This window comes from Paraburkholderia sp. Ac-20336, from assembly GCF_017105025.1.
Classification (GTDB): domain Bacteria; phylum Pseudomonadota; class Gammaproteobacteria; order Burkholderiales; family Burkholderiaceae; genus Paraburkholderia.
Window position 1 is genome coordinate 173,014 of sequence record NZ_JAAGPS010000001.1, and the last position, 57,671, is coordinate 230,684.

Annotated in this window: 46 protein-coding genes and 4 pseudogenes (2 of these 50 only partly in view); 19 read left to right on the forward strand and 31 right to left on the reverse strand. The window is 59.4% G+C overall.

All coding sequences use genetic code 11. The annotated features are described in order from the left end of the window. Positions 1-194 carry the beginning of a VOC family protein gene (locus tag GXB81_RS00755; protein WP_167048645.1) on the reverse strand. 199 nt of this gene lie to the left of the window's left edge, so 194 of the gene's 393 nt are visible here — the first part of the coding sequence; its start codon is at positions 192-194; its stop codon lies off the left edge, out of view. Positions 195-729: 535 nt separating this feature from the next. Here GXB81_RS00755 and GXB81_RS00760 point away from each other — a divergent pair. Both GXB81_RS00760 and GXB81_RS00765 read left to right on the forward strand, forming a co-directional pair. Then, positions 730-1,249: pseudogene (locus GXB81_RS00760) on the forward strand (DUF2778 domain-containing protein). Continuing rightward, positions 1,230-1,487, forward strand: coding sequence for a hypothetical protein (locus GXB81_RS00765; protein WP_205988039.1), 258 nt, complete (start codon positions 1,230-1,232; stop codon positions 1,485-1,487). The pseudogene GXB81_RS00760 and the gene GXB81_RS00765 overlap by 20 nt, the downstream one beginning before the upstream one ends. On the opposite strand, the gene GXB81_RS00770 is transcribed toward GXB81_RS00765, so the two are convergent. The 5 genes from GXB81_RS00770 to GXB81_RS00790 form a co-directional block, all read right to left on the reverse strand. Next, complete coding sequence (locus GXB81_RS00770; protein WP_205988040.1) at positions 1,456-2,409, reverse strand: DMT family transporter; 954 nt, start codon at positions 2,407-2,409, stop codon at positions 1,456-1,458. The genes GXB81_RS00765 and GXB81_RS00770 overlap by 32 nt on opposite strands. 139 nt (positions 2,410-2,548) lie before the next feature. Beyond that, positions 2,549-3,568 (reverse strand): alpha/beta hydrolase, encoded by a 1,020-nt coding sequence (locus tag GXB81_RS00775; RefSeq protein ID WP_205988041.1) that lies wholly within the window; start codon positions 3,566-3,568, stop codon positions 2,549-2,551. After that, a complete protein-coding gene (locus tag GXB81_RS00780; protein ID WP_167048499.1) occupies positions 3,565-4,959 on the reverse strand; it encodes an MFS transporter in 1,395 nt (464 codons plus the stop codon). Before GXB81_RS00780 ends, GXB81_RS00775 begins: the two co-directional genes overlap by 4 nt. After that, positions 4,956-6,104 (reverse strand): alpha/beta hydrolase, encoded by a 1,149-nt coding sequence (locus GXB81_RS00785; protein WP_241016173.1) that lies wholly within the window; start codon positions 6,102-6,104, stop codon positions 4,956-4,958. Before GXB81_RS00785 ends, GXB81_RS00780 begins: the two co-directional genes overlap by 4 nt. Positions 6,105-6,166: 62 nt before the next feature. After that, positions 6,167-7,288 carry a porin gene (locus tag GXB81_RS00790; RefSeq protein ID WP_346777762.1) on the reverse strand — a complete coding sequence of 374 codons (1,122 nt, stop codon included), beginning with the start codon at positions 7,286-7,288 and terminating at the stop codon, positions 6,167-6,169. Positions 7,289-7,464: 176 nt separating this feature from the next. On the opposite strand from GXB81_RS00790, the gene GXB81_RS00795 reads away from it, so the two are divergent. Next, complete coding sequence (locus GXB81_RS00795) at positions 7,465-8,388, forward strand: LysR family transcriptional regulator (protein ID WP_167048497.1); 924 nt, start codon at positions 7,465-7,467, stop codon at positions 8,386-8,388. A gap of 134 nt (positions 8,389-8,522) precedes the next feature. Then, entirely contained in the window at positions 8,523-8,915 is a 393-nt protein-coding gene (locus tag GXB81_RS00800) for a VOC family protein (RefSeq protein WP_167048495.1), read from the forward strand. 36 nt (positions 8,916-8,951) lie between these two features. Here the strand turns inward: GXB81_RS00800 and GXB81_RS00805 are convergent, their stop codons facing one another. From GXB81_RS00805 to GXB81_RS00825, 5 genes are read right to left on the reverse strand one after another with little or no spacing between them, the layout of a single operon-like run. Continuing rightward, a complete protein-coding gene (locus GXB81_RS00805; RefSeq protein ID WP_205988042.1) occupies positions 8,952-9,854 on the reverse strand; it encodes a transporter substrate-binding domain-containing protein in 903 nt (300 codons plus the stop codon). A 41-nt stretch (positions 9,855-9,895) separates the two neighbouring features. Further along, on the reverse strand, positions 9,896-11,101 hold the full coding sequence (locus GXB81_RS00810; protein WP_205988043.1) for an aminotransferase class I/II-fold pyridoxal phosphate-dependent enzyme: 1,206 nt from the start codon (positions 11,099-11,101) through the stop codon (positions 9,896-9,898). A 39-nt stretch (positions 11,102-11,140) separates the two neighbouring features. Beyond that, positions 11,141-11,821 carry an RraA family protein gene (locus GXB81_RS00815; RefSeq protein WP_205988044.1) on the reverse strand — a complete coding sequence of 227 codons (681 nt, stop codon included), beginning with the start codon at positions 11,819-11,821 and terminating at the stop codon, positions 11,141-11,143. 33 nt (positions 11,822-11,854) lie between these two features. Continuing rightward, the gene (locus tag GXB81_RS00820; protein ID WP_167048487.1) at positions 11,855-12,355 is read right to left on the reverse strand and encodes an alpha-IPM isomerase; all 501 of its coding nucleotides are present in this window, start codon (positions 12,353-12,355) and stop codon (positions 11,855-11,857) included. After that, positions 12,352-13,629 carry an aconitase/3-isopropylmalate dehydratase large subunit family protein gene (locus GXB81_RS00825; protein ID WP_205988045.1) on the reverse strand — a complete coding sequence of 426 codons (1,278 nt, stop codon included), beginning with the start codon at positions 13,627-13,629 and terminating at the stop codon, positions 12,352-12,354. The genes GXB81_RS00820 and GXB81_RS00825 overlap by 4 nt, the downstream gene beginning before the upstream one ends. A gap of 250 nt (positions 13,630-13,879) precedes the next feature. Here GXB81_RS00825 and GXB81_RS00830 point away from each other — a divergent pair, with 250 nt between their 5' ends. After that, positions 13,880-14,803: a LysR family transcriptional regulator gene (locus tag GXB81_RS00830; protein ID WP_167048483.1), complete on the forward strand. Its 924-nt coding sequence runs from the start codon at positions 13,880-13,882 to the stop codon at positions 14,801-14,803. Between the two features lie 136 nt (positions 14,804-14,939). After that, positions 14,940-15,743, forward strand: coding sequence for a transporter substrate-binding domain-containing protein (locus GXB81_RS00835; RefSeq protein ID WP_205988046.1), 804 nt, complete (start codon positions 14,940-14,942; stop codon positions 15,741-15,743). Between the two features lie 248 nt (positions 15,744-15,991). Here GXB81_RS00835 and GXB81_RS00840 read toward each other — a convergent pair whose 3' ends face one another. From GXB81_RS00840 to GXB81_RS00860, 5 genes are all read right to left on the reverse strand, one after another. Continuing rightward, the gene (locus GXB81_RS00840; protein ID WP_205988047.1) at positions 15,992-16,408 is read right to left on the reverse strand and encodes a VOC family protein; all 417 of its coding nucleotides are present in this window, start codon (positions 16,406-16,408) and stop codon (positions 15,992-15,994) included. Continuing rightward, positions 16,405-16,944, reverse strand: coding sequence for an AraC family transcriptional regulator (locus tag GXB81_RS00845; protein ID WP_241016174.1), 540 nt, complete (start codon positions 16,942-16,944; stop codon positions 16,405-16,407). The genes GXB81_RS00840 and GXB81_RS00845 overlap by 4 nt, the downstream gene beginning before the upstream one ends. Positions 16,945-17,170: 226 nt before the next feature. After that, positions 17,171-18,103, reverse strand: a complete 933-nt coding sequence (locus tag GXB81_RS00850; RefSeq protein WP_205988048.1) for a phytanoyl-CoA dioxygenase family protein — start codon at positions 18,101-18,103, stop codon at positions 17,171-17,173. 288 nt (positions 18,104-18,391) lie between these two features. Further along, the gene (locus GXB81_RS00855; RefSeq protein WP_205988049.1) at positions 18,392-19,465 is read right to left on the reverse strand and encodes an AI-2E family transporter; all 1,074 of its coding nucleotides are present in this window, start codon (positions 19,463-19,465) and stop codon (positions 18,392-18,394) included. Between the two features lie 298 nt (positions 19,466-19,763). Then, positions 19,764-20,552, reverse strand: a complete 789-nt coding sequence (locus GXB81_RS00860) for a hypothetical protein (protein WP_205988050.1) — start codon at positions 20,550-20,552, stop codon at positions 19,764-19,766. A gap of 325 nt (positions 20,553-20,877) precedes the next feature. Between GXB81_RS00860 and GXB81_RS00865 the strand changes: the two genes are divergently transcribed. After that, positions 20,878-22,473 (forward strand): phospholipase D family protein, encoded by a 1,596-nt coding sequence (locus GXB81_RS00865; protein ID WP_205988051.1) that lies wholly within the window; start codon positions 20,878-20,880, stop codon positions 22,471-22,473. A gap of 141 nt (positions 22,474-22,614) precedes the next feature. Here the strand turns inward: GXB81_RS00865 and GXB81_RS00870 are convergent. Together GXB81_RS00870 and GXB81_RS00875 are read right to left on the reverse strand one after the other, a co-directional pair. After that, positions 22,615-23,137, reverse strand: a pseudogene (locus GXB81_RS00870) (hypothetical protein). Positions 23,138-23,334: 197 nt separating this feature from the next. Then, positions 23,335-23,718, reverse strand: coding sequence for an SHOCT domain-containing protein (locus GXB81_RS00875; protein WP_167048469.1), 384 nt, complete (start codon positions 23,716-23,718; stop codon positions 23,335-23,337). 1,399 nt (positions 23,719-25,117) lie between these two features. Here GXB81_RS00875 and GXB81_RS00880 point away from each other — a divergent pair. Beyond that, complete coding sequence (locus GXB81_RS00880; protein ID WP_205988052.1) at positions 25,118-26,971, forward strand: hypothetical protein; 1,854 nt, start codon at positions 25,118-25,120, stop codon at positions 26,969-26,971. Positions 26,972-27,318: 347 nt separating this feature from the next. Here the strand turns inward: GXB81_RS00880 and GXB81_RS00885 are convergent, their stop codons facing one another. Continuing rightward, positions 27,319-28,092: a helix-turn-helix transcriptional regulator gene (locus GXB81_RS00885; RefSeq protein WP_205988053.1), complete on the reverse strand. Its 774-nt coding sequence runs from the start codon at positions 28,090-28,092 to the stop codon at positions 27,319-27,321. A gap of 133 nt (positions 28,093-28,225) precedes the next feature. Between GXB81_RS00885 and GXB81_RS00890 the strand changes: the two genes are divergently transcribed. Together GXB81_RS00890 and GXB81_RS00895 are read left to right on the forward strand one after the other, a co-directional pair. Further along, positions 28,226-30,484, forward strand: a complete 2,259-nt coding sequence (locus tag GXB81_RS00890) for an FUSC family protein (protein WP_205988054.1) — start codon at positions 28,226-28,228, stop codon at positions 30,482-30,484. A 139-nt stretch (positions 30,485-30,623) separates the two neighbouring features. Next, positions 30,624-31,672: pseudogene (locus GXB81_RS00895) on the forward strand (IS3 family transposase); the annotation flags it as partial. Here the strand turns inward: GXB81_RS00895 and GXB81_RS00900 are convergent. After that, the gene (locus GXB81_RS00900) at positions 31,614-32,396 is read right to left on the reverse strand and encodes an integrase arm-type DNA-binding domain-containing protein (protein WP_205988055.1); all 783 of its coding nucleotides are present in this window, start codon (positions 32,394-32,396) and stop codon (positions 31,614-31,616) included. The pseudogene GXB81_RS00895 and the gene GXB81_RS00900 sit on opposite strands and share 59 nt — an antisense overlap. Positions 32,397-32,985: 589 nt before the next feature. Beyond that, on the reverse strand, positions 32,986-34,290 hold the full coding sequence (locus GXB81_RS00905; protein ID WP_205988056.1) for a site-specific integrase: 1,305 nt from the start codon (positions 34,288-34,290) through the stop codon (positions 32,986-32,988). Positions 34,291-35,339: 1,049 nt separating this feature from the next. On the opposite strand from GXB81_RS00905, the pseudogene GXB81_RS00910 reads away from it, so the two are divergent. Beyond that, positions 35,340-35,714 (forward strand): annotated as a pseudogene (locus GXB81_RS00910) (transposase); the annotation flags it as partial. Positions 35,715-35,866: 152 nt separating this feature from the next. On the opposite strand, the gene GXB81_RS00915 reads toward GXB81_RS00910, so the two are convergent. From GXB81_RS00915 to GXB81_RS00925, 3 genes are all read right to left on the reverse strand, one after another. Continuing rightward, positions 35,867-36,619, reverse strand: a complete 753-nt coding sequence (locus GXB81_RS00915) for a porin (protein ID WP_205988057.1) — start codon at positions 36,617-36,619, stop codon at positions 35,867-35,869. A gap of 476 nt (positions 36,620-37,095) precedes the next feature. Then, positions 37,096-37,548: a Fur family transcriptional regulator gene (locus GXB81_RS00920; RefSeq protein WP_205988058.1), complete on the reverse strand. Its 453-nt coding sequence runs from the start codon at positions 37,546-37,548 to the stop codon at positions 37,096-37,098. Positions 37,549-38,095: 547 nt separating this feature from the next. Next, on the reverse strand, positions 38,096-39,544 hold the full coding sequence (locus tag GXB81_RS00925; RefSeq protein ID WP_167281441.1) for a basic amino acid/polyamine antiporter: 1,449 nt from the start codon (positions 39,542-39,544) through the stop codon (positions 38,096-38,098). Between the two features lie 681 nt (positions 39,545-40,225). On the opposite strand from GXB81_RS00925, the gene GXB81_RS00930 reads away from it, so the two are divergent. Further along, positions 40,226-40,507, forward strand: coding sequence for a hypothetical protein (locus tag GXB81_RS00930; RefSeq protein ID WP_345889822.1), 282 nt, complete (start codon positions 40,226-40,228; stop codon positions 40,505-40,507). 290 nt (positions 40,508-40,797) lie between these two features. On the opposite strand, the gene GXB81_RS00935 is transcribed toward GXB81_RS00930, so the two are convergent. Then, positions 40,798-41,865 (reverse strand): SDR family oxidoreductase, encoded by a 1,068-nt coding sequence (locus GXB81_RS00935; RefSeq protein ID WP_167281440.1) that lies wholly within the window; start codon positions 41,863-41,865, stop codon positions 40,798-40,800. Positions 41,866-41,960: 95 nt separating this feature from the next. Between GXB81_RS00935 and GXB81_RS00940 the strand changes: the two genes are divergently transcribed. Next, the gene (locus tag GXB81_RS00940) at positions 41,961-42,875 is read left to right on the forward strand and encodes a LysR family transcriptional regulator (RefSeq protein ID WP_205988059.1); all 915 of its coding nucleotides are present in this window, start codon (positions 41,961-41,963) and stop codon (positions 42,873-42,875) included. A 173-nt stretch (positions 42,876-43,048) separates the two neighbouring features. Here GXB81_RS00940 and GXB81_RS00945 read toward each other — a convergent pair whose 3' ends face one another. The 4 genes from GXB81_RS00945 to GXB81_RS00960 all read right to left on the reverse strand — a co-directional run bounded on the left by GXB81_RS00945 (position 43,049) and on the right by GXB81_RS00960 (position 47,941). Beyond that, positions 43,049-43,402: a hypothetical protein gene (locus GXB81_RS00945; protein WP_167281436.1), complete on the reverse strand. Its 354-nt coding sequence runs from the start codon at positions 43,400-43,402 to the stop codon at positions 43,049-43,051. 1,788 nt (positions 43,403-45,190) lie between these two features. Next, the gene (locus GXB81_RS00950; RefSeq protein WP_205988060.1) at positions 45,191-45,370 is read right to left on the reverse strand and encodes a hypothetical protein; all 180 of its coding nucleotides are present in this window, start codon (positions 45,368-45,370) and stop codon (positions 45,191-45,193) included. Positions 45,371-45,758: 388 nt separating this feature from the next. After that, positions 45,759-46,733: a ParB/RepB/Spo0J family partition protein gene (locus GXB81_RS00955; RefSeq protein ID WP_167037646.1), complete on the reverse strand. Its 975-nt coding sequence runs from the start codon at positions 46,731-46,733 to the stop codon at positions 45,759-45,761. Beyond that, the gene (locus GXB81_RS00960) at positions 46,730-47,941 is read right to left on the reverse strand and encodes an AAA family ATPase (RefSeq protein ID WP_167037642.1); all 1,212 of its coding nucleotides are present in this window, start codon (positions 47,939-47,941) and stop codon (positions 46,730-46,732) included. Before GXB81_RS00960 ends, GXB81_RS00955 begins: the two co-directional genes overlap by 4 nt. Before the next feature lie 1,040 nt (positions 47,942-48,981). On the opposite strand from GXB81_RS00960, the gene GXB81_RS00965 reads away from it, so the two are divergent. Further along, complete coding sequence (locus GXB81_RS00965) at positions 48,982-50,388, forward strand: replication initiation protein (protein ID WP_205988156.1); 1,407 nt, start codon at positions 48,982-48,984, stop codon at positions 50,386-50,388. Between the two features lie 79 nt (positions 50,389-50,467). On the opposite strand, the gene GXB81_RS00970 is transcribed toward GXB81_RS00965, so the two are convergent. Together GXB81_RS00970 and GXB81_RS00975 are read right to left on the reverse strand one after the other, a co-directional pair. Then, positions 50,468-51,967: a GntP family permease gene (locus tag GXB81_RS00970; protein ID WP_167037639.1), complete on the reverse strand. Its 1,500-nt coding sequence runs from the start codon at positions 51,965-51,967 to the stop codon at positions 50,468-50,470. A 2-nt stretch (positions 51,968-51,969) separates the two neighbouring features. Then, positions 51,970-53,013 carry a patatin-like phospholipase family protein gene (locus GXB81_RS00975; RefSeq protein ID WP_205988061.1) on the reverse strand — a complete coding sequence of 348 codons (1,044 nt, stop codon included), beginning with the start codon at positions 53,011-53,013 and terminating at the stop codon, positions 51,970-51,972. A gap of 465 nt (positions 53,014-53,478) precedes the next feature. Here GXB81_RS00975 and GXB81_RS00980 point away from each other — a divergent pair, with 465 nt between their 5' ends. The 5 genes from GXB81_RS00980 to GXB81_RS00995 all read left to right on the forward strand — a co-directional run. Then, on the forward strand, positions 53,479-53,850 hold the full coding sequence (locus GXB81_RS00980) for a GFA family protein (RefSeq protein ID WP_205988062.1): 372 nt from the start codon (positions 53,479-53,481) through the stop codon (positions 53,848-53,850). Next, on the forward strand, positions 53,847-53,969 hold the full coding sequence (locus tag GXB81_RS31720; RefSeq protein ID WP_277396772.1) for a hypothetical protein: 123 nt from the start codon (positions 53,847-53,849) through the stop codon (positions 53,967-53,969). The genes GXB81_RS00980 and GXB81_RS31720 overlap by 4 nt, the downstream gene beginning before the upstream one ends. Positions 53,970-53,976: 7 nt before the next feature. After that, a complete protein-coding gene (locus GXB81_RS00985) occupies positions 53,977-54,717 on the forward strand; it encodes a response regulator (RefSeq protein ID WP_205988063.1) in 741 nt (246 codons plus the stop codon). Continuing rightward, positions 54,714-56,039 carry a HAMP domain-containing sensor histidine kinase gene (locus tag GXB81_RS00990; protein ID WP_167037631.1) on the forward strand — a complete coding sequence of 442 codons (1,326 nt, stop codon included), beginning with the start codon at positions 54,714-54,716 and terminating at the stop codon, positions 56,037-56,039. Before GXB81_RS00985 ends, GXB81_RS00990 begins: the two co-directional genes overlap by 4 nt. A 681-nt stretch (positions 56,040-56,720) precedes the next feature. Beyond that, positions 56,721-57,671: the 5' portion of a basic amino acid/polyamine antiporter gene (locus GXB81_RS00995; RefSeq protein ID WP_167037626.1), read on the forward strand. The gene runs 471 nt beyond the window's last position; 951 of the gene's 1,422 nt are visible here — the first part of the coding sequence; the start codon lies at positions 56,721-56,723; the stop codon falls past the right edge of the window.

Sequence of the window (57,671 nt, forward strand, 5' to 3'; positions counted from 1 at the left end):
GCTAGCGCGCCTGGACATGAGCCGAGCATGATCCGCACCTGCCCTCTCGACACGAGACGCCAGTCGGATGCGTCGGCCCATTCCTCGCGAAAGCCGAGCACGTCACGGAAATACGCCGCGCTACGGTCGAGGTCCTGGACTGCGAGGACATAGGCGAATGGCCTCAAGGTACTCGCGTTGTTCTGCTCCGACATGAAGGTGTCTCCTCACGGCAAGTGCGATGCGATTGCGCCGGGAGCGCGCGAACCAGGGCGATCAGCCGGACACGCTCGAAACGCACGCTTACGTACTACGCACCCAAGCCAGCCGAAGCTTCCCTGTCGCGAGCGCAGTACCCACGAGAATGATCACACAGCCGATGAGTAGACAATATGGCTCGCGCGTTCGTCGCGCGGGCCAGTAGCTAACCAACACCAAAGAGGCACACAGAATGATGAACCTTACCAAGACCCGATCTATCGCGCGTCTCGTCGTGGCGGCGGTCCTCACCCGCGACGGGGCTCCGTCGTGCATCTGGTTCCCTGACGACTGATGCTCGCTTCCCTCGACGCGAACTAGGCACTTACAAGGCTCGCCCCCTCCGGCGGGCTTTTTTTTGCCTAGGGCAACGGGAACTCCAGAATCAGAATCGTCCTATTGAGTGCCAGCGGGCCGCGCCTCTACGGTGAACGTTTCACCAACGGGAGAAAACTATGCAAGACAAAATGACGGTTAGGGGGACGTGAAAAAATGGCTCTTACGGGAAAGTTTTCGGTAGATAACAAGCCGCTATCGCCGCTCAGCTTTTTGGGTATCGGCACATTTAACGCGTATTCGGGTGACAAGCAATACCGCAATCGGGGTGGCTGCACGGCTGTGCCCGAGGCTGGTCCGATTCCCGCTGGTAAATACTGGATCGTCGCGCGTCCTACTGGCGGCGCACGCTCAAGGACTTCAGCGTGGATAAAAGATGAGTGGAATACCGTTTGAGGCCGTCCGTCGAATCACAGCGAATGGTTCACCCTGTATCGAGACGATGGAGAGATCAATGATGCGACGTGGATCAATGGGGTCAAGCGCGGGCAGTTCCGCTTGCATCCGGCAGGCGGCCTGCGGTACTTCATTAGGCTGCATCACTCTGCCGAGTCATACCGATTTTTCGATTATCCGGAGCGCGCTTCTGAACACCAGGACTATCCCTGCCGGCAATTCAGGGCTTAACGCCTACGGAACAATTGAGGTCACCACATATGGCAACACTTGCCCGTAGGCTTTTCAAGGTTGCATTGTTTTTCGGCCTGTTTTTTCTATCGATTCTTTATGTCGGTCCATACCATTACGATTGGTCGGAAAGCGAGGCGCGCGCATGGTGGAATGCTTCGGAGTGGCTTGGTATCCGCGATCCCGATGACCTGTTCGTCACGGTGTGGATAACGATCGAACTGATCGTGGCAGTGCTGGCGTACGTGGTAATCATCAGGCTATGGCGGTGGTATCGCACGAAGTAGATAGAGCCCCGGCGACGGGGCTTTTTATGGATTTGCCTACACGAGCCCCACCGTGTAGCGCGTTGTTCCGCTGCCGAAGTGGGCCGTAAGAACCTGCCGCCGCGCCTTCTGTCCCGCCGCCGCAATCGCGTATCCTCGGCGTAATCTTCTCGTCGAGAAACAACGCGCCCCACGCCACGCCGAAGAGCGGAATCAGAAACGTCACCGACGCCGCATAGGCCGCCCCGACATGCTCGACCAGCCGGAAAAACAGCACGTAGGCAAAGCCCGTGCAAAGCATGCCTAGCGCGGCCACGCACAGCCACGTCAGCGGCATGACCGAATGCCGCGGCCATGACAGCAGCGCCAGAGGAATCAATACGATCGAGGCGAAGAACTGGCTGCCGAAAGCCACGACAAGCGGCCGAATACCCGCGAGGCGACGTTTGGAGTAGTTGACGGCAAAGCCGTAGAACAAGGTTGCGAGCAGCGCCGCGGCAATCGCCGGCGTGGCGCCCTGGATGCCCGCACTGAGCGTGTCCCACACCAGAATCACGACGCCGATGAGGCCCAGCAACAAACCGGGAAGCTGCCCGCGCATCATCGGAGACTGGAACAGCGTGGCGGCGATCAATGCGGCCCACAGCGGTGTGGTCGCGTTCAGTACCGAATCGAGCCCGGCGTTCAGATGCAGCGTCGAATAAGCAAGCAGGCAAAACGGAATCGCGGAATTGGTCAGGCCGACGATAAACAACGGCCACCATCTCGCACGAAATTGCTGACGTGCTTCGGCGGCACGCAATGCCGGTATCAAAACCAGCGCGGCAATGCCGACCCGAAGCGCGATCAAGGCAATCGGCCCGAATTCGGGCGTCGCGACGCGCGTGAACAGAAATGAAGCGCCCCAGATTGCCGCAAGCAGAAAGAGTTCGATAAGGTTCATGGCGCCGGAATCGGGTTGACGGGGACGGTCATGACTCGACTGTAGCGGAAGCGCGGCGACGATTCTGGCCGGATTCGGACATGTGCATCACCACGCACTTCGCCGCGCCTCTCAAGCAGCGCCTCTCAAGTAGCGACTCTCAGGCCCCTCGAACCGGTTCCCCAAACAATGCCGCCAGCCCGGCAGGCGAGCCGAATACCGCGTCGGCGTCGTGCCCCGCGCCGTCGATCTCGATCGTGCGGTGAGCGAAACCCTGCGGGTGCCGCTCGCCCATGTAGCGCGTATAGGCGCGGCCGCGCGCGAGGCGATGCGGTCCCTGGGCGAGCGCGGCACAGGAGCGGTCCAGTGCCGGGTGTGCCGGATCGCAGTCGTTAGCGCCCAACAGCAAGGTCACGTCGCGATGCACATAGGCGGCTTCCAGCGCGGCGGCATCCGGCAGCGCGTTGCCGTCGCGGGCATAGGCCGGCAGTTCGTCGAGGCCGTATTTCCAGCGGTTGAAGCCGGCGCAATGCGCCTCGTCGTAGCGGGCGAAGCCGCTCGTGCCGAGCGGGCGCTGCGTATCGAAGTACACATAGGACGACGGATTGGCGATCACATAGCGCAGCGCCACGCCGCGCCCGGCGAGGGCCGCGTCGCCGCGCACCAGCACCGCGTAGCGCTGTACCACCTGGCCGCCACCCGAGTGGCCGGCAACCACGACTTCGCGCAAGTCCGGAAACTTCCGCGGGTCGGCCAGTTGGGCCAGCACCGTGTCGAGTACGTCGAAGGAACTGAGCGGGGCTGGCGCCAGCGCCGTGCCGCCGCCCATCCAGTCGATCCACTCCCAGCGCAACGTGGACGCCGGCAGATGGTGTGCGTCGACGTCGGCGGCAGCGAGGAATTGCGGCACGATCAGCAGCGTGTCCACCGAATTGCGGCCCGCGCGCGTCCGTGCGCGATGCGCCAGCTGGAAATACGCATCCGCGTTGCGCAGACGGCCGTGAATCAGAATCACCGCGCGCTCGACACCCGGCTGCGGCGCATTCCATTCGCCGGTCGCAAACAGCGGCACCGTGCCGCTGCCGCCCCTCGCCTCGACGGTCAGGTGCTGGGGAGCGACGACGCTAACAGGTCGTTCGTTGGGCGCGCGCTCGTCGTTCGCGGACAAAAACTCGGTCATGCAGGAGGGCTCCTTTTGGCCGCCGAAGCGGTCAGGCTGTCCGGTTCGCCGAGCCTGGCGCCGTACGGGCCGCGCCGGGCCCCGTAGACCAGCGCAAGCGAGACGAAGCCGGCAAAGATCAGATAGAACGCGGGCGTCAGGCTGCTGCCGGTGAGCCGCGTGAGCCAGGTCACGGTTAGCGGCGCGAGGCCGCCGAACAGCGTGACCGCGACGTTGTACGACAGCGCCACGCCGGACGAGCGGCTGCGCACCGGGAAGAGCATCGCCAGCATGCCGGGATGCGCGCCCGACATCGCCGCGAGAAAGACCGTCGACACGATCTGGGCGAACAGCAAACGCTCGGCCGAAGGCGCCGAGACCACGAAGGCGAACAGCGGCCACGCGCAGAGCATCCACGCGATGGTGACCGGATAGAACAGCCGGTAGGGACCATAGCGGTCGGCGAGTCGCCCGGACAGCGGAAACAGGAACAGGTTCAGCACGCCGCTAAGGAACGCTCCGCGCAACGCCACCGCCAGCGGCAGATGCAACTGCCGCTCGACATAGACGGCCAGGTACGAATGCCACACGTAGTTGGTGGCGGCGCCCACCGCGATCACCCCCATCGCGCAAATCGCGGCGCGGCCGTTGTTGCGGAAGAACTGCCGCAACGAGACGCGCGGCGGCGGCGCTCCGTTCTCGCGCAACTGCTGGAACTCCGGCGATTCGGCCACGTGATGGCGGATATAGAAACCGATCGGTCCGGCCAGCACACCGCACAGAAAGGGCACACGCCAACCCCATGCCACCAGTTGCTCATGGCTCAGCCAGGAAGTCAACAGATAGCCGGCCCCCGAAGACAGCAGCAGCGCAAACGCCTGGGCCGACATGTTGAAGCTGCCGTAGAACATCTTGCGGCCCGGCGGCGCGTACTCGACCAGCATGGCCGACGCGGTCGCGAACTGGCCGCCCACCGAAAGCCCCTGCAGCACGCGTGCCAGAACGACCAGCGCCGGCGCGGCAAGGCCGATGCGGGCGTAGCCTGGCGTCAGCCCCATCAGCAAGGTGCTGCTCGCCATCGAGATAATCAGCAGCGAGAGCGCCCGGCTGCGCCCCACACGGTCCGCATACATGCCCAGCAGGATGCCGCCGAGCGGCCGCACGCAAAAGCCGATCGCGAAGGTGGCGAAGGTCAGCATCAGCGACAGATAGCCGGTGCCGGTCGGAAAGAACACCTGGGCGATGATCTTCGAGAAATAGCCGTAAATCAGGAAGTCGAACCATTCGAGACCGTTGCCGAGCACCGACGCGAAGATGGCCCGCCGCACCATGGCCCGCGACATGGGTGCGGCGCCGCTGCCCGACGCCGTGCCCGCCGATGCGATGCCGGCTTCATTGCTGGCGGCGCTCATGGCTTGCACCCCGGCGTATCGTAGATGGCCGCCAACGCGCAGACCGAACCGAGCATGCGCGCGCCGTCATGGCCCACGCCGGGCACCACGTGGAAGCTCTGGTTCAGGCCCTGCGGATGGCGCATCTGCAAATAGCGAAAATACCCTTCGGCGCGCGCGACGCGCTGAGGCCCCTGGGCCTCGGCCGAACAGCTCTGGTCGAGCGCCTTCTGTTGCGGATCGTTATCGTCGCCGCCGACGAGGTAGTAGACGCGCCGCGTCGCATAAGTCGCTTCGAGTTGCGCGGCGGTGCGCTCGCTCAGATAGGCGGGACGCTTTTCCATGCCGTACTTCCAGTCGTTGAACGCGGGACAGGCCGCCGCGTTGCCGAAGGGCGCCGGCTTGCCGTCGGCATCGGGCCGCTCGGCATCGAAATAGGCGTAAGACGACGGACTCGAAATCACATAGCGCACGTCGATGTTCTCCTTCGCGAGCAAGCCCGATTCGCGCGCGGCCACGGCATAGCGCTGCACCACCTGGCCGCCGCCCGAGTGGCCGGCGAAGACCACGTGCCGCAGGTTCGGAAAGCGCGTGCGGTCGGCGAGGCGCTCGACAATCGCATCGAGCACCGCATAGGAGCTGAGCGGCGCCGGAGCCACGGCGTTGTCGCCGGCCATCCAGCCGTTCTGGTCCCAGCGCAGCAGATCGGCGGGTTCGTCGCGCATGCCGAAATCGAGCGTGGCGAGAAATTGCGGCGCGATCAGCAGCGTGCCGTCGACATTCGCGCCGCTCTCCCGCGCCGCCTCGCGCGCCTTCTCCGCGCTGCGGAAATAGGTGTAGGCGTTGCGCAGCTTGCCGTGAATGACGATCACGGCTCGCGTCACCTGCGGCTGCGGCTGGTTCCAGTCGAGCGACAGATAGAGCGGAAATTCCGCCCGGCCGGCCGGCGTGCCGGGTAGGTCGACCGGCATCCGCGTGTCGGCGATGCGCGACACGGGGCGCAGATGCGGGTTGTAGACGTGAGCCGGGTCGGCCAGCACCGCGCGGGCAGGCAGGCTGTAGGCGCCGGCAAGTACGGCCGCGGCGGCAATGGTTGCCGTCATCGACGCGGCGAAACGGCGAGGCGAAAGACGACGCGAACGACGATGGAATGGAACGCGGATCATGCGGGCTAACTCCTTCGAGGCGTCTCGCGACAGGCAGGACGCACCAGACGACGAGCAAAAAATCAGAACTTGTGGAACATGCCGATCGTCACGCCGGTCTGGTTCGGGCCAAAGGCGGTGTTATCGGTCGTGCCGACCGGCGTATAGCTGCCGTCCGCAAAACGGGTGGCCTGCGCGTAGGCGACCGTCGCATAGAGCGAGGTGCGTTTGGACAGCGCGTATTGTGTACTGAGCACGCCCATCCACGCATTCGACGTGCCGGGCACGCTGTTCTGCTCGTAATAGTAAGCGGCGGTCAGTTTCAGGCGGCGCGCCACCGGATAACGCACGCCGCCCCACCACAGCGCCTGGACCTGCGAGCTGCTCTTCGTCGGCGTGTACAGATAGTGTTCATAGCCGGCCAGCAGACGAGCCCGGCCGATGTCCTGGCGAACCGAGAAGCTCAGGTTGCGCGATCGGGTCCAGGTGCCGCTCGAATTGATCGCGCCGTTGCGGTAATCGTAGGCGACCGCCGCGCCGAACGAGCCGCCATCGTAGTCGAGACCGGCGCCGTAGGCCGCGCTGCTCTGGAACGAAGCCGCGTCGCCGCCGAAGCTGTAAGCGGCAATCGCGGTGAGACCGCGGAAGCTGCCCACGTACTTGACCGAGTTGTTGTTGCGCGCGCGGAACGCAAAGCTGTCCTGCGAGCCGGTGGTCGGAAACCACGTGTATTGCTGCGCGAACATCATCGGATCGTAGCGCAGCAGGATGTCGTACATCGCGGTGTACTGCAGACCGAACGACAACGAGCCGTAGTGGTCGTTGGACAGACCCACCGCCGCCGTGCGGTTGAATATCGTGTTGGCGCTGGCGAAGGAGCCGTCGTTGGAATTGAAACCCGACTCGAGCACGAACCAGACCGAATTGCCGCCGCCGAGCGGCTCGGTCCCGCGAATGCCGAAGCGCGAATTGTGGATGCCGCCGGAATTCATCTGCACCAGCGAGCCGCCCTTGCTGCCCGCATGCGACAGAAATTCGACGTTGGCGTCGATCACGCCATACAGGGTGACCGAGCCGGAACCTGCCTCGGACGAACCGCTGGCGAGCGCCAGCGCCGGATCAGTCTCCTCGGCCTGGGCATGAGCGAGCGGAGCGACGGCCCAGCCGGCGAGCGCCAGAGCGGTAGCGATACAGGTCTTTTTCACGGGGGATCTCCTTGAATTGTTATCGGATGCCGCGACAGACACGCCTGCCGCGGGCTTGAGTTCACAAGATCGCAGCCATCCTAGCGTCGGCAGATATAGATGTAAAATACATATTTAATGAGGTTCGTATATTTATTAAATATGTCTCGCGACGCATCGTTTCTGGAGACGGGTTGATGGAGCTTCGACATTTGCGCTACTTCCTGGCCGTGGCCGAGGAAGGTCAGTTCACGCGCGCGGCCGAACGGCTGGCGATGCAACAGCCGCCGCTATCGCAGCAGATCCGCCTGCTGGAGGAGGAGGTCGGTTTCGATCTGTTCGTGCGACTGCCGCGCGGCGTGGAGCTCACCGAGGCGGGCAAGGCCTTCGCACAAAACGCGGAACTGGTGTTCGATACCTTGCAACAGGGCCTCGCGCATGCGCGCCGGATCGCACAGGGCAAGCTGGGCACGATTTCCGTCGGACTCACGAGTTCAGCCGGTTTTCATCCGGCGACGACCGAGGCGATCCGCGCCTTTCGCGCCGCCGAGCCGGGTGTGGAGATCGAACTGGCCGAACTGAACGCGGCGGAGATCATCGAACGGCTGTCGTCGGAGCAGTTGCATGTGGCCTTTCTGCGCAAGCCCGTCGACACACCCGAGGACGTGACCTTCGAGCCGCTGCTGGACGAACCGATGGTGGTCGTATTGCCGGTCGGACACCGGCTACTCGCGGGCATGAAAAAGACGCCGCCGGAGTTGCCGCTCAAGGCGCTCGAACACGAGGACTTCATTCTCGTGCGGCGGCCTGGCGCACCCGGCATGTATGCGGACATCCTCGCAGCCTGCAAGCGCGCGGGGTTTCTGCCGCGTGTGGCTCGCGAGGTGCCGCGCATGCTGACGGGCATCCATATGGTGGCGGCGGGTTTCGGCGTCACCCTGGTGCCCGCCTCGATGCAGCATTACGAGCATGCGAGCACCGTGTACTGCCGTCTGAACGAAGCGGCGAAACTGACTGCGCCGCTGTATTTCGCCTACCCGACAGTGATCCGGCACAATCCGGCCGCGCTGCGTTTCGTCGAGTTTATGAAGACGCAGCGGCGTATGGGGGGGACGGGATAGGCGGTTGGGCGTATCGGCGGGGTGTTGGTTGACGGCGCATTATCTGCACAGGAAGATAGTCGAGAACGCCAACGCATGCTGTCGCATTGCCAGCAACAAACGTCGACTGCCACCGCCCCACCCGGAGCCGCACATTGATCTCGCACATTTTTATCGGCGTCAACGACTTCGATCACGCCTTCGAGTTTTATTCGGCTCTGATGCAGGAACTCGGACACTCGTTGAAATTCTGCGAGCGCGATAAACCTTGGGCCGGCTGGATGGCAACGGATGCACCACGACCGCTCTTCCTTATCGGCAAGCCCTATAACGGAAACGCGGCACGCAGCGGCAACGGTCAAATGATCGCGTTGCTCGCACGTGACAGGCACACGGTCGATCGCGCCTACGCCCGGGCAATCGCCAACGGAGCGACCTGCGAAGGCGCTCCTGGCCTGCGGCCACAGTACCATCCTCACTACTATGGCGCGTACTTCCGCGATGCCGATAACAACAAGCTCTGCCTATGCTGCCACGACGAGCCGTGAAATAACGGACTCATCGCGCGCGCCGTTCCGTTCTGCTCAATCATCCATCGGCCGGTCGTTCGGATGCTCGAACACGGCCTTCATGGTATCGCTCATCGGCATATCGAGGTTGATTCCCTTCGGCGGAATCGGCGACATGAACCACGTTTTGTAGAGCTTTGCGCCTGTGCCGTTCTGCTCGATCTTCGCGATCGTGCGGTCGACGATCGCCTTCATCGCAGTGTCGCCCTTCGGCAACATGCAGGCGATCGCCTCATGCGTCTGCGGCTCGCCGATCACCACATAGTCAGCCGGATTACCCGAAGTCGCCCGCTCGGCAGACAGCACGTCCGAGTCCATAAAGAACGCTTGCGCGCGCCCCGTCTCAAGATTCAGGAACGAGCCGCTGTGATCGCGGGCGGAGATAATCGTGATATTCGCGTGCTTCTCCTCGACGTATTTACGCAGATAGCGCTCCGACGTCGTGCCGGCCGTCACTGCGACCGTCTTGCCATTCAGGTCGTTGAACGAATGAATACCCGAATTGGCTTTGGTCAGCAGCCGGGTTTCCGTGACCGAGATCGTATTGGAGAAGCCGACCTGCTGAGCCCGCTCCTTGTTATTGGTCGTGCCGCCGCACTCCAGATCGATCGTGCCGTTCTGCATCAACGGTATGCGGTTTTGCGCATTGACCGGAATCATCCGCACCTGTAGCGACGGCGCGTTGATTGCCTGCTGAATCTCTTTGACGATTTCCTGCGCGATATCGCGCGAATAACCGACGACTGTCTGATTATTGTCGTAGTACGAATAAGGCAGCGACGACTCGCGGTAGCCGAGCACGATCGTATTGCGCTGCTTGATGTCGGCGAGCCTGCCGGTGAGATCCTGCGCGTGCGCGGCAAACGTCAGGCAGCCGAGCAGCAGTGCCGGAATCGCGCGTTGTATCAGCGTATGCATGTTGTCTCCTTGTCAGCTTTGTTATCCGTTTCAATTCATGCTTATGCCCGCAGCGATTCGCAAGCGAGCGCGATGCGCCGGCAGCCCTCCTGAAGCTGTTCGTACGACGTCGCAAACGAGATCCGGAATGCCGGCGACAAACCGAACGCAGCGCCCTGAATCACGCCGACGTCCTGCGTCTCCAGCAGGTACATGACGAAGTCGCCGTCGTTTTCGATCACGCGTCCGTCCGGCGTGCGTCGCCCTATCACACCTGCGCACGACGGATACACATAGAACGCTCCCGTGGGATTCGGACAATAGAGGCCGTCGATGGCGTTCAGACGCTCCACGACGAGATCGCGCCGCCGCTGGAATTGCGCGCGCCATTCGGCGAGAAAATCCTTCGGACCAGTGAGCGCCGCGAGCGCGGCGGCCTGGCTGATCGCCGAAGGGTTGGTTGTACTTTGCGACTGCAGCTTCGCCATCGCCCTGATCAGCGCCTTCGGGCCACCCGCGAAGCCAATGCGCCAGCCCGTCATCGCATAGGCCTTCGAAACGCCGTTGACGGTCAACGTACGCTCCTGAAGATGAGGGTTGCACTGCGCGAACGTTGCGAATTTGAAGCCATCGTAAATCAGATGCTCGTAGACGTCGTCGGTCAGAATCCAGACGTGCGGATGGCGGCTCAGTACTTCGCCGAGCGCCGCCAGTTCGCTTTCGGTGTACGACGCCCCGGTCGGATTGCATGGCGAATTCAGCACGAGCCATTTCGTGCGCGGCGTGATCGCGGCTTCCAGTTGCGCGGGCGTCATCTTGTAGGCGCTGCCGACATCGCATTCGACAATCACGGGACGTCCGCCATTGAGCAGCACCATGTCCGGATACGACACCCAGTAAGGTGCCGGCACGATGACCTCGTCGCCCTCATCGACTGTGCAGGTCAGCGCATTGAAGATGACCTGCTTGCCGCCATTGCCGACGCTCACTTCATCCTGCGCAAACACCAGGCCGTTCTCGCGCTCGAACTTCTCGCGAATCGCGCGCTTCAATTCAGGCGTACCGTCGACGACCGTATAACGCGTCTTGCCGCTTTTCATCGCGTCATAAGCCGCTTCGATGATATGCGGCGGCGTGTCGAAGTCGGGCTCGCCGACGGTCAGCCCGATAATCTCGCGTCCCGCTGCCCGCAACTCTTTCACCCGCGCGGTCGCCATCGAACTCGGCGACGGTTTGATCCGTTCGAGGCGTGCTGCAATCAGTTTCATGTCGATTCCTTCATGTCGATGCTTTTTTTCTTTGCGTGCTTATGCGATCACACCCTGCTCTTTCAGGTACGCGTCGATCCAGCCGCGCTTGTCCTGCCCCGCCAGAATCGCCTCTTTGCGCTGCTGTTCGCGCTTTGCCTGCGCGCGCGCCGCCTCGAGTACCGCGTCGAGCCGATTCGCAGGCACGGCGACGAGTCCGTCTTCATCGCCGACGATCAGATCGCCCGCCTCGATCACGAGACCGCCGATCGCGACCGGGACATTGATTTCGCCAGGGCCTTCCTTGAACGGACCGCGATGCGTATTGCCGCGCGCGAAGCACGGAAAATCGGCGGCATGGAAGGCCGCCACGTCGCGAATCGCACCGTCGATCACAAAGCCGGCCACGCCACGTACCTGCGCGTGCATCTGCATCAGTTCGCCGACCAGCGCCTGCGTCACCTCCGCGCCGCCGTCGACGACGATCACGTCACCGGGCTCGGCGATATCGATCGCCTTGTGAATCATCAGGTTGTCGCCCGGACGCACCTTGACCGTCAGCGCGCGGCCGACCAGCTTTTTCTCGCGGTGATAGCGCCGCAATCCGATCACGCCGCACAAGCGGTACATGTTGTCGCTGATATGCGGCGTGACGATCGCTCTGAACGCCTCGATCGTGGCAGCCGGAATCGATGCCGACATCGGCAATATCCGGAATCCTAACTTGTTGGAATGGCTCATGGATTGGCTCCTGAATACGCTCGAATAAGAAAATCAGAAACTCGGATTTCGCAGCAGATACGGCACGAGTCCACCCGCATCGAGAATCGCGAGCATGTCTCGCGCGATCGGCGCCGCCTGCAAAGGTTCCGTCATGCCTTCGCATCGCACGATCACCTGCTCGCCCAGTTCGATGGACAGCGCGGCGCCCTCGGCAATGCGGCTCGTGTCGCACTCGATCGGATAAAGCCCGTTGTTCACCGCGTTACGGAAATAGGTGCGAGCGAAACTCTGTGCAAGCACGACCTTGATGCCGGCACCGACGACCGCCGTCACCGCGACTTCCATCGCCGAACCGCAACCGAAGTTCTTGCCCGCGACGACGATGTCGCCCGCACGCACCGACGCCGCGAATTCAGGCGCGATCGTCTCGAACAGATACTGTTTCAGGACCGCGGGATCGAGTGATTCCCGCTTGCGTCGCGAAGAAATGATGTAGTCGGTATTGACGTCGTCGCCGAAGCGCCGCGCCATGCCGTTGATCGAAGTTGTCATCGTGATTGATGTCCGGCAAGAAGCATTCTGGGGCTCGCGATGTGGCCGGCGATCGCGCTTGCCGCACACACCTCGGGCGACGCAAGAAAAATATTCGCGGTCGGATTGCCCATGCGGCCTTTGAAGTTGCGGTTCGCGGTTGAAATCACGTTCGCGCCGTCCTCGGGAATCGCACCGCTCGTGCCACAGCACGCGCCGCAGCCGGGCGTGACGATCACCGCGCCGAGCGCGATCAGTTCGGCCAGTTCGCCGCCCTGCGTCAGCTCCAGCAGCACCTCGCGCGAAGCCGGTGTCACGACCAGTTGCACGCCGCTCGCCGGCTGGCCGAATTCACGGAACACGCCGAGCGCCTGACGAAAGTCTTTCGTGCGCCCGCCGGTGCAGGTGCCGAGAAACACCATCTGCACCGGCGTCGCGTCGAGCGTTTCGACACGCACGTTGCCGGACACCTGATGCGGCACCGCGACAAACGGTTCGAGCGACGCGAGATCGATGTCGAGCGTGCCGGAGTAGATTGCGTCCGCGTCAGCGTGCAGCGCGCCCGACAGATCATCCACGCGGCCTTCGAGGTAACGGCGACACGCCTCGTCGTAGGGAAAAATCGCGTTCTTCGCACCGAGTTCGACCGACATATTGGCGACCACGAGACGATCCTCGAAATCGAGGCTCTGCACGCCGTCGCCGGCGAATTCGAGCGTCTCGTAGGTCGCGCCGTCGGTGCCGAGCAATTGCGCGAGATATAGCGCGAGGTCCTTCGGATAGACGCCTTGCGCGAGCCGGCCATGCAATCTCACGCGAATCGATGCGGGAACCTTCAACCAGACCTTGCCGGTTTTCATCACCCCCGCGAGGTCGGACGAACCGATCCCGGTCGCAAAGCAGTTCGCCGCGCCATACGTGACCGAATGGCTATCCGCGCCGACGAGCAGGCGGCCCGGCGCGGCAAAACCCTTTTCGACGACGAGTTGATGGCCGATCCCCTCGCCGACATCGAATAAGGGTATGCCCTGTTCTTTCGCAAAGCGCCGGATGCCGGCCTGCAGCAATGCCGCTTTCGGACTCGGCGCAGGCGCGTAGTGATCCAGCGCGAAAAGCAGCCTGCGAGGCGCGTGCACACGTTCGCCGCCCATCGCGGCGAAGTAGTCCATCGCCATCGGAATCGAGCCGTCGGTGCCCAGCGCGTAATCGACCTCGCAGATCACGACGTCGCCCGCGCGCACGTCGCGGCCCGATTTCGCCGACAGAATCTTTTCCGACAGGGTTTTTCCCGACATAGCTCGATCTCGCCGATAAACTCAGCATCGACCCGACGGTCGACGCGACATGGGCACAGTATCGCAAAGACACCCATCGGGAACACGGAGTAATCGGCATCGCGACCCATGAAAAAAATTCCTGGTTCGGCGAGGCCTGCGGCCATGGCCGCGGCCTCGCCGCTTGCCAGAAAACCCCTCGGCAACCGATACTGTGCATCATTGCCGAACCGGCGCAAACGCCGGCCCCACACCCTGTATTCCGACCTCAGTGATTACACTCAAGCAGCTCGAAGCGGTCTACTGGGTGGCTCGCCTTGGAACGTTCGCGGCCGCCGCCGATCGCCTTCATACGACGCAATCGGCCATCTCGAAGCGCGTCAACGAACTCGAGGTTTTTTTCTCGACGCCGCTGTTCGACCGCAGCCACCGCACGCCGCGCCTGACGCCGAAAGGCCGCGATCTGCTCGACACGGCGGAAGAAATGCTGCAGTCGCGTGACCGCCTGCTCGAACGGATGGGCAAGCAGGTCGAAGAAGTGCGGCGTTTGCGCATCGGCATTACCGAGCTGATCGCGCTGACGTTCCTGCCGCGACTCGTGCGCGAGATGCGGCTCGCCTATCCGGCGGTTTCGTTCGAGCCTGAAATCGACGTCAGCACGAAACTGACGTCGCGGCTGCTGGCCGGCGAGATTGATTTCATCATCGCACCGACCGCGATCAGAACAGCGCGCTTCTCATCGATACCGCTGCGCAAACTGCATCTCGCGTGGATGGCGAGTCCGTCGCTCGTCGGCGAAGCACGCACGCTGTCACTCGATGAAATCGCCGCGTGGCCGATCCTGATGCAGGCGGGCACGTCGGGCGTCGATGCGATCTACGAGCGCTGGTTCGAATCTCACAACGTATCGATTCGCCGCGCGTTCGCGGGCAACAGCCTGATCTCGCTGTGTTCGCTGACGATCGCGGGCGTCGGCATCAGCTATCTGCCGTCGCTTTATTTCTCGGACTTCGTTCGGCAAGGCGAACTCGCGGTACTGCATTCGACGCCCGAGTTGCCGGCCGTGCGCTACTACGCGGTCTATCGCAATGACGGGCCGCTGCCGCTCTACTCGCATGTGGCGAGCCTCACGCGCGAATTCTGCGACTTTTCGAAGCCGGATTTTCATCCGCCGGTGAATAGCCGGAGCGCTTGAGGCTCCCAACGCAGGCCGCCTATTTTTAAAGTGCTACGATGAATCCCGTGACTCGCCGTATTCCCGCACAACGTGTGGAATCGTTGCGTCGTGCAGCCCGATACTCAAGCAAAGTCAAGCACAGAGGAGACACTCCATGAAATTCTCGAAGCTGCTGCTCATCAACGCGCTGGCTCTCTCGGCCCTCGGCTTTACCGCCGTTGCCGCTCATGCCGAAGACCTACTCGATAGCGTCAAACAGGCTGGCGTTCTGAAGATCGGTCTCGAAGGCACCTATCCGCCGTTCGACTCGCGCAACAAGGACGGCGAGCTCGAAGGCTTCGACGTCGACGTCGCCAAGGCCGTGGCAGCGAAGCTCGGCGTGAAGCCGGTGTTTATTCCGACCGAATGGAGCGGCATTATCGCGGCGCTGCAAAGCGGCAAGTTCGACGTCATCGTCAACCAGGTCACCATTACGCCGCAACGCAAACAGATTGTCGATTTCAGCCAGCCCTATACGTACTCGGCCGCGCAATTGATCCAGCGCGCCGACGACAAGCGCGAGTTCAAATCGCTCGACGAATTCAAGGGCGACAAGAAGATCGGCGTGACGCTCGGCACGAACTACGACCAGATGGCGCGAGCCGTGCCGGGCATCAACGTGCTGACTTATCCGGGCGCGCCCGAAAAGCTTCGCGATCTCGCCGCCAAACGTATCGACGCGACGATCGACGACCGGCTCATGCTGCCGTACATCATCAAGAACTCGCAGTTACCGCTGCGCACGGGCGCGGTGCTGAAAGGAGCCGATCAGGAGATGGGCATCCCTTTCCGCAAGGACAACCCGAAGTTCGCGAAAGCGCTCGACGATGCGCTAACGCAGATGAAGCAGGACAGTACGCTGAAAAAGATCTCGATGCACTGGTTCGGCACCGACGTGACCCAGCCTGTCGCGCAGTAATTTTCTGGATCTGAATCTGGTTCGGGTCACGCACCTGCGCCGATCTCTGCCTGACGATCGGCGCAGGTGCGCGGTTTGCTCACCGCTGTCCCGCTCCCACGGTGGCGGCAGCACATGCGATCAACGCTGCCAACGCCCCGACGAACGGCGCGCGACGATCAGACGCCAGCCATGCCGCATCCGCTGACCATGCAGACAGTCGGCAGCATGCGACTCGCAGCCTCCGGGCATCCGCGCACTGCCCGCGTTCACTTCGCACCCGCCGGCGCCTGGATCATCTTCCATCCGTTGCCGGCCGGATCGCGGAAACCGGCATCGACACTGCCGAAGCGATCCGTCGGTTCCTGAGTAAACTCGACGCCGCGTGCTTTCATCTGCTCGTAGCTCGCGCGGCAATCGGCGACGGAAAGAACGAGCGGCGGCATCGCCCCTTTCGCGACCATCGCACGCAGCGTTTGCGCGGTGGCTTCGTCGTGAATCGGCGGCCCCGGCATGAACAGGCCGAGCTGGAACGATGGCTGCTCCGGATACTGGACAGTGAGCCAGCGGTACGAACCGTTGCGCACGTCCGTGTGAACGCGGAATCCGAGCTTGTCCACGTAGAAAGCGAGCGCTTCGTCCTGATTGTCGACATACAGGCCGACCACATTGATACCCTGATTCATGACACCTCCCTGGTTGAGGGCTCGACTGTATCGTCGGCGTCGCGGCGACGCTTCTCCAAAACTGCGATCGTAAGGTCGGGACGTTGCGCGGCCTTCAGTACGCAGGCGGGCACACATTCGAGCTGCGACTGGCTGGCTCTCGCCTCGACGCGCATCTCGCCGGGACTGTGGCCCGTGATGTCGCGAAAGATACGACCGAAGGTGCCGAGGCTCTCCCAACCGGTGGCGAAGGCGATGTCGGTAATGCCGAGGTCAGTGTCGCGCAATAGCGTGATGGCCTGCTCGATACGCCGTGTCAACAGATAGCGATGCGGCGGAACGCCGAAAGCCCGCTTGAACGAGCGCGCGAAATGCGCTTCGGACACGCCGCTGACTTCGGCAAGCCGCCGCACCGGCCACGCCTCGTGCGAGGCGGCGTCCATGCGGTCTTTGGCGCGCAACAGCCGGCGCAGCAGCGCCGGGTCTTCGAGCGCGCCGGCGTTTGCCTGTGCCCCGATGGACGGCGGCAGATCGTGATGGTCTCGACGACGGGGCATGAGTTCGAACGGGCGACGCTGAGGGTAAGCGGTAAGTTTAGCTCGCCTCAGGCGGTCCGCTGCCCCCGGCATGTCGGGTTGGCCGGGAAACTGAACCTCGATTTCCGGTTCGTACCCCCTACCCCACGCTGCCTAGCAGCGCGGTAGCGGCAGGAACACGCGTGGCCTGCCGCGTCTCGTCCCTGCCAAAGGGCACGGACCTGGCAAGCCCCACGCATTTAAAGAATCAGATTGTCCGACCTTCAGCTTTACCGAAAAGCTCGTAATGCTGAAGTCCGGATGCGAAGTGGCCCTCGCTCACGGCGCGCGCCACATCCGGATACCTCGCGAGGTAAGCATCTTCGGCACTCGCGCGCTTGAACGCTTCCTCCGGAACATGCTGAATGGGCCGGTCAATCCAGAATCCGGACGACATCGGACACTGCTTCATGCCGAGGCCCGTGACGTCATCTGTCGAGAAATAGTGGAAAACCAGCGACTTCCGCGTACGCGACGGGTCAGCAATCGGACTGCCTCCGTGCAGCAGGTTCGCATGCCAGATCAGCACATCGCCCTTTTTCGCCGGAAACACCTGCTTCGTGAAACCGTGCTGTGCGACCTCGGCCTCGATGTACGCATGCCATTCCGGCATTTCATCGGGTACGAAGTGCCGCGTACCGTTGCTGAAGATCATCGGCTCGATCTTGTGGCTGCCTGGATAGTATTCCAGCTGTCCCGCGTCGACATGGGTATCTTCCAGCGCAACCCAGATGGCGATCAGATGGTTGGCGGTGACCGGCGTCATGTAAATCGAGTCGACGTGAGGCGGCTGCTGGCTTCCCTTCTCGAAGTACAGGCTATTGCAAAGCGCGGGCGGGTACTCGAGAAGTTGCCCGAGAATCAGCGCGAGCCGGTCGGAGAGAGCCAGCTCGCGGACGCCCTCCATGTCGAGATACAGATCGTTGATCTTCATCCGTCGCGTCGCGATTTCCTGCGGACTCAGCAGCCCCAGCAAACTGCGCTCCCCCGTATCGAGCAGATCGACGGTCACGTTCATCGGCCGCTCGAGCTTGCGCCGGGCAATCGAATCAACCACCTCGTCGATCTGCTCGGACGAGTAAAAACCAGGAAGGATGGCGACGCCGTTCTCGTCAAAATCTTTTTTCAAGAGAGAATTCACAGATCCACCTTTTCTATCAACAACGATCGAGCCCAATATTGCTATCGACGCTGGCCAGAGACAATGTAATCGCTAAGGATAACTGCACGGCTTTGCTCCGCATCCGCGAACGCAGCGAAATAGCATGCGCCCGCGACGCGATACGGTCAGATACCACCGGCAATCCCGGCAGCTTACCCCAAAACGGGCTTCATCTGGCCGTACTGCCCGTCCTGGAATGCAGCCTGCCACGTTCACGTTTTGCGCACTGGCCAGTGCCGCGTAATGCGATACGAAGCCCTAATCGCCTCAGGCCACCCTCTGCCCCTTGCCATAAGCAAGCCGGCCGTTCTTCGACAGCAGCACCGCAACCGGTCTCGTCATGTCGAATTCGGAGAAGATGATCGTCACGCTGACGGTAATCGGCACCGCCAGAAAAGCACCCGGCACACCCCACAGCGCCGACCACACCGCCATGCTCGCGAGGATCGCAAACGGACTCAGATTCAGCGAGTTGCCCGTCATATACGGGTCGAGGATGTTGCCGATCACGAAGTGAATCGCGGTTAGCGAAAGCAGCACGATCAGTATCGAGTTCAGATCGCCGAATTGCAGCACCGACATGAGCACCGGAAACACGATCGCGAGTACCGAGCCGATATACGGCACGTAGTTGAGCAGCGCGGTCAGCACAGCCCACAGCCCCGCGAATTCGAGACCGACACTGCGCATCGCGAACCAGCAGATCGCGCCGAGCAGCACGCCGAGAAACGTCTTCAGCGCGAGATAGGCGCCGATGCGCCGGTTGATGTCGGTGACGACGGCCCTGATCCGCGCCGCGTTGGCCGAATTCGCGGTCATGTTCGCGAGCTTTTCGCCGAACGTGCTGCGCTCGACCAGCAGAAAGCTCGCATACAGCACGATCACGAAGAGGTCGATGATGACCGACGACAGCGACGTCAGCATGCCGGTCACGACCGCCTGAATGTTCAACTGCGTGAGCATGTTCCGCCGCAGCGACTCCCAGGTCGGCTCGCTGTCGAGTTGCAGCAGCACCGAGATCTTGTGGATCATCACAAGGACCGAGTCCTGGTAGCGCGGCGCCAACGCGACGAGCGCATCGTAGTTCGCGACGAGCATGTCGACCACGAAGAAGATCGCCGCCGCGATCAGGAACATCGAGAGACCGTAGCGCAACTGCACCGGCAAGCGCGGGCCGATCACCGGAATGCGTTGCAGCAGACGCGTGAAATCGACGACCACGTAGACCGCGATCGCGCCGAACACGATGGGAACGAACACCGCGCGGCCGATATACAGCACCCAGCCCACAATCAGCAGCAGCACCACCACGCATACGGACGCCTGCAATCTGTCGGTCATCGGTCAGTGCTCCATTGATCCGCAAATGGTTCGCTTCGGGGTCCACGGTACGATCGGCTCGCATGGCTGTCGAACGGCGGACAGCATCGATCTTCGCATATAACGATGACGGTCACGGCACGGAGTACGCGATGCCGCAACGCCAGCGGCACGCGATACGCCGACGCGCGATCGTCATCGCCAATTCATCGGCGCGCCTCGGGCACAAAGGCGCGTTCGAGAGCAAGGAGCCCGGCGAACCACGTGGCGAATGACGTCGCAAATTACATAGCCATACGCGTAGCGAACGTGCACAGCCTCAGCGCGGCGAGCCCGGGCGACCGATGCCGCCCGGGCGCCGCGAGCCGATCCCCGTCGCGGAACGCGGCGCGACATTCGCGACCAGAATCATCGATGCGCCGGCGAGCCCGCTCGACACATGCTTCAACGCATGGCCCGCGATCATGTGATGCGTCAGCTCCCAGATCTGCCAATCGAGACTTTCGAAAATCTTCGCAATGCCATAGAAAACGATCACGAGCATCCATGCGAACGCGCCATCCACCTTGCGCGTGAGCGTCATGCCGACGATCAACATGAGCCCGCCGAACTGCAGAATCGCATAAGGCCACAGGCTGTTGAAGACGAGCCAGTAGCCGACGGTCGCGGGCGACACGACGACCATGATCAGCATCTGCGTCCAGCCCACGCGTTCGCCGGTGGCCGAGGTCCATAGCATCGCGAGGATGCCGGCGAACACGATCGTCATCGGCAGACGGTCCCACACGAGCGTCGCATCGGTCGGCGCCATGTGATAGTAGGCCGAACCCAATGCCGTCAGGAGTAGCCCGAACGCGGCGACGACCATGCCGGGGAATTGCGCCGGCTGATTCGACGCATGCCGCCTCACCCAGCCAAGACAGAGCATGCCGGCGAGCAGAATGACGAGATTCGACAATACGTCCGATGCGTTATGCAGCGAGCCGAGCGAACGTTGATCGGCGAAGTGGTGATAGGCGGCAGGCTGCGCGAGCGGCCATATCATCTGCAGCACCGTGCCCACCACGAATAGCATGACGCTGCCAAACAGCAAGCGGGAAATCTTCACGTTGCTCGACTCCGGAAGGGGCGAAACGCTCGATGGACGCTGACGCGAACACTGATGCGCAGTGGCTCGAACGCAGCCCGGGTTGCTCCCCGTTCGAATTCGTACGGCCTGCCCGTATCATCGGACAAACCGGTCTGCGCAACAAGACCGCCTGACCGGCACCGGTTGTTGCGCAGCCATAGTATTCTGCTCGTTCCGCGCAAGACGGCATGCGAAACAGACCAGCAGGCCTGCAAGACGCCAGCCGCGGCGAGCCGTGCCGACGCAATGTTTTCATGTGTAAAACCGGTCGGGTCGCGACGATCCAGAGGAATCCCTGAACGCCATGCAACCGCAGAAACACGATCCGTTCCGTTCGCGCTGCCTGCCTCGTCTCCGGCCGGGCGCCCTGCCCACGCTCCTGCTATGCGCGAGCCTGCTCGGCGGCTGTGCGTTGCCGCCGCTCGACAACCGCACGGAATCGAGTGCGTTGACGCCCACGCAAGCCGCCGCCACCGATCTGGGCCGCGCGGTTGCTCCCGAGCTGGCCGCGCATGCGGGCTTCGCGGGCATCTATCCGCTGGCGGATGCACACATGGCGTTCGCCGCCCGCATGGACCTGATCCGCTCGGCGCAGCGTACGCTCGACATCCAGTACTACATCTGGCGCGACGATCTGACCGGCACGCTGCTGCTCGAACAGATCCACGAGGCTGCGGACCGCGGCGTGCGCGTGCGGCTGCTGCTCGACGATCTCGGCATTCCCTCCGTGCTCGACCCCACGCTCGCGGCGCTCGACGCGCATCCGAACATCGAGGTACGGCTCTTCAATCCGTTCGTCGTACGCAGCCCGAAATTTCTCGGCTTCCTGACGGACTTTTCGCGCGCGAACCGGCGCATGCACAACAAGTCGCTGACGGCCGACAGCACCGCCACGATTCTCGGCGGCCGCAATATCGGCGACGAGTACTTCGATGCAACCGACGGCGTGGTCTTCGCGGACCTCGACGTGCTAGCCGTCGGGCCGGCCGCGGCCGACGTTTCCCGCGACTTCGACCGCTATTGGGCGAGCGCGTCGGCTTATCCGGTCGAGCGGATTCTGCCGCACGAGAGCGTCGACCAGTTGGCCGAACTCGAACGCAAGGCACACGCCATCGAGCAGCAACCCGCGGCGGCGGCCTACATGGACGCGCTGCGCGGCCCGCACGTCGTGCAGAAGATGCTCGACGACACGCTGCGATTCGACTGGGCGAAAACGCACATGATCAGCGACGACCCTGCGAAGGGTCTCAACAACGCGCCGCCCGAAGCCCTGATTCCCCATCAGATGCGTGAAGTGCTCGGCGAGCCCTCGCGGGAAATCGACCTCGTGTCGCCGTATTTCGTGCCGGCGCGTACCGGCACACAGTATCTGACCGACCTCGCCGCGAAAGGCGTCGAGGTGCGCGTGCTCACGAACGCGCTCGAAGCGACAGATGTGGCCGCCGTTCACTCGGGCTATATGAAGCGGCGCGTCGAATTGCTGAAGAACGGCGTCCACCTGTACGAATTGCGGCGCGTGCCGGGCACGCCCAGCAAGAAAGAACCGTCACCGGGGCCATTCGGCAGCTCGGGGTCGAGCCTGCATGCGAAGACTTTCGTGGTCGACTCGCAACGGGTTTTTGTCGGCTCGTTCAATTTCGACCCGCGCTCGGCTTACCTCAACACGGAACTCGGTCTCGTGATCGACAGCCCCGAACTGGCGGCTCAGGTGGACAAGACGTTTCTCGCGCTGCTGCCGAAAGTCGCGTACGTCGTGAAGCTCGACGAAAACGGCAAGCTCTACTGGATCGAACGCAACGGCGACACCGAAATCCGCCATGACGTCGAGCCGAATACGACCTGGTATGGCCGGCTCGGGGTGTGGATGCTATCGGTTCTGCCGATCGAATCGCTGCTATAGCAGCGGCGCAGAGACTCGCGGAAAGACTCAGCGAGATGCACGAGCGCGATGGATCATCATCAATATAGCCAGGCATTTCGCCAAATGCGTGGCCTCTGAATCATCACTGAGCCGCTACATCGCGAGAATCATGACGAACGCTTAGAAGCGCCGCACATCGGGATCACGCAATGGGTCAGGCGTGCGCGCCGTTTCGCGCAAGACGCCGTTGGTATCAAACGAGAAATTGAACAGCAGATGCGTAATGTTGTTTTCGGTGTAACGGTACGACCACACTTCGCGTTGCGAAAGGCGGAAGAACTGCGTTTGCACGGGCCGACCGAAATTGATCAGCACGTCGTCGCGCGTCCATTTGCCGATTTCCGCGCGATTGAATTCGCTGATCTGCAAGACCTGACGCACATGCACGATCTTGCCGGATGCGTCGATGTCGGCGGCCACGGTGGTCGAGCCCATCGGCTGTGTCGGCCACATGAGCCGGCGGCCGCCATTCGGCAACTCATAGACTTCGCGCGGTGGCCCCATCCGCGCAATGATCGCGGACTGATCCTGGCCCGCCTCGAATTGCTGCCATACACGTCAGCACTATATGACGCCATTTCACGGACGCGCGCGCGGTATGCGCGACAAAGTCGGGAACGTGGGCGAGGCGGCGGGTCAACATGGATTGCTCCCGTTACGTTCAATCGTGCAATGAGGGGGCGATGTACGTGAAAGTCGCGCGGCCTGATGGACATCGTGCAGGACCTCGCGACGGCCCTCGCCAACCGCGATGCTACGACGCAAGGCTAACAACGAACGACGCCATGAGCGTCAAACCCAACGCCCGCGCGCTCATGGCGGTTATGCAGTACGCGAGGCTTACTGCACGAGTTTGGCGCGCAAACGCGCGTGTTCTTCAGCCGATATCGAACCGGACGCCTTGAGCTTGTCGAGCTTTTCCAGTTCGTCGGCGACACTGAAGCCCACGACCTGGCGCAGGTCTTCGCGCACCTGTTTGGCACGCGCCTGATCGCGCTCGGCCATGCCGCGGTGTTGCGTGAGCAGATACGCGAAGATGCCGATATACGGCAGGATGATCAGGAAAATCACCCAGAGAACTTTGCCCCATCCCGAAACATCATGGCGGCGGAACAGGTCGCTCGACACCGTAATGAGCAGCCAGAACCACAGGATAAACATGAAGATGGAAAAAACGTCGGCCAGGAAATTCGGGAAGGTGAAACCATCGTTAAAGAAAAGCATCCTTGTTCTCCAGTCATTCCGGTTGAAATTGAAAGGCTTAATGTATTTCTAACTAGTGATTGTCTGCTATGGATCATGCATATAGTCGTGCATAGCAGCATTGAAATTTACCATGAGAGCATCTCGACTGAGCACGCGATTCGATACGTACTACATGAAAAGCGTGTATCAACCTGAGACAGCTCACATGAATTCACTGAATTCACAAATGCAGTATCCAGCGCATGCTCCATTTCGCCTCCTTGCATCGCTCAACGCCAATCGTTAATGCCGACCCTTTTTAATCTTTATAGTGTAGATCGGCACGATGACGCGAGGATTTTTTTGAGGAATTCGATTCATTTTGCATTAAAGTCCATTCTGTCATGAAGTCATGTTCGCCTCGTCTCACCGGTATGTATTCCGATCGGACGTTGCGTGGGAACGGCAAAGGTATCGCGAGAAATCAGTATCGGCGACGCATGCATTAGCCACTTACCCGATCCCGTGAACCCTCATCGGGTATTGACGGTTCTATTTTCTGCGTGGAAATGCGCGAACCGGTTTCTCAAGATTTCAAGAAAATCTGAACGGATTTGCGTCACATTTGATACCGGGTTTTCACATCATCTGCCATTTTTCGAACCCGGTATCTGTTTGATGCAGCGCAATAATCTTCGGAGCGGGATAGCTCGCCGCAAGAATGCCGGCGCACTCATGCCATTGCCGTATTTGCCATCTGGCATTGCATAGCTGGCGACAAAAATTCCACACGAATTTTGCAATCTCAAATTGGCAATTTCCTTGGCATTTCTAGCTATACCGATAGTCACCAGTCAATAGCATTTTGATTTGCATGCCCGATTGAGGAACCGAATACAAGGAAGTGCTTAATGCATTGTCATTGCAGAACGGCCACTGGTAAGCGCAGCAATTCGAACCGTCGGGTTGTTCGTCGGCTATCTTCATGCTCATCGGTCGTTTCCCGAAGGTTAACATCCTGAGCAGGTTTTTACTGGGTCAATACAAGAACGTCGCCCCAGAACGCCGTAACCAGGAGAGAAAGGCCGACTGAAATTTAATCGTTGAGGCGACAACTGGCTTGAAAATTTCCGAGGTCGTCGTTGGTAGATCGCAACAGTTATATGGTCGACCTGCTGTGTGTTCGTTTGCTCAAGGTGCAACCCGTCATCTTGCTTCATCCAAAAATATCGCAACCCCAGGTTAACCACTGTTGCAAGGGCAATGTAAAAAATTCAGAATGTCTCGGCAGATTGTGGTGCAACCGAGTTGCACTTAAGGCGCGGTAATTTTGTCCCCGCGATACCGAACCGGACATCGAACCACTATCCGCACGCAAGCGAATAAAAAAAGCACATCAATTGACCTTGTCTATTTAAAAAAAATAGGGTAATGAATAATGAACCGTCGATACCGCAATCGCGCCAAGCAAGCGCCGCAATTACCAGAATTTAATTTCCGTAAGCTTGCCGTTCTAGGTTCTCTGTCGCTTACGATTTTCTTGTCTGCATGCGGTGGCGACGCTCCCAGCAGCGAGCAGCCGACAGCGCAAAATCCCACACCGCCCACAACGAGCGGCAATACCCCGCCGCCAATAGCCCTCACGGCTGACGTACCCTTCAACGACAAGACTACATACTCGATTATGTCCAACGGGAATGTCGCCAGTACAGATGCGAATGAAGGTGCGGCAGTGACTCATCGACAAATCACCATCAATGGCAAGACGCTGACTTATACGGCGACGACTGGCCATTTGATTGCCTACTCATCAGGCACATCACAGCCTGAAGCGACGATTTTTTATGTCGCTTATACACTCGACGGTCAACAACCCAGCACACGACCCGTCACTTTCTTCTTCAATGGCGGCCCCGGTTCGCCCGCTTCGTATCTGCTGATGGGCTCGTTTGGTCCCAAGCATGTCGAGACGACGCAGGCCGGTACCAGTGCCGTGCCGACTACGCCCGCACCATATCAATTGATGGACAATATGGACACGCTGCTGGATCGCTCCGATCTCGTGTTCGTCGATCCGGTTGGTACCGGATATTCGTCGGCAGTCGCACCACATCTAAATAGCGATTTCTGGAGTGTCGATACCGATGTAAACGTGAACTCGGATTTCATTTCACGTTATTTGGCGGTGAATGGCCGTGCCGATTCGCCGACCTTCCTGTTTGGCGAATCCTATGGTGGTCCGAGAACTTCGATGATGAGCTATGCGTTGCAGGCTCGCCTCGGTATTCAGTTATCCGGACTTATCCTGCAATCGCCGGCACTGGCTTACTACGGTCCATCTCAGCAGCCAGGCATGTCGACCAATGTGCCCGACTTTGCGTTTGCCACGGATGCCATGACGGCCTGGTACTACAAGAAACAATCGGCGGATATGCTCGCCAAGTCGGTAACCGAGGTGGGCAAGGAAGTAGAGGCGTTTATCAATGGGCCTTATCTTGGCATCAAGACTCAAGCTAATTGGAGTGTGATTCGGCCGACTTATCTCGAACTGACGGGGCTCGATCCGACGGTCTATACCGACGATGCTGCGGGATGGCAGCAAGCCGTGAATACGATCGGCAGCAATAGCGCAACGAGTTGCAAGTACATCAATGGCGCCTGGCATTTCTGCGACTATGCGAGCAAATTGGAGGTCGCGTTATTTCCGACTATCACGCTTGGAATTTACGACACGCGCCAATCTCTCGACGCAGAGGTCAAGACGATTGTAGATAGTTATCTGAGCTACGATCCGTCGTTCGTGAATCTGGACCCTGCGTATAAATCCACCCACGATGCCTATGTCCGGTCTGATCTGAAATACAACACGCCGTCGATCTATGCCTATCTGGGCACGCCGGTGGACGCAGCCGGAAATCCGATCAATAACGTCTGGAATCTGACGCACGTATCTCCCGACAATGTATCGCACCCAACGCCAGATGCGACTTTGGATCTCAAGGCGGAGATGTTTATCAATCCGGCGATGCAGGTGTTCGCGACCCAAGGTTATTACGACCATTCGACGTATTTCGCGAAGCTCGATTACGATCTTGCCTCGATGAAATTGCCAGCTAGTCTGCAAGGCAATGTTACGGTGCTCAATACCGAAGCCGGCCATATGGCGTATGCGGATGACAAGGCACGCGCCCTCATTCGTCAGAACGTCGATGCGTTCTACGATAAGGTAATGTCCCCGCCCATGGTCCAGATGCGTATGTCGCAGCGTTCAGTATTCAAGGCGATGCATTGAGTCGCTCAGGTAGGCGCGAGATGCAACCTGAAGATGCACTGCAAGTCGCCAATCGGCGGACCTAGTCCTGCTGTGTTAAGAAATCGTAAGCAGTGATTCCTCCCCATTTGGCGACCCTAGGTGAGGAGGGGCATGCTTGTGTCCGCAACCACAATTTGCGGACGCAAACATGACCTCAGACAATATGAATCTCTCCCTTTCAAAGGTAAAGCATTGCTCCATGGATGTCGCCAAGCCGGCGAAAAGCAAACAGTTTGCAGCCGAATTTGCAAAGCGGCGCACGGTGATCATCCGTCGACTGGACGGGCAGTTCCGGCAACGAAAACGATCCGACACGGAAACACCCGCTATGGTCCCTTTGCCGCACGCAGCTTTCCAGGACTATGCCCATAGTATCTTTTGAAGGCCAGCGCGTAAGCGCCCTCGGTTGCGTAGCCAATCGCAAGTGCAATGTCGATCACGCGCATCCCTTGCGCATGCAGCTCCAGCGCCCTCGCCATGCGCACCTGGTGCCTCCATTGATGGAAACTGAGGCCCGTACTCGCTGTGAAGGCGCGCTGAACCGTCTTGGCACTTGTACCCGCTTCGTCCGCCCACGCCTGCAGCGACCTGCTGTCGCCTGGATTGCTCTCGAGCAAGCTGCAGATCCAGGAAATCCTGCTGTCTTTGGGAATGCAAATGTTGACTGGCACGGTCGAAGCTAGACCTAGCTCATCGGCGATCACCAGTGCCTTCCTGTGACGCTGCACAAAACTCACATTCCGCTTGTCCCAGCCACCTGACTCGAGTATGAGTTCGCGCAATAGCGGGCTTACGGTGATCACACGTAAAGTCGGAAGACTATAGAGAACTCGACTGACGTAAAGGCTGTGGTACCTGAAGCTTCGCTCGATGAATACTGAGTGAGGCAGGTCTGGCGGTATCCAGCTGGCCCGATCCGGCGCCAGTCGAACTATTGCATCGGGCGTTTCTAACAGTGCAGTGCCCCGCTCGACGTAAATCAACTGTCCTTCGCTATGTTGATGTGCGTATCGTTCTGCTGCCTCCCCTTCCCGAACGAGCGACCTTACAGCGAAGGAGTTCCCCAGCGCAAGCACGTCCAATACCGGATCGTTCCACATTTCGGAGTTTGCCTTTCCGCGACTCATACCTATGATTTCTCTTCATGTCCGAATGAACAGCTCAATCATCCTTCACGGACCACCCGCCAGTTCTGGCCCGGCCTTCATTATTTGTCCTTTTTCGAGCGTTTTCGTGACCGGAATCGAGAAGTGCGCACATCCGAACCTGGATAAGCTGCTTTGGTCGCGCATCGCGCAAACGGAACAGGCCCAACTAGAAATGCACCACGCTGATAACGCGCGGACTGGCAGCAACCCGATTCTTCCTGCGGCTAAGCAGGCTTTTAGAGACTGGGTACGTGTCGACGGAAGTTCGTGGATGTACGTACTAAAGGCAACGCTAGCCGGTCTCATTGCACTTCTAATTTCAATGCGATTGGATCTCCCTTCTCCACGATCAGCGATGACCACAGTCTTCGTCGTGATGCAACCCGAAAGCGGCATGGTCTTCTCGAAAAGCTTGTATCGGCTTGGAGGCACAATCATTGGTGCCGTCGCAACGATGCTTCTCGTCGCTGCGTTTGCCCAAACACCCATTCTGTTTCTGATTGCTACCGCAGGATGGATATGCATATGTACATTCGGCGCCGCACACAACAGAAATTTTAGAACATATGGGTTCGTCTTAGCTGGCTATACGGCGACCTCTGTGGGTGTCCCAGCGATGGCAGATTTTTCTGGTTCATTTATTGGTGCCACCACCAGACTGGCAGAAGTGTCGATAGGAGTTATCTGCGCTGGAACCGTCAGCGCGCTAATTTTTCCGCAGCACGTAAAATCGCGCCTGCTTACTGCGATCCAACGATATTTCATTATATTCCTTACGTTCTCCAGGAAGGCAATGAGTGGTAACCTCACCCGCGACGAGTTGACAATCGCACATGCTCAATTCGTCGCCAATATAATGGAGCTGGAAGGTGCACGCGGTATGGCAGTCCTCGAAGACCCCGAGATCCGAATCCGCGCCGGGCGTTTAGCACAATTGAACGAGGAATTCACTCGATTGCTAACTCGGCAGCATACACTTTACCGGCAGATTGACCGTTGCCTCAAGGCGGGAGGCGTCAATGCTCCGGCAGTTCGCGAGCTGATGGATCGGGTCGCCGACGCACTGCCGACCAGTTTAGGTGATCTGTTCGCCGAAAGGGATGTCGATCAAGCGGCGAATTCTCTCTTGCTGCTCCGCAGCGAGCTTGACGCACGGGTGCAAAAGTCCCGCCTCCTTCCCCTTGGTCCGGTCAACACCGTCATGGAGCTCGAAACCACCGTCGAACTGGTCATAAGGTTTGTCGATGACCTGATATCATTCCTCACGATGTATGTATCGATAACTCCGCCGTCCGCGAAGCCAGAAAAGCAATCCGAAGTGCCTTTCACCCCGCGAACGAATCCGGTCGTCGCTGGCATTGCAGCGCTGCGGGCGGCTATCGTCATCGCTGGACTAGCGTGGTTCTGGTACGAAACGGCTTGGCCAAGCGGAGGCATGGCAGTCCTGAATGGCGCAGCAATTAGCGCTCTGGCCGCCCTTTCCGCAAGACCAACCCAGCTGTCCGTTCAGATGACGATCGGAACAGCCGCTTCAGCGATTGCCGGATATGTCTTTGTTTTTTCCATACTTCCCAACATCGACGGCTTTCCACTGCTGGCGCTCGCTCTGTGTCCATTCCTCGCAGTCGGCGCATTTCTCACCTCAAGACCGCAGACGTCTGGCATCGGGATAGGCTTCTGCATTTATTTCTGCTTTCTCGCTGGCCCTGAAAATGACATGCATTTCAGTCCTGCGAGTTACATCAACGACTCCATCGCAACGGTCTTTTCGCTCCTCATGACAACTTTGCTGTTCGTTACGTTCTTTCCGCCGGGAGCGAACTGGCACTTCAAGCTGCTGCTTCGCGATCTGAAACGGCAAGCAGTCAATGCATGTTTGCGACCTCAGTCCAACATCGCCGGCTCCTTCGAAAGCACAACCCGTGACCTTCTCTGGCAAATCATGAATGTCGCCGATGCTGGGACCGATGTGCGTCGACGCGTTGCGTTTGACTGGTTTTTCTTCACTCTTGAGGTAGGCCGCACCTCCACTGATATTCACGAACTGGTTCAGGCTTTAGAGGGCCCACGTGAGCATCACCTGTCGCAACGCGCTCATGCCGAGATCTCTTCGATGTTTGAAGCAGTAGCACAGGCGATATCAAATAGTAGCGACCAAACTTATAAAAGATCACTAAGCACCACGTCGCGCGCAATTTCAGCGATAACTGATGAGCTTGATAAGACGTCCCCTTACGAACCTCCATCCCACTTGACACAGAAGATTCTGATCCAGCTACATTATCTGCGGAGTGCTTTAATGGATGAAACCTGTCCTCTCAATACTGCCCAACAGGGTGAATAGACGTGAGGTTAATCCGGTTTTTTGTGGCCCACCTTATCTACTTCACTGGACAAAGTTTCTCATCCTCCTGGCTGCTGTAGTGGTCTAATGAAACCAGACACTGATTTAGGCGAGAATGCTCGCCATGGAGAGGTGTCTGATGCCGAAGCAACGTCGTTCGTTTTCCCCCGAGTTCAAACAGCAAGCCGCCGGTCTGGTGCTCGATCAGGGCTATAACTTTTCTGAGGCGAGCCGTTCGGTTGGCGTTGGTGAATCAGTCCTGCGCCGTTGGGTTTTGCAGCTTCAGATGGAGCGTCAGGGCGTCACGCCCCAGGGCAAGGCAATCACGCCGGATCAGCAACGTATTCAGGAACTCGAGGCGCGAATCGAACGCCTCGAGCGTGAGAAGGCCATTTTAAAAAAGGCTACCGCGCTCTTGATGTCGGAAGGCATCGAACGTACGAAGTAATTGATCGAATCTGCGGAAGCGAATCGGTTGAGTTGATCTGCACGGTATTCGACGTTTCACGGTCCTGCCTGTATGCGCACCGGGAGCGGGCCACACGAGTTGATGCCGAGCGCATGGCGTTGCGCAGCCGAGTTCACGAGTTGTTTGTCGAGAGCCGAAGCTCAGCCGGCAGCCGCAGCATCATGGGCATGATGCGCGAGGAAGGCACGACGATTGGCCGCTTCAAGGTCAGTCGCTTGATGGAAGAGCTGGGGTTGATTTGCAAGCAGCCCGGCAGCCATGCATACAAGCAGGCGACCGTTGAGCGGATCGATATCCCGAACCATCTCAACCGTCAGTTTGAGGTGGATGGACCGAATCAGGTCTGGTGCGGCGACATCACGTATGTCTGGGCGCAAGGCCGTTGGCATTATCTGGCGGTAGGGCTCGACCTGTTCACACGCCGGGTTGTTGGTTGGGCCTTCTCGACACGCCCGGACGCCGATCTGGTTGTGCGGGCGTTGGAGATGGCCTACGAGCAGCGAGGCCGATCGCAAGGGTTGCTGTTTCACTCGGACCAGGGCGGCCAATACGCAAGCCGCAAGTTCCGTCAGCGTCTGTGGCGCTACCGAATCAAACAGAGCATGAGTCGTCGTGGAAATTGTTGGGACAATTCCCCGATGGAGCGACTGTTTCGCAGCTTCAAGACAGAATGGCTGCCGTCAGTAGGTTACATGTCGGCACAGGAAGCACACCGGGACGAACAAACGTCAGGATTCCGACGAGAAGAGCGCACTTTGTTTCGAACGCTCCCTGGTAGTCGCGGATCGCGCGTACAAGCGCACCGACCTCCCTAGGTTCTTTGATCGATGCATAGTGTTGCTTGGGCGCCGGCTTGAGCGCCTCACGAAGGTCCGTCGTAGGGTCACGGTCTGCCCGTCCGGTCACAACTGCATACCGGAAAATCTGTCCGCACTTCTGCAACGACCGATGTGCCGTGTCGACGGCGCCGCGTTTCTCGATTTTCCTCAATGCAGTCAGCAGTTCGACCGCGGTAATTTCGTTGATCGGGCGTTTTGCGAGGGAGGGAAACATGTCCCGCTCCAGCCGATGCATGATCAACCTCGCGTATTCCGCTTCCCACTTCCCTTTCGTCAACTGGAACCACTCGCGCGCCACGACTTCAAAGCTGTTCGTCGCCTGGTCTTTGTCCGCCCTCTTCTGCGCCTTCCTGGCTTCGCCCGGGTCGTATCCTGCGGCGAGTTTCTTTCGTGCCTCTTCGCACCTGTCACGCGCATCTTTCAGGGAAACGTCCGGATAGGTGCCAAGCGAAATGAGCTTCTCCTTACCTCCGAAGCGATACTTCAATCGCCACCACCGTGACCCGTTCGGATTTAGGAGCAAAAAAAGTCCCCCACCATCAGACAGCTTCTTAGGGCGAACACCTGCCTTTGCACTACGGATTGCGGTATCGGAAAGAGACATGGGGGTAACTCCTGTTTCGCGCTTAGAGTTACCCCCAAAGTTACCCCCAAAAAATGGGAGAAGTCAATGGATCGAGGTGGCAACCCAAGGAACAGGGCATGGGCCGAAAGGCCCACCCAGCAAGGGTTTCGGCGGCTCCAACGGAACACACCGGAGCTTGATGGAATAGCGAATGGTGGGCCGGGTCGAATTCGAACCGACAACGTTAGAAGGCGATTATCAACCTAAGGTGCCGCGTGAGTAATACCGCATGCCCGACGCATCTTCTAAATTGCCCGTGAACTCGCGATCGATCAATTCATCGAGCAGACCGGACTTTCCCGGGGCGATAATCCCAGTGCTGACATCGTCCAAACGAATCCATTGCTTTTGCGCATACGTACGTATATTTCCGATATGAATTAAAAAATCTTTCTTTAATTTTCAATTTCTTAAGCATGATATTCGAGTCCTCTCCCAGGGGCGTCGAGCCGTTTCTCAAATGTATTAGGGATCCCCGATTTAAAGATCAATATAACTGGCGGCGATCTTGTGCTACCCCTGTTCGGCAGAGACGTTGCGTGGCCCCGCCGAAAACACACGCACGCTTCTACGCGATCAGAGTCAAACCATGTCCAGCAGGCCGCAGGTGAACAGCATCATTGACTGCAGGGTCGTTTGCTACCCATCCGTCAAGCATGTCCGCCCATGCCTGAAGCATCGTCCTCCTCTGCTCGGCATATTCGGCCTTGTTATACACGGCCCGTACACCGCGCTGCTCGTGGGCCAGACATTTCTCAATCCAGTCGCTGTTGAACCCAGCTTCGTGCAGATGTGTGCTGGCCGTTCTTCGCAGATCGTGTACTGTGAAAGACTCGAAGTCTTCAGCATCGCCGTTGCGAATGAGCTTGACCGTGCTGTCGATCACGCGATTGAGGGTGGCTGCACTTATAGGCAATTCCGTCTCGTACCGACCGGGGTGAAGATACGAACTCGCACCGAAGCACGTCTTGAAGGCAACGAGGATATCCAGAGCCTGCTGGCTCAGATAGACATTGTGCGGCCGGCCAGCTTTCATCCTGTCTTTCGGAATGGTCCACGTCGCGGTATTGAAGTCCACCTCCTCCCACCTTGCCAGGATAAACTCCGACTTGCGCACCATGGTCAATAGCATGAACCTGACCGCCAGACGCAGTGTGGGCAGCGTGGGCGTCCGCTCCAGCGCCTTGAAAAATATGTGGATCTCCGCAGGCGTCAGTGCCCGGTCGCGCGACTTGAAAGTGGCGATAGCCGAGGGACGGATGTCCGCTGCCGGATTGGCCACTTTTAGCCCCCTCGCCTGCACGAAACGGTAGACTTGCAGCACGATATCTCGTGCCTGAACGGCGGGAGCGGCCGCGCCTCGCTCCTTGATCTTCTCGCATCTCGCCATGAGTCGCGAGGGGGTAATTTCTTCGAGCTTCAGCCGCCCAAATTCCGCCGCGAGATTCCGATCGTAGACGGACTTCCTCATTGCACGGGTCGACTCCGCCAGCGTGGCTTCCAAGAAGTACTTCTCGGCCCACTTCCCGAACGTCAGCGCCTCGGCCGCTTCCACCCGCTTGTCGACCTTGGCTCTCGACGGACTGATACCCTGTTCAACTTCCCGACGGGCCCGTTCGAGCAGAAGCCTCGCTTCCGCAAGACTCAGTGACATACCGAAGTTCAGCTCCTCCGGATCACGCGCCCCGCGGGCAGGTAACCGCAGATCATAGCGACCGATGACGAGCGTCTCTCGACGCCCATTGAGGCGATAGTCGAAACGGAAACTAACCACTCCGGACGACGTAACAGCCACATACAGGCCGCGTTGGTCGGTCACCTTGTAGATACTGCCGGTCGGCTTGAGCGCCCGCAATTCGAGGTCGGTAAGCATGCGATACTCCGTGAACTGATACCGTCGCTTGATACCGTCACGCCCGGTGACGGTATCAAGTTGGGTCGTCTGCAGAGAAAGATGCTATACCGTCGCCGGTACCGTTGATCACACGTTGCTGTCGCCGGACACTAGCGGATCAAATAAGACGATAAACCTTTGATTCCGTAGGGGAAATCGAGGAACTAATGGACCTCTGCAGACCACTGCAGAGGATCCTAAATCACTCCCACTCCAAAATATTCCAGTAACGTCCATTAGACGCCTACGCTCGGAGTATCAACGGCGTTAACGAGACGGCACGCCGCATTCACGATTCGCCGGAAACTCGATAATCTCCTCGGAGCGCACAGTTGAGGTTCGTGCGGATAAGGTCAAGCGCGACTGACTTTGCCGTCGATATGAGACGTAGCTTCACGAGTCTCGCGTCCGCCGTCGAGCTTGCACGTCGACGATACACTGCCGTCCGTGAGTGAAAAACCCGTCTGCGACGTCATTCTCGCGAATGATGATAGAAGTTCCGCGACACGCGCCTGATCGGCCGTCCCTGATCGGCCCACTTGTGCCATCCACAAGCAATTGCCGACCGACCGCTTCCACTAGGGCATGAGACACTCGCCGGCGAGACCTTGTTGGCTGCACACTCCCTACAATTCTGTTTGGCGTGGTAGTGAGATTGACCCGCTTCGACGGACGGATTTGCGGTTTCGATCGATGTGTGGTTGGCCTCCATTGATCGATGAGTCGCAGGTTGTCCACAGGCGGGCGGCGGGTCGCCTGTCACGACCATGACGCCGCCCGACGATGGGCAACCTGCATGTCGGAGCACCCAGTTTTTTTATGTGCGACTCTTCGAATTCGAGCGGCGAATAGTAGCCGATGCTGCTATGTAAGCGACGCACGTTGTACCAGCCCTTGAGGAACCAGAAGAGACGACGTCGAGCCTGTTAATGGGTCGGAAAGTGTTCTCGCGACAGCAACTCCGCTTCGAGCGTGCCGAAGAATGATTCGCACATGGCGTTGTCGTAGGCGTCACCGGCCGTGCCTATCGACGGTTGCTCGCTCACCCTCTTTGGCCGGTCCTGACCAGCATGCCGGGAGTCGGCGTCGGACCGCCGCCAGACTTCTCACCGAGGTCGCACACAAAGCATTTGCTTCGGCAGGTCACCTGGCGCTCAGGCTCATCCATCCGTGGCGAGCATCCGTCCAGGCGCGGCAACAAGGTGCTCAAACGCGCCTTGTTTCTATCTGCCTTCGCGGCCTTGAGAGACCCCGTCTCACGGGCTTACTACGCACGCAAGGTCCAGCAGGGAAAGCGACATAACCAGGCCCTCATCGCACTGGCACGGCGACGCTGCGACGTCCTGTTCGCCATGCTGCGCGACGGCTCCATTTACCAACCCAAGTCAGCCTCTAACGCTTGACGAAGGACATAGGGGCACCCCCCAGCGGGGTTTGCGCCGCTCGCTCCTCGTGGCCGGCACTTCAATGCGCGCCTGGCGCGCAATGATCTCGGGCAGCGGTAAGGGTTGTGCTTTCGGCACAATCGGCAATGGCTGCAAGCCCGTTTTGTTGGTCAGCCATCGCGTCCACGCACCAGCGCGCACGGGCAAATATACGCGCCCGCCAGATACCATGTGCCGTTCGTCCACGACGCGACGGCGCCCTCGTTCGACGCGTTCGGCGACACGCCGGCCTGGCCGTTGAACGCATAGAGGAAGGTTGCGCCGAAACCCATGATGCGCGGCGTGGTCCACGTTGCCGCGTTGCTTGTGCGCACGAGCACCTGACTCGAACCCGGGCCGAGGTCGGCGTTGTAGCCGACACCCTTCGGCGTTTGCACCGCACCGCCCGCGAGCCACGTGACGACCGAATTCGTCGTCACTTCACCGAACGGGTCGACGAAGGGCGGCAGATTCGCGGTCGGCTGCAGGCCGAGGCGCACCGCGCCCCAGCTTGCCGAATTGAGGCCGACCCACGCGGCGCGGTCGAACAGCGTATTGCTGGTGCCGAACGTGCCGTTGTTCGCCATGAAGCCGCTTTCAAGATTGAATTCCGCCTTCAGGCCGCCACCGAGGTCTTCCCGGCCGAACAAGCCGAATTGCGACGTGTGAACGCCGCCGCTCTGCGTCTGCCAGCACGAATTGCCGCTCACACTCTGGAAATTGAGGCCCATGTCGACGGCGCCATAGAGCGAAATGCCGGTCTGCTGGATAGCGGATGGCATCGACGGCCACTCGGACAGCACTCGCTGAAAATACGAGTCGGCCCAGGCCGTGTGAGAAAACAGCACCGCTGCCGCGGCACAAACGGTCTTCTTATATTTCATGTGACTCCTCGTTGTCGGCATCGTTATGGGTAGAGTCTTGCCGCCGATCCGGCGCCGCACCAGTCAGCGATAGCACATTGCGAATGTCGGACTACAGGGAGTATTGCTCGACAAAAATGGCCCGGCAGGCGACACCGACCGGCAACGCCTGATCGTTGAAGTCATGGCCGGATTTGTCGATCGTGCAACCGCCGTGGCCCCTCGCGCCCATTGCCGGGCGCGACGTTGCAACCGGGCACCGCCCTGGGCGTTCACGAACAGCCCTCGTCGTTCATCATGCGCCAGCGGCAACGGCACGATATTACCCGAGTCGATGACCGTGACGACGGCCGTGCGGGTGCGCTCGATTGCACACTCGGGCCGCCGTTGCCGGGGCAAGCACCGATTCGTCTATCGAATGTTTCGAATTGCTTATTTTCTGCTCGATCGTGCGGTGCACGCGACCAGTCGGAACGAGTGGCGTCGGATGTGCTCTGCTATCTTCTGCCCACCATGCGCACCTGCACCTTGCCCGTTCTACAGTCGGGACACAGGCCGAATAGTACGAGGTGCCGTCCCGATACGTCGAAGTCGAGTTGATCCGCGACCACCTGTTGACGCGCGTCGATCTCTTCGTCGAAGAACTCGCGGATACCGCCGCATTCGGTACACACGATGTGATCGTGCGGCTTGCCGTCATTGAACTCGTAAACCAGGCAGCCTTCGCCGAGTGCAACGCTGCTCAACAACCCGCTGTCCACGAGCAGACCTAGTGCGCGATAAAGCGTCCCCAGGCTCATATTCGGCGTATCGCCATTCAGGCGCTTGTAGACCTGATCCGCGCTGAAATGCTCATGGGCGTGCTGATGAAAAAACTCCAGCACGAGGACACGCGGAAGCGTGGGCCGCAAGCCGGCCTGCTCGAGAATTCGATGAATGTTCATGGACATGATGGCAACGCGACGCAGGCGATCGCGCCGTTGGAGAGGACTGTCGTCGCCGGTCGATGCGAAGAAAGGGGCGGGACGGTTATCGCCCGGCTCTCGCAGGACGAATGGCAAGAGGAGAGACTATGAGAGCTGCATCCTTAGGAGAACCTTAAGGTCGTTGTTGAGTTGCGGCGAATTTCGTTTTTATGCCATGGCTTCGCGCCAGGTATTGCCATGAGAAATTCATTGGCTGCATGCGACGTGAAGAAGTTTTCGCTCCCGCCTGCAATGTGATGCGCGATCGCCAGATCGACCGGCCTATACCCGCTTTTGTTGACAGTTGTTCATGATGTTCGCGAGTTATCGCAATTCATGAAGCGGCAGCATTGCCGCGCTTGAGATGGAGTGCTGCAATATTCGCGATAATTTTAGGTATTCATTTTCCTGTCATACGCGATTCGACGACGAATTCGCGCGCCGGTTTGGAAACGCTCCGTTGCTATGGTTTGCCACGCAGTACCCCGAATTGCGTGAACATTTGCAGATCACGACAGCAAAGCCCGAAGTCTTAAATGACAATGCCCCCAGACACAAGACCAACCAACGCGCCAACAGCACCACACACCGCGACGGCAAAGATAACCCACTCAGCCTTGGAAAACACACGCTGGCCACGCTCGCGTTTCGCCAGCACGTAAAGCACCGAACCCGGCGCATAGAGCAACGCCGACAGCATCAGAAATTTGGCGCCCCCCGCGAACAGCAGAAAGGCCGTATACAACGTCGCGAACGCCGCAATGAAATATTCCCTGCGTAACACGCGGCTCAAAGCACGGTCGCCACGTTGCTCGCTATGCTCGCGATCGTGACGCGCAGCCTTGATGCCATACGCGGCCACGAGAAAATACGGAATCAGCGCCATCGAACTCGTGAGATTGAGCATCAACGCGAATGCATCGGTCGACCAGTATGTGCTGATCACGAACATCTGCACGACACTGCTGGTCAGCCAGATAGCGGCGACCGGCAGCTTGCGCTCGTTCTGCCGCGAGAAGATGCGCGGCATCGTCTCCATGCGCGCGGCGGCAAACAGCACCTCGGCACAGATCAGCGACCATGCGAGGTAAGCGCCGAGAATCGAAACGATCAGCCCCACACTGACAAACACCACACCGAATGGACCGAGCAGCGCACCGAGCACCGCGGCCATCGAGGGCTGGCGCATCAGCGCGATGTCGGCGCGCGGCAATGTCGCGTAGGGCAGCAGCGTCACGAGAACCAGCAGGCACAATACCGCCGCGAAGCCCGAGACCGTGGCGGTGCCGACGTCGGCGCGCTTTCTCGCATAGCGCGAGTACACGCTCGCGCCCTCTATGCCGACAAAGACGAACACGGTAACGAGCATCGTGGCCCGCACCTGCGAGAAGAGTCCCGCTCCCAACTCGCCATGACCTTCCCAGAGATTCGCGCGGAACATATCGGCGCGGCACAAGACGATCAGAATGCCGATGAACAGCACGATCGGAATCACCTTCGCAACGGTGACGATCGTATTGATCATCGTCGCCTGCTGCACGCCGCGCAGCATCACGAGGTGAAACAGCCATATGCCCAGCGACGACACGATGATCGCAATCGCCGTATTGCCGTTGCCGAATGCGGGAACGAATGCACCGAGTGTCGACTTGATCAACACCCAGTAGGACACATTGCCGAAGCATCCCGCCATCCAGTAGCCGAATGCGGACAGAAAGCCCGCGTAGTCGCCGAAGCCCGCCCTTGCGTACGCGAACACGCCGGCATCGAGTTCTGGACGCCGCTCGGCCAGCGCCTGAAAAACGCGCGCCAGTGCATACATGCCGATGCCCGCCACGCACCACGCGATGATCGCGCCAGCCGGCCCGGTCGCCCGCGCAAAGTTGCGCGGCAGCGAGAAAATCCCCGCCCCCACCATGGAGCCGACGACCATCGCGGTCAATGCGGGCAACGACAGTTTCGTCTCAACCTGGGTTGTCATCGTCCACCATTCGGAGAAGCCGATTTCTTCCGGAAAAGGACTGACGTGGAATCAGCACGCACACGGTATATGCTTCTCGTTGTGCAATGCATCCATGTCACCCACTCCGCATGCGATGCAAACCATTCTCCCAATCAGGCAACCTGTGTCCTAGTCGGGAATGTCCTCGTCGTAGTGGTTAAAAGTTCGCTTCAAAGAGGCTTCGACATGCAGGTTTCGCCGAGCGAACCTGAGTAGCCCAAACCATCATCGCAGCCATAATAAATTATCTTTACCGATATGGCATCACTCAACTTTTAGTGAATTGTTCTTTCATGCGCAGCGAGTGGTCCATTTCATTACGTCAGGTATGCATGAATTTGACAACTAATTCATATTTACCATGCTCAATAACGATTAATTCCTCAATCTTTGGAGACACACCGGTTGCATGCATCGAACAGAGTGTTAAAGTGGCCCCTGCGTGCCACGTACATGTCCTTTGCTGCCGGCGAAACGAATAACGCCGCCATGATGTGTCATCGGTAAATTTGAAACGCCGCGGCACCGACTATGAGTCATAGCGCATGAGGCACGGTCAAAGAAACATATTTCAGGTAGGTATGTAAGGTAATTAGTCATCTTAACTGGTGGAGTTAAATGATGTCACGTACTATTCTTGGAATCACCTCTGCATTGCTCGTGTTCGGCGCGATCGCTTCAGGATCGGTATTTGCGCAGCAACCGGCCCAGCCCGATGCTGCCGCCCCGGCCGCCGCAGCGGCCAGTGCAACGCATAGCGACCCGATCGTTCAGAAACGGACGGAAGTGCGTCAGGCTAATCAGAAACAGCGCGCGGCGAATGCGCAGGCCCGCGCGAAAATGAGAGAACAGCGGCGTCAGGCCAGCGCCGAGCGCAATCAGTCTGTTCAGGAATCGCGCCAGCGCGCGACCGCCGCCATGTCGGCGTCGACGCCTCAATAACAGGAAGCGCCACTCAAAACAACGGCCGGATGGAAAGCCGTCATCGTGACTTCACGGTGACGGCTTTTTACTTTGCGCATCAATCAGGAACGGGCGACCTGAACAGAACTTTTCCGCCCGGGTTTCAGCTGGAAAATTCCGGTTTCAATACGTTCCGCGTTGTCGGCACGAAATGAATCGACGATCCGCGGTAAGTAAGCTGATGATGCGCGACAACGATCCGGCTTACGTGTGATTCAAGGATGTGTTGCCCGAATGCGCGCGCGAGGTTGAGGCGGGCAACCAAGCTCTCAACCCGGAATGAGACGCTCCGCCTTCAGGCGTCCGAAAAGATCGAAGAACGCATCTGGCGTGCCTTGATAATCCAGGAACCCTGCCTTGCGGCTCTTTGTCATGTCCGTCACGACTTCCATCGGACGTCCGAGATCGGCGTCCGTGTGCCACCATGAAGCCAGCCGGTCGATGTTCTGCTCTTTCAGTCCGTGCCAGTTCGCAATGTCGCGCCACTGGCGCGCCGCGTCCTGCATCCGGCCTTCGAGTGGCCGCACGGTACCGTCGAACGGTGCGGCTTCGATGCCGAAGTAATCGGCCAGTTGTCCCCACATCGTCTTCCAGCGAAACACATCGCCATTGACAACGTTGAAGTCCTCATTGCGCGCAGCCGTGCTCGTGGCGGCCCATTCAAGATGGCGGGCCAGAAGACGCGCATCGGTCATGTCCGTCAGCCCGTTCCACTGCGCCGCGGAGCCGGGAAAGACGAACGGTTGTCCGCTATGCCGGCACAGTGTTGCGTAGACGGCCAGCGTCTGCCCCATGTTCATGGCATTGCCCGGAGCAAACCCGATGATCGTGTGCGGGCGATGCACGCTCCAGGTGAAGCCGTCGCGGGCTGCTGCTTCGAAAAGCCGGTCTTCCTGCTCGTAGTAGAAATTTTCGACCGGCTGACGGCCCTGCACTTCGCGAAATGGCGTATCGGGGACAGCGCCGGATGCGTAGGCTTCGAACGGACCCAGATAGTGTTTGAGGCCCGTCACCAGTGCAGCGTGTTCGAGCTTCGTGGAGTGCGCGAGAGAACCGAGGACATGGCGAACCATCGCGCCATTGACGCGAATGTTCTCCTTCTCGGTCGCCTGACGTGACCAGGCGGTGAAAAAGACATGGCTGACGTCGAGGCCCGCCGTCGCAGCGGCAACCGAATCGGCTGCGGTCAGGTCCGCGACGACAGGCACGCAGCCGGGCACCGCGGCACTGCGCCCGCGCGACAGTCCATAGACAGTCCAGCCGGTCGACAACAGGCGTTCCGCCAAGGCCCGCCCTACTACGCCGCTTGCGCCGACGATCAATGCTTTCTTGCTCATCTGTTTCTCCGGATTGATGACCGGATGAGGGTACTTCAGACATGAATTCCTATCTCGGATAATATTTCATCATTTTCGAGAATTAATTTCATCAATTGACCACTTTCCCGAACGAACGTCTGAAAGGCATCGTGCCGTTTGTTTGTGCCGCCGATGCCGGCAGTTTCACCGCTGCCGCCCAGCAACTGAACCTGACAAGCTCGGCTGTGAGCAAAAGCATTGGTCGGCTCGAACAGCGGCTCGGTGTCGTGCTGTTCGAGCGAACGACGCGCAGCCTGTCGCTCACCGATGCGGGACACGCGTTCTACGCCACATGCACGAACATCCTGGGCGAGCTTGCGGAGACGGAAGCCGCGCTCGCCGCGCAAAAGCGCGAGCCGGTCGGCACCGTGCGCATTGCCTTGCCGGCATCGTTCGGGCGGCTGTGCGTCGTGCCGGTATTGCTGCGGTTTGCCGCGCAGTATCCGGAGGTGCGGCCACATCTGCTGTTCGCGGACCGTTTCGTCGACCTGGCCGACGAAGGCGTCGATCTGGCCGTGCGCATCGGCGGCCCGCAAGATCTGCCGTCGTCGCTCGCACACCACGCCATGGGCCATGAAAGACTGATCTTCTGTGCGGCACCGGCCTATCTTGAACGGAACCGCGCGCCGCTGACGATCGACGATCTGGAAAGGCACGACTGCATCGTCTATGGACGGCCGGACGGCACGCAATCGGCATGGTCGTACATCCAGGCGGACGGGCACATTGGCCAGCGCGTCGTTCGCTCCCGCATCGTGGCGGGAGACGCGGAGGCGCAACTCGCATTCGTACGGGCGGGACTCGGCATTGCGCAGCTCGCCACCTGGCTGGTGCGGGACGATCTGAAGGCTGGACGCGTGGTCGAAATCCTCGCGGACGCCGCCACCGACGGCTTACCGCTCAGCCTGATATGGCCGGTTGCGCGGCGGCGCACACCGAAAATCGATGTGCTGGCGCAAACGCTCGAAGCTCATTTGCAAATTCGATGAACGGGGGCTTCGAGTGTCCGCTGGACGGAGAGTGATTCTGTTTGTTGGCGATATGACGCGTCACTGCCCTGCTGCGCCGCTGCCGTGTTCGGCATCGCGCTCTCCATCCTGCGCGACGCGCACGCGGCACGGCGGCGATCACGTGTAGCGCGAGAGAATATGCGGCGGATACGCTAACGAGTACGCGCACGAAGCGTGCAGCCGAGTCTGGACGCGTGACGCAAATCGGCCTCGATGGATGTGACGCATTCGTCATCGGCGAGGCGACGGTCGGGATAGCGCTTCGTGTCGAGAAAGAGATCGTGACAAACCGGTGTCGTGCCGTACTGCGCTTTCCATTCGCGCCATTGGGCATAAAACGCATCGGACGCGTTGGGAATCATCTGCTCGCTTACGATTTCAATGCCACTGGCGCCGATTTTTGCCGCTTCGGCAATGTAGCCCTCGAGGTCGAGCTTGCGCAGGAAGCACTCATGCCGATCGCTGTAAAGGCGGATTCCGCGTTGGATGCGGGTGGGTTTTGACATGCTGTCACCGTCATTGTGGTGAGAGCGTGAGACGGATTATTCGGGTGTCGGTCCGCGAAGAAAATTGATAGTTTTTTGCGCGTGTACTACTGAATTTCGTGATCCCGGTTATGGGTTCGGAACGGTGGGAGTTCGTTGGATGGAGTGTTGACGTTCGCTACAAATTACGTATTGAATGCTACGGCTCGTCGATACTTTCTTAGATATTTCCGATATACATCCCATCCGGCGAGAACAACTCTCGTTTCGCTTGGCAAACGCCCTTTTTTCGTGAAACATAATTCATAATTTCTAAAAACAGCTTATAAAACAGTGAGTTGCTTGGTTTTCCCGCCGTTTTATATTGTTTCACGATGCGGCTACACGCTAAATTGGCTCGGGAATCACAAACTTGTGCATATATTGTCGAAATTGGTATTACTTTGCGCAATTTAACTGCTTGTGGCTGGTCAATTGATATGACCCCTAATTATATTACCTCCCTCCCCTGTTGTTCGCTCGCCTGACACGTGGGTTTCGGTAAGGATGCTGTCGCGTGGTGTCCGTGGATAAAGCGATATGTTCCCACGCCTATACCGATCGGCTTGAGAATGATGAGATGGCGATTCGCTAGGAAAACCGCCGGATCGCTGCGCTGTTATCTTTACCGTAACCCTCTTACGGCTGCTGATCGCCGACAGGCATTGACCCTAGCTCTGCGGAGTTCAGAACGGGAAGTAAATCGCGATAGCATGCCGGGTAGTGCTGTGGGACTACGCTGTTGCAGTCATGAAGCTAGCGTCTGTTTGCACCAAGTCTCGTGTAGGCAGGACTTGGCCTAAGAACATCTACGATCCCCATATGGCCTTCGTAGAGGAAGAAGAGTCGGCTTCGCTGCATCAGGATCAAGACGTAAATCCTGTTCCTGTCGGACCTGTAAAAGGCTATCTATCAGGCTGTTGCCATTGATGCTAGCCCGCTATTGTTCTTGGCAGCTTTGAAATTTCCCATCATGGGTTGAGCCGGCTTCCCCTGACAAGGGAGGATTTTTGGCGCCTCGATAGCGCATTTGCCGACCCCACGGTAAGCCAGCGAACTCTTCCATGAATATCGATCCAGGACGTTCTCTACTGATTGGACGTTCCAGCGCTCCATGTTAGCTTGATCGTCGCTCTCCTGACCGGTAGGCCAACTCCCCGTGATCCGCGGATCGTTCACGCCGGCGCCGTAATCGTTAGAGACGACTGAATCTGCGCCTCATTATTAGTCGAACCAGACAGGCCCTCTGCGACGGGTCCATTTCCCAGAGCACAACCCAATATAAGGAAGATGGCCAATGTTTATACGCGCCAGAGCCATGTAGTGAAATCGGTCCTCAAGGTGCACACGGCAATGGAGCGAGGCCGATGACAGAAGGTCAGCAGACCGTTTTTGCTGCACGCCGTCAATGACACGGCAAACGGAGGACGCGAGAAAAACTCCATGCGACTTTTTGTGCGAGCCTGATCGTTGTGATGGCCGTCGATAACGAGCCTCTCAAGGGAAACGGGGCGTAAGTAGAGATCGGACCAAGCAGCAAATATTTCGGCAGACTGCAGCAGCGGGTATCTGAGCTGGAATGCCCAGACCCCGCATTCTGCTTCTCCCCGTAGAGATGTCAGCGCATACGGCGGCACCAATGAGCCGACGCAATACCTTCAAGTAACTCCTTACGCACGGAGTTCACTCTCGCGTCAACAAGTGGGGTTTATTCGACGAACGGCTACCAACTTATCTGTTCGACGCGCCCACCCTCGGGCCACATTATGTTTAAGCAGCCGGATGAGAAAGAACACGAGCGGACGAGATAAGCAACAAAGTGACCGTTCCACACGCCGCTTCTAAATACGCGCTCACCATCTCATCTTCGATGGGACAGCCAATGGCCTCGTCCAACTGCATCAACGGATCGAGAAAGGCGCCGAGGCTCGGATCATCGCCGGCAAACACGAGATCACCCAGATGCCAAGCGAGGGAACGGTGAATCTCGCTTTGAGTGTCGATCGAATACTTCCCTCCCGTCCCAGCAAGCGAAGTGGTGATAAAAAATCGAGATCAAATATCTTTCTGAACGGCCGTTCCAACCGAGCGATCCCTGAGCGGCCAACGCCCGTTGAGAACCGGCTGCCCACCCCAAAGCGAGACAAAGAGAGTCGCAATCAAACAGACCAGCAGATCGCCTTTTCCCCTCGCGCAACCCTGACAACACAGGCGTCACTCGGCCAGCCACCCAAAGTGTCTAGACTCTAGACACTCTCCATCCCGCCAGAACAACCCGCCCGCCACCAACAAAAAAGCCCGCACGAGGCGGGCTTCTCTCTTACAAACCAACGATTAGTCAATTCGTCTTGGGCTGCGCATGAAACATCTGCCCGATAAGCTGACGTATCTGAATCTCCTGCGCCTCGGTAATCACTCCGGTCTTGATCTTGATCGTAAAGTTGCTGATGTCCTTCGTGATACTTCCTGCGTGCTCCCGTCCCGAGAAAAACTTTTCGATGCTGCGTCCGCTCGCTCCGCCTGACGTCGTCTGTCTCGTGGCCAGCGCCACAATGGCCGAGGCGATCTTGCCCTGATCCATTTCGCCTCTCACCAGCAGCGGCCAAATTTCACGCGCGGCCTTGATGCCATCCTCGCCGTGTTTTTTGATCGCCGCGGCAATCGCCTGTGCCGCAGTTCCACCAAGAAGCCGCGGCTGGATATCCAGATCCTTTTTGATAAAGTCCGGAAGATTGTCGAACGCAAGAAATTGGTAAAGCCCTGCACGAGACAAACCCATCGCCTCCGCCAGTCGCTTCCGGTTCGGAAACTCCGTCTCCGATCTGCGGATAGCAACCCCGATCTCGTAATCGGCCAGATCGTCCCGGCTGATATTTTCGACCATCGCCAGAACGGCCATATCCGAGTCGGAGCAGTCCGCCACCACCGCCTTGATCGTATCGAGCCCGAGCATCTTGTGTGCTCGCCAACGCCGCTCACCAGCAACAATCTGATAATCGTCGGCGACACGACGCACAACGATCGGCTGCATGAGCCCAACCTCACGGATGGACTCGGCGAGTTCCGCAAGCTTGGCTTCGTTGAACACCCGCCGAGGCTGCCAGGGGTTGGGCAAAATTCCCGCCACCGCCAACTGCGATGCGACACCGGTTGCCTCCAGCTCCTGTACCCGAAGCTGCGCAACGGCTAGCGCGCCCGCGAGGCCGGGCGCTGTCTGCGTGCGATTGCTGCGCTTCACCTCGTCCTCATTGATGGCCGAGGTCTTGCGAATGCCGGACGTCTTGGCCAGCAACTGTTCTCGCATATTACTCATTGCGCGTTCCTCCATTTTTCCGAATAGATTTCGTCGATCCATCGGCAATAGTCAACCAGCGGCTGCCGTACACGCTGCAGCGACTTGGCTGCGCTGTGGGTGCTGCTGATGTCAAAGACCGTCGAGAACGCCAGCGCGCCCGTACTCATCACCGAGCTCGCCGGCACTTCAATCGAGTGCAGCCAGTTTTCGTATGCGCTCTGTGCCCACGCACGCACGATGGGAGCCGACGAGTTTCGCCCGTAATCGACCCTCGAAAGCACCAGCGAGACGAAGTCGTATTTCTTGTCCTTCTCGTACTTGATGAAGCTCTTCGACACGTCCGAGAAGAGTCGCCAGAACGACAGCGAGCTGATGAAGTCGAGGTTCTCCGGCACCATCGGCATCACCATTGCATCCGCCGCCATGAGTGCATTCAGATTGAGGTATGACAGCGACGGCGATGTGTCCATCAGAATGTAGTCGTACTTCTTCCGTAGCGGCTCGAGGCCCTGGCGAAGGACCGTCCAAAACCGGAAACCCGGCCTCACCTTTTGCATTGCCGGCAAATGAAACTCAGCACCGATCAGCTCCGTGTGCGCCGGAATGACATCGATGCCATCCCAGTAAGTCGACTGCACCCGGCCTTCGAGACCCCCTTCGATATCCTGGTCATAGACGTACGGCAGCACCGTATCTTCCGGTGTCACATCTTTTTCCGCATACAGTCCGCACAGTTCCGACAGTGACGCCTGCGGATCAAGGTCGACCACAAGTACCTTGCGGCCGCGCAACGATAGGCCTTGAGCGAGGCACATGGTCGTTGTCGTCTTCGCGGACCCACCTTTGAGCTGAGCGGTAATGATGATCTTTCCGTCCGGCTCCTTCACGCGGGTGACGAGCGGAGTCTGGTAGATATCAGAAATTTTCTGCACCCAGATGCGCGCTTCTTCGAGGGTGAACGTGCGGGTGCGACCGGTGCCGGCAGCGGTGCCCGAGGGCAGTTCACCGTCGCCCTTGGTCGCAAGATATTGAACCTGCGAGTGAGAGATATTGCACATCTCGGCAATCTCACCCGTCTTGAAAACAGGAGCCGTCTTTCGCGGACGCGGAGCCAGAATCGTGTCACGCAGCTCATTGGTAAAAATCGTGACCTTTTCCGCAAACTGGCTGATCTGCTCAAAGTGAACGGTTCGGTCTACGGCAGGAAGTTGGCTCGTTCTGACCATTCTGAGGTTTTCCCATAAAATTCTAGAAACCTCAGAATACAGGAAATGCTTGAAAATAGCTTTTTAAATTACTGTTTTTATGCAGATTTTTCGCACTTCGACACACTTCAGAGCCCAATTTCGGAGGCGATCGCGCTCTTGCTCGCTAAACACGACTATTTGAGCGACCTCGGCGAGGCACAAATGACCTCACCTTTATCCGAAAAATCCCCGGAGCAAGTCTCAGCGTGCCTAAAAAATTGGCGTCTGGTGAGGTCATTTGTGCATTTTCTCATTTTCGCGTCTCACTGACGAACCCTTTACAGCACAACTGACCTCACCTTTCCTCGAAATTGCCGGGCGAAACGCGACCATACGGGATCAGAATCGCTTCGAAAGCCCCTACGCACAATCAACCTCACCTACATGGCCCTGAACTCAACGGCTAAGGAGCCGATCCATAGCCAAACCAGGGTATTTCAATCTCACCCAGCAGCACAACAAATCTCACCATCACCCAAAATCGAGATTGCGCTTTCCAGACGCGCACAATCAACCTCACCTTGCTGCATTGCGTCATTTCTCTTTTCAGCTTTGCAAATCGCAGTTGGTGGGTTGTTTTTAAAACAAGAACGAACCAACAAACCAACAGGAAGTTTCAATGTCCAGTTAATTCAACTACTTAACTTCAGAAAGGTGAGGTGGGTTGTGCCAAAGGTGAGGTGGAATGTGCGTAAAGGTGCGGCCTGTTGTGCAGGAAGGTGAGGCTCTTTCCCCATCAAGGTGAGGCCCGGTGTGCATGACAGACGCTTGCCACTGCAAAGGTGAGGTGGGTTGTGCAAAGCCCTCGGAATCGGCCAGAAGTGCTGTCATACAAGGCCTGGCTCCACAATGAGCCGCTCCGTCGGTGAGGTTGGTTGTGTCTCGGGTGAGGTTCTGTGTGCTCATCCGCAGCACGAGCTTCCTTGCCGCGAGGCCACGCCCTGATGGTGAGGTTCTGTGTGTTGACAGCTCACCACCGCGTGCTAGAGTCCCGGAAGCGAAAAAAGTGGATGAAGAACATGACGGCGGACAATCCGGAAGAGGGCAAGTCGAAGGCCACCTCACGCCAGATGGCACTCGCGCTGTTCGAGGACATGTTCGACCAGGGGTTGCGCATCAACGAAGCCAATCGGGAGATCGGCTATCAGCGCAACGACTTCTTCACCGAAATCGTCAATATGGGGCTACCCGCGCGGCGCTTTCTTGACGCTGCGTATTTCATCGTCGCGCAGGAGTCCGAAGAGCGCGATCAGTACGACATCGAGCTTAACTATTTCAAGTGGCTGATGCGTTACGACAGCCGCAATCTCAAGCATTTACGCACGATTGCCGACGAAGCGCAGAACGCGAAAGTCCGCGTGACGAATACGCCGGCGGACCGCGATCCGAACGAAGACGATCTCTGGGTCCAGGTTCAACTTATCGGCATGGTCGGTTTTCATCGCGGGCGAATGCGTTTCGACGTCCATCCGCGGCTCGTGCCTCACATCCGCGATCCGCAGAAATCGCACTGGCTGAGCCTGCGCATTTCGACGGCGTTCACGCGCAGCCTCGCGCGCGCGATCTACGACAAAGTTTTGCCGCACGTGCCCGCGGGGCGTACGGACTGGATTCAGCTCGAAGAGATGCGCAATTGGCCCGGCAAAATGGGCGCGAACGCGGCTATCTTCAAGTACTTCAAGCGCGACTGGCTCGAGCCGGCGGTCCGTGAGATCAACGATGTATCGGACGTCGAACTTTCGTACGAGACGCGGACGGCGTCGACAACCTCGAAGAAAATCGATCGCATCCGCTTCCTGCTCAAGCGCAAGGACACGGCCGATGCCGTGCTCGCGAGCCTTGCCGATGCGAGTCATCTGTACAAGATTCTCACCGACGAATTCGGGCTATCAACCAAGCAGTTCACCGAGATTTCCGAGAATCGCGACGTGTGGACCGACGAGCGCATTCAGCAGGCGGTCGAATACACGCGCTTCAGAATCAAACGCGGCCAGGTCAAGAAGAGTCCGGCGGGCTATCTGATGCGCGCGCTGCGCGATAACTGGAAGATGTCCGACGCCGAGCGAACGATGGTCGACGTCCAGGCCAGACTGCTTGCCGATGAGACGCAGGAGCAGGAAGCCAGAACCGTGGCGAGGAAGTCGGTGGCGCACAGCATCGCCACGCGCGAAGAGGAAGTGCGCGCGCGCATGAACGAGGATTCGCGCCAAGGCCGCGACCACTTCAGCGCCGCCGACGCAAAGACGCGCAAGGAACTGATGCACGCGTGGACGATGTCGCGCGAAGGCAAGCTGATGCTGCGTCGTATGAAGCTGGAACCGTCGACGGTGACGGAAGAGGCGATCTTCGCGAATACCGAACTGGTCTGGTATCTCGGCCAGTTCGTTTTTGGCCGGATGAATGCGGCCCGGGCTGCCGCGGCCTGACATCGGCCCCGCGTGAGCCATCAGCGATGCGGCGCTGACGATCGATAACCCGCGACCTGCGCGAGCGCCGCCCCTCTCTCTAGAACGATCCAACCAGCGTTCCGAGCACGATCACCACGACGAGCGCGAGCAGCGCGCCCAGAATCCCGACGATGACGATGTCGCGATAGCTTTCGCGATGTGTCGAGCCGCACACGGCAAGCAGCGTTACCACTGCGCCGTTGTGCGGCAGACTATCGAGCGTTCCCGACGAAATCACCGCGACCCGATGCAGCAGTGCAGGGTCGATGCCGTACTGACCGGCCAGTTGCAGATAGGTGCTGCCGAGCGCATCGAGTGCGATGGTCAGGCCGCCCGATGCCGAGCCCGTTAGCGCCGCCAGCAGATTCGTTGCAACGGCAAGCGAGACGAGCGGACCACCGCCGATGCCGAGCACCCATTCGCGCACGAGCGCGAACGCGGGCAGTGCGGCGATCACCGCACCGTAGCCGACCAGACTGCCGACGCTCAAGACCGGCAGCACTGACGCATTCGCGCCCGCGTCGATGGTCTCGCGCAAAGCGGGCAAGCGACGGCGATTGAGCAGAATGAGCGCGACGATCGCAACGGTGAGCGCGACGCATACGCCCCACACGCCACCGACGGCCGCAAGCGAGGTTTCGCCCCAGCGGGCGTCCGCGAGATAGTCGGCGTCGAGACGCGGCAACACGATCACGTTCATCACGAAGTTCGTGAGTACGACAAGCACGAGCGGCGTGATCGCGACACCGAACGACGGCTGATCTTCGCTGACGTGTCCGTGGCCGATTTCGCCGGGATCGAAACTCTGCGATACGGTCGCGCGCTCGCGCACGAGGCTCGAATCGGCCGCGGGCTTCGCGGTGGGCGCGGCCGCCGCGTTCGAACCATCGAAGCCTTCGTTGGCCGCTCTCGCGCGCGACTGTTGCAAAGACAGCCACCAGAGCCCGAAGCCTGCCATCACGATACTCGCGATAATGCCGAGCCCCGGCGCCGAAAACGGCGTCGTGCCGAAGAACGGCATCGGGATCGCGTTCTGGATCGCAGGCGTGCCGGGCAGCGCGGACATCGTGAAGGTCGACGTGCCGAGCGCGATCGCGGCTGGCATCAGACGGCGCGGAATATTGGCGGCCTGGAAGAGGGCGGTCGCCATCGGTGCGATCACGAAGAAGGCGACGAAGAGACTCACGCCCCCATACGTGACGAGCGCGCCGCCCATCACGACGGCGAGAATCGCCCGATGCGCGCCGAGTTTGTCCGTCATGTAACTCGCAATCGCCTTCACCGAGCCGCTGTCTTCCATGAGCTTGCCGAACAGCGCGCCGAGCAGGAACAGCGGGAAAAACTGCGCGAGAAACCGCGCGGCGCTGATCATGAAGGTTTGTGTCCAATGCGCGAGAATCGGCTCGCCCGAAATGGCGGCGGCCAGCATCGCGGCGAACGGCGCGAGCAGCAATACGGTCCAGCCGCGATACGCAAAGCCGATCAGCAGCGCGAGACTGGCGAGCATGCCGAACAGTCCGAGACCCACCGCGAGCGGTGACAGGGTAGTGACGTCCATGGTCAGACTCCGTCGAGCAACGCGTCGAGATCAAGTGAAGAGCGCACGCCGATCGAGTCGCCGTGCTCGTCGAGGAACGCTTGCGCGGCAAGCCGTCCTTCGTCGCGCAGCATCGTCAGGAAACTCCACTCGGCGTTCAGCTTCGACGAGTAGCCGAGTTCCGTCATCACGTCGCTCGAGATGCGGTGAATGCGCATCTTCGCCCAGTGGCGGCCTTCGTCGCTGCCGGCGTCCGCCGCGCGGCGTAGCAGCGCGATCATGCGCAGCTCCTTCATGAGCGGTGCGTTGAACGCGACTTCGTTCAGGCGGCTGATGATCTCGCGCGCGGTGCGCGGCGTTTTATCGCGCTCGATGGGATTCACCTGAATCAGCAGCGTGTCGCTCGACGTGCATTCGCGCACCAGCGGCGTGATCGTCGGATTGCCCGCGTAGCCGCCGTCCCAGTAGTCCTCGCCATCGATCCGCACCGCCTGGAACAGCGTCGGCAGACAGCCTGAGGCGAGCAGCACGTCCGGCGACAGGTCGGCGTTGCGGAACACGCGTGCCTGACCGGTGCGCACACGCGTCGCGGTGATGAAGAGCTTGATCGGTGCGTCGCGCAGATGGGCGAAGTCAATCGATTCTTCGAGAATCTTCTGCAGCGGATGGACGCCGCGCGGATTCATGTCGTACGGCGAGAACATGCGGGCCGCGAGATCCATCGCAATGAAAAGCGGCGAATAATCGAGCGTCCAGCGGCCCATCAGCACGTCGAACGGGCTGCGGCGAAATGGACTGAAGACTGCCGCCTCGGACACGCGTCGCCAGAATGCTTCGAGCGTGGCGCGTGCGCCGGCCACGCCATCGAGTTGATAACCGCTCACGAGCACGGCGGCATTCATCGCGCCGGCCGACGTGCCCGAGATACCTTCGATCTGTAGCCAGGGTTCTTCGAGCAGACGGTCGAGGACGCCCCATGTAAAAGCACCGTGCGAGCCGCCGCCTTGCAATGCGAGGTCGATGCGAGCGGGTGCGCGATGAGTTGATCGAGCTTTCGTTGCAGCCAAGACGACTCCTTGTTGAGGAGTGCTCCATTTCACGAACTGGCGCCGAATGTCCGGCGGGCGAAGGAATTGCTGGCTAAACTTGTGAACTTTTCAACGGCATGCAGAGCGTTTTAAATGCGAGCCGCCGCACTGCAACATCCGTATTGAAAGTGGGCGATGCTTAAAAGTCAAGCGTATTCGTTTTGATTCACTGGCATTACGCCCAATAGCGCTATTGTGATAATTGTTCACATGCCCGTGCGTAACGATCGTGTCTTGCGAGATCAATCGAATCCGCCAGCGCGATCCGTCATTCATTCGTGCTCGCCGGGTACCGCCGCGAGGCGCGGTCAAACTCGGAGTCCGCCGCAATCGGCAAGGTTTATTGCAATGTTATGTATTGGCTGAGTGCGCAGATACATTACGACATAATTCGACCGACGGGTCAGGCTATAACGCCAACATCGCCCGATCACGGAGAACACCATGAGCACCGAGCTGTTGCAAGGATCCTGCCATTGCGGGGCCGTCAAATTCGAAGTCCGTACCCCGATCGTTCCGGCTGGCCGCTGCAATTGCAGCCTGTGCCGCCGCAAGGGCGCGCTGATGACGCCACTCTTCCCCGCCAGCGAACTGAAGATTCTGAGCGGCGAAGAGTCGCTCACGCTTTACCAGTTCAACACGAAGGTTGCGAGGCACTATTTCTGCAAGCATTGCGGCATCTATCCGTTTCATCAGACGCGTAAAGACCCGAAACTGTGGCGCGTCAATATCGGCTGCCTCGACGGTGTCGATCCCTATGCGCTCGAAGCCAGCGTTGCGGATGGCGCGAGCCTTTCCGTGCTGGAGGACGCATGAAACGCTTCGTTGCCATCGCGGTGTTCGTCGCCGGCGGCCTCGCGGCCGAACTCGCGCATCCGTTCAGGTGCTCGTTCATTCAGGCGAACGGTGTGCAGTTCAAGCGCCGCAAGAGATAATCTCGCGATGGAAAATCCCGACCACGTACTGATCGTCGACGACGACCGCGGCATCCGCGAACTGCTCGCCGGCTACCTCGAGAAAAACGGCATGCGCGTCTCGCTCGCGGCCAACGGCAGGCAGATGCGCGCTGCGCTCGATAACGGCGCGCCCGATCTGATCGTGCTCGATCTGATGATGCCCGGTGAAGACGGCCTCGTGCTGTGCCGCGAGCTGCGCGCCGGCAAGTTCAGCGCGGTGCCCGTGCTGATGCTGACCGCGCGCAACGAGGAAGCCGACCGCATCGTCGGCCTTGAAATGGGCGCCGACGATTACCTGTCCAAGCCGTTCGCCGCGCGCGAACTGCTCGCGCGGATTCGCTCGGTGCTGCGCCGCGCGCGCATGCTGCCGCCCGGCATGGAAGTGACCGAATCGGCGCCGATGCTGTGCTTTGGCGACTGGCGGCTCGATACGACCGCGCGCCATCTGCTCGACGCGGAAGGCACGATGGTTGCGTTGAGCGGCGCCGAGTACCGTCTGCTGCGCGTGTTTCTCGATCATCCGCAGCGCGTGCTCACGCGCGACCAGTTGCTGAACCTCACTCAGGGGCGCCAGGCCGATGCATTCGACCGCTCGATCGATCTGATGGTGAGCCGTCTGCGTCAACGGCTGCGCGATGGCGCACGCGAGCCGCGTTACATCAAGACGCTGCGCAGCGAAGGCTACGTGTTTTCGGCGGCGGTAACCGCGATCGGAGATCCGCAATGAGCAGGCCAGCGTGGCTGCACGGTCCGCGTACGCTGTTCGCGCGGCTGGCGCTGATCCTGTTCGTCGGTCTCGCGCTCGCACAGACGATGTCGTTCTGGCTCACGATGACCGAACGCGACCAGACGATGACCAATGTGATGATGGGCTACATCGAGCGCGAGGTCGCGAGCTCGGTCGCGCTGCTCGATCATCTGCCGCCCGGCGAGCGCGCGCAGTGGCTGCCGCGTCTCGCGCGGCGCAGCTACGAGTTCATGCTGGGGCCGGGCGTGCCCGGCGTGCCGGTCGATGCGAGCCTGTCGGCGCGCGTCGCGCAGTCGATCGGCGACGGCATCGGCAAGCGTTATCCGCTGAGCGTGAATGCGGTGCCGGGTGACCGCGAGCGTTTACAGGTTCATCTGCGGCTGAGCGACGGTATGCCGCTCACCATCGATCTGCGGCCGATGTCCGGTGCGCCGCTGTCGCGCTGGTTGCCGCTCGTACTGATATTGCAGCTGATCGTGCTTGCCGCGTGCTGCTGGCTCGCGGTGCGGCTCGCGACGCGTCCGCTGCATCAGCTTGCCGTGGCGGCCGATACGCTCGGCCCCGATCTGAAGGCCGAGCGTCTACCCGAAGAAGGGCCTTCGGAAGTGGCACGCGCCGCGCGCGCGTTCAATGCGATGCAGGATCGAATCGCAACCTATATGACCGAGCGCATGCAGATTCTCGCGGCGATCTCACACGATCTGCAAACGCCGATCACGCGCATGCGTCTGCGCCTCGACGTGATGGAGAACGAAGCGGAAGCGGGCAAGCTGCGCCAGGATCTGCAGGAGATGGAAGCGCTGGTGAAGGAGGGCGTCACCTATGCGCGCACGATGCACGGCACGAGCGAAGTGCCGCGTCGTATCGATCCCGATGCGCTGTTCGACAGCCTCGTTTGCGATTACGTCGATGCCGGTCAGGACGTGTCCTTGCAGGGCAGCTTCGGCCAGTCGCTGACATTGCGTCCGCAGGCATTGCGCCGCATCGTCGGCAATCTGGTCGATAACGCGCTGAAGTTCAGCGGCGCGGCGCAGATCGACATCGGCGCTTTGCACAACGGCGAGGCAACCGTCTCGGTGCTCGATCGCGGCCCGGGCATTCCGCCTGAATCGCTGGAGACCGTGTTCGAGCCGTTCTACCGGCTTGAGGGGTCGCGCAATCGTCAAACGGGCGGCACGGGGCTCGGTCTTGCCATTGCCCGGCAACTTGCGCTCGCCATGGATGCGACGCTCACATTGCATAACCGCGTCGGCGGAGGGCTCGAAGCGAGACTGACGTTGAGAAAATTATCCGGGACGTAAATCGGGCAGTGCAATAGCCGGAAAATCCACTGCGTACCCGATATGCATCATTACATTGTCGCCCGGACAGCATGGTTGTGAAATAGAAGCAAAAAAATGACATCGATTTTCAAATGGGCGATGGCAGTATTTATTGCACTGCAATCGATATTTGATTTCCGGGGTGGCTCGTGTTTTCCCTGGTACGCGGAGCATATCTGTAAAAAATCGATGTGAATCGAGTTCACATTTTTAGGCTTTTATTCACCGGCCGCCATTGAATGCGAAGTGTTGCACGACGCAACGCATGCATGGCCGGCGTCCATTCTCATGCCGCGAATCCCATACTTCGGAACAATCTATGCAGTTGATTTGACTCGATTTTTCGATCAGGACGATGATCCCGCGCTTGAGCCGCAGCACGATTACCATTTATCGATGGCAATGGCGCAGGCATTCACGAAAATGCTATCAATTCACTCATCGGCATCAAGCATTGCCTCAATAATTTATTCACATTGCACAGCAGAAGCCTTATTCGCTCTGCCACTCAATTGACAAAAGCCAGCGGACGGACCATTCTTTTTCACGTGTGGCGGTTGCTGAGTAAGGTTGCCGATCCGGCCGCGATTGACTGAGAGAAACGTTTCGTTCGAATCTGATTACCAACCTCGCTAAAAAGGTAACTAAAAAGGAATCCGAATGGCGTCCACTCCCCAAAAAATGTCGAGGATGCAGCTCACCGCCATGGTCGTGGGCGGCATGGTCGGCGCCGGGATTTTTTCCCTGCCGCGGACTTTCGCCAATGCCACGGGGCCGCTCGGCGCCGTCATTGCCTGGCTGATTGCCGGCACCGGCATGTATATGCTGGCGCGCGTGTTCCAGGCGCTCGCGGAACGAAAGCCCGAACTGGACGCCGGCGTGTTTGCCTATGCGAAAGCCGGCTTTGGCGACTACCCCGGCTTTCTCTCGGCATTCGGCTACTGGATCGGTAGCTGTATCGGCAACGTCTCCTACTGGGTGCTGATCAAGTCGACGCTCGGCGCATTCTTTCCCGTATTCGGCGAGGGCAATACCGCAGTGGCGATCGTCGTCGCGTCGCTCGGCATCTGGCTATTCCATTTCATGATCCTGAAAGGGGTCCAGCAGGCCGCCTTTATCAACAGTATCGTGACGGTCGCCAAGGTCATTCCGATCCTCGTTTTCATCGTCATCCTGATCTTCGGCTTCAGGATGGATCTGTTCCAGGCGAACCTGTACGGCGGTGGTCTCGACGGCAATATCTTCGAGCAGGTGCGAGCGACGATGCTCGTTACCGTGTTCGTGTTCATCGGGATCGAAGGGGCGAGCGTTTATTCCCGTTATGCGAAGAAGCGCTCCGACGTCGGGCAGGCCACGATTCTCGGCTTTATCGTCGTGACTTCGCTGATGGTGCTCGTGACGATGCTGCCGTACGCGGTGCTGCAACGCGCGGACATCGCGGGCATGCGGCAGCCTTCGATGGCGGCGGTGCTCGAAGCGGTGGTCGGGCACTGGGGTGCGATCTTCGTGAGCGTGGGCCTGCTGGTTTCGGTGTTGGGCGCCTATCTTGCCTGGTCGCTGATCTGCGCCGAAGTGCTGTTCACGGCGGCACAGACCAAGGACATGCCCGCC

Coding starts and splice junctions, on each gene's coding strand:
- GXB81_RS31720 (WP_277396772.1), top strand. CDS start 53,847: ATGAAACGCTTCGTTGCCATCGCGGTGTTCGTCGCCGGCGGCCTCGCG.
- GXB81_RS00925 (WP_167281441.1), bottom strand. CDS start 39,544: ATGACAACCCAGGTTGAGACGAAACTGTCGTTGCCCGCATTGACCGCG.
- GXB81_RS00820 (WP_167048487.1), bottom strand. CDS start 12,355: ATGACAACTTCGATCAACGGCATGGCGCGGCGCTTCGGCGACGACGTC.
- GXB81_RS00775 (WP_205988041.1), bottom strand. CDS start 3,568: ATGACCGAGTTTTTGTCCGCGAACGACGAGCGCGCGCCCAACGAACGA.
- GXB81_RS00840 (WP_205988047.1), bottom strand. CDS start 16,408: ATGAATCAGGGTATCAATGTGGTCGGCCTGTATGTCGACAATCAGGAC.
- GXB81_RS00865 (WP_205988051.1), top strand. CDS start 20,878: ATGCAACCGCAGAAACACGATCCGTTCCGTTCGCGCTGCCTGCCTCGT.
- GXB81_RS00810 (WP_205988043.1), bottom strand. CDS start 11,101: ATGAAACTGATTGCAGCACGCCTCGAACGGATCAAACCGTCGCCGAGT.
- GXB81_RS00960 (WP_167037642.1), bottom strand. CDS start 47,941: ATGGTCAGAACGAGCCAACTTCCTGCCGTAGACCGAACCGTTCACTTT.
- GXB81_RS00785 (WP_241016173.1), bottom strand. CDS start 6,104: ATGATCCGCGTTCCATTCCATCGTCGTTCGCGTCGTCTTTCGCCTCGC.
- GXB81_RS00875 (WP_167048469.1), bottom strand. CDS start 23,718: ATGCTTTTCTTTAACGATGGTTTCACCTTCCCGAATTTCCTGGCCGAC.
- GXB81_RS00920 (WP_205988058.1), bottom strand. CDS start 37,548: ATGTCCATGAACATTCATCGAATTCTCGAGCAGGCCGGCTTGCGGCCC.
- GXB81_RS00955 (WP_167037646.1), bottom strand. CDS start 46,733: ATGAGTAATATGCGAGAACAGTTGCTGGCCAAGACGTCCGGCATTCGC.
- GXB81_RS00885 (WP_205988053.1), bottom strand. CDS start 28,092: ATGTGGAACGATCCGGTATTGGACGTGCTTGCGCTGGGGAACTCCTTC.
- GXB81_RS00990 (WP_167037631.1), top strand. CDS start 54,714: ATGAGCAGGCCAGCGTGGCTGCACGGTCCGCGTACGCTGTTCGCGCGG.
- GXB81_RS00900 (WP_205988055.1), bottom strand. CDS start 32,396: ATGTCTCTTTCCGATACCGCAATCCGTAGTGCAAAGGCAGGTGTTCGC.
- GXB81_RS00780 (WP_167048499.1), bottom strand. CDS start 4,959: ATGAGCGCCGCCAGCAATGAAGCCGGCATCGCATCGGCGGGCACGGCG.
- GXB81_RS00905 (WP_205988056.1), bottom strand. CDS start 34,290: ATGCTTACCGACCTCGAATTGCGGGCGCTCAAGCCGACCGGCAGTATC.
- GXB81_RS00835 (WP_205988046.1), top strand. CDS start 14,940: ATGAAATTCTCGAAGCTGCTGCTCATCAACGCGCTGGCTCTCTCGGCC.
- GXB81_RS00855 (WP_205988049.1), bottom strand. CDS start 19,465: ATGACCGACAGATTGCAGGCGTCCGTATGCGTGGTGGTGCTGCTGCTG.
- GXB81_RS00845 (WP_241016174.1), bottom strand. CDS start 16,944: ATGCCCCGTCGTCGAGACCATCACGATCTGCCGCCGTCCATCGGGGCA.
- GXB81_RS00825 (WP_205988045.1), bottom strand. CDS start 13,629: ATGTCGGGAAAAACCCTGTCGGAAAAGATTCTGTCGGCGAAATCGGGC.
- GXB81_RS00770 (WP_205988040.1), bottom strand. CDS start 2,409: ATGAACCTTATCGAACTCTTTCTGCTTGCGGCAATCTGGGGCGCTTCA.
- GXB81_RS00970 (WP_167037639.1), bottom strand. CDS start 51,967: ATGGACGTCACTACCCTGTCACCGCTCGCGGTGGGTCTCGGACTGTTC.
- GXB81_RS00935 (WP_167281440.1), bottom strand. CDS start 41,865: ATGAGCAAGAAAGCATTGATCGTCGGCGCAAGCGGCGTAGTAGGGCGG.
- GXB81_RS00880 (WP_205988052.1), top strand. CDS start 25,118: ATGAACCGTCGATACCGCAATCGCGCCAAGCAAGCGCCGCAATTACCA.
- GXB81_RS00965 (WP_205988156.1), top strand. CDS start 48,982: ATGACGGCGGACAATCCGGAAGAGGGCAAGTCGAAGGCCACCTCACGC.
- GXB81_RS00805 (WP_205988042.1), bottom strand. CDS start 9,854: ATGCATACGCTGATACAACGCGCGATTCCGGCACTGCTGCTCGGCTGC.
- GXB81_RS00945 (WP_167281436.1), bottom strand. CDS start 43,402: ATGTCAAAACCCACCCGCATCCAACGCGGAATCCGCCTTTACAGCGAT.
- GXB81_RS00795 (WP_167048497.1), top strand. CDS start 7,465: ATGGAGCTTCGACATTTGCGCTACTTCCTGGCCGTGGCCGAGGAAGGT.
- GXB81_RS00915 (WP_205988057.1), bottom strand. CDS start 36,619: ATGAAATATAAGAAGACCGTTTGTGCCGCGGCAGCGGTGCTGTTTTCT.
- GXB81_RS00765 (WP_205988039.1), top strand. CDS start 1,230: ATGGCAACACTTGCCCGTAGGCTTTTCAAGGTTGCATTGTTTTTCGGC.
- GXB81_RS00985 (WP_205988063.1), top strand. CDS start 53,977: ATGGAAAATCCCGACCACGTACTGATCGTCGACGACGACCGCGGCATC.
- GXB81_RS00980 (WP_205988062.1), top strand. CDS start 53,479: ATGAGCACCGAGCTGTTGCAAGGATCCTGCCATTGCGGGGCCGTCAAA.
- GXB81_RS00815 (WP_205988044.1), bottom strand. CDS start 11,821: ATGAGCCATTCCAACAAGTTAGGATTCCGGATATTGCCGATGTCGGCA.